Here is a 43,657-nt window from a genome sequence, read left to right on the forward strand (position 1 = left end):
GTTGGTTTCATAGTACTATTTGGGGTTGCAGTTTTAAATGGATTGGTAATGGTTAGTGGTTTGAATGAATTAAAAGAAGAGGGTGTTACCAACCTTAAAGATAGAATTATTGAAGGTACAAAACGAAGAATCAGACCAATTATGCTAACAGCTTTTACAGATGTATTAGGCTTTTTGCCTATGGCGATTTCGGCATCTGCCGGAGCAGAAGTTCAACGCCCACTAGCAACTGTTGTTATTGGTGGTTTATTAACTTCTACATTACTAACCTTATTCGTTTTACCAATTTTATACCATTGGGTAGAAAACAAATCGTTTAAATTTATTCCGAATAAAAAGTTGGTTACAGCAACAGCAGTTTTGCTTTTAATGTTTGGTTTTTCTGAACAAAGTAATGCACAACAGATAAACAATACACTTCCTGAAATAACCTTAATGGATGCGGTAAAACTATCTAAAAGGAATTACCCATTGTTAAAGCAAAAACAGTTAGAAATCACAAAACAGGAACAATTAAAAGCTACTGCTTATGATTTAGGTACAACTGAAGTCTTTACAGGTGGTGAAGAAATTAATGGAGATGAAGGAGTCTACACAACCATTGGTATAGGTCAATCCGATATAAATATTTTTGGTATTGGTTCAAAGAGGAAGTTACAAAAACAACGAGTACAATTAGCACAAAAAGCTTATCAACTTTCTGTATTAGAATTAGAATTAGAAGTTAAAAAGGCCTGGTCAAAATGTTATCAAATGAAGAGAAACTATAACCTTTATATGGAATTGGATTCCATTTATTCCAATTTCGAACAAGCTGTTGCGTTAAATTATGAAGTAGAAGCGATTTCAAGATTAGAATATTCAGCAGCTAAAAACCAAGCTTTTCAAATTCAAAATAAAAAAATGCAAGCATATAGTGATTATCTAATCGCTCTACAGCAATTAAATTTATGGTTGGTTTCAGATGAAATTTTTACTGTTTCTGATGAATTTGATTCTGCAATAGATTTAAACATTGAAAAGTTCAATATTGAAAACCATCCGTTGTACAGTATGTCGCAGAACATTGTAAATGAAGCAGCAGCCAATTATAAAGTTGCAAAAGCTGATAATTTACCAAAATTCAATCTTCAAGGTGGTTTACAAAAAGTAGAAGGAATTTCTGGGTTTTACAGTTATCAAGCAGGTATTTCCATTCCGTTTTTGTCTGGTACTAACAAAGCACAAATTAGAAGTACCAAAATTGATAAAGAGATAGCCGAAGCCAATGTCCAATTCAAAAAGCAAGAAGTACAATCAAAATTTGTTCAGGCTAAAGAAAATTATATCAAATGGAAAAACTCTTGGGAATTTTACAAAAACCAGGTATTGCCATTAACAAAGGAGCAAAAAACAGGTGCTTTACTGGCGTACAAAGAAGGCGAAATAGATTACACTAGCTTCACACAATTAATAAAAGAAGCCATTCAATCCGAGCTAGATGCACAAACAGCTTTAATAAACTATTTAGAAAGCACATTTCAACTACAATATTTTAATCAATAAGAAAATGAAAAATAAATTATATAAAATCCTAACTATTATAGTCTTATCCATTACTGTTTTTGCTTGCGGAAACAAAGAAAGTCATAGTGACAATGATGGTCATTCACATAGTGAAAAACCAAAAAATGAAGAAGAACACGGTGAGAACGAAGAAGTAATGCTTTCGCAGCAGCAGTATAATGCATTAAAAATGAAGATTGACACACTTTCATTACGAAATATGAGTGGAAATGTAGAGGCTAATGGTACATTAGAAGTACCCCCACAAAACGAAGCAGCAATAACTTCAGTTATTGGTGCAAATGTAGTATCTATAAAAGTAATTGAAGGTGATAAAGTTAAAAAAGGCCAAGTTGTGGCCCATCTATCACACCCTAATATTATAAAACTACAGACTGATTATTTGAATGCTTTTAGCAATAGTAATTTTTTAAAGAAAAACTATGAGCGTCAACAAAAATTATATGATGCAGGTGTTGGTTCTGGTGCAAATTTTCAAAAAGCAGAAGCAGAGTATGAAGCATCAAAAGCTATGGTAAATGGATTGGAAGCTCAATTAAGAATATTAAATATCAATACAATATCAGTAAGAAATGGTACAATTGCACAAAGTATATCATTACGTAGTCCTATAGAAGGGTTTGTACAAAAGGTTGAGGTGAAAATTGGGCAATATGTAGAGCCGCAAACAGAATTATTCGAAATTGTTAATACGCTTCACGTTCACGCAGATTTGATGGTATTTGAAAAAGATGCGTATAAAGTGAAAAAAGGTCAAAAAGTAACATTTACTGTGCAGTCTATACCAGATACAGAACTTACAGCTGAAATCTTTTCAATAAGTAAAACATTTGAAGACAACCCAAAAGCGGTACACGTTCACGCTGAAATTGAAAATAAAGGAGATAACTTAATTCCTGGTATGTACATTCAAGGTAAAATTCAGGTAAATAAAACTAAAACAAAAGCATTACCTGAAAGTGCAATTATAAAAGATGGAGATAGGTTTTATGCATTTTCAGTAGAAAAAGAAAATGACCACTGGAGTTTTAAGCCTGTTGAAGTGCTTTTAGGTGCAAAAGATGGCAATTGGATTGCAGTTCAATTTACTGAAGAATTAGATAAAACCACAAAATTTGCTTATAATAATGCTTATTACCTGATTGCTGAAATGAAAAAAGGCGAAGCAGAACACGAACATTAAATAATGAAAACAATAGAGGAATTATTAGAATCTAAAAATATACGTGTTACAGCAATGCGATTACTTATCTATAAGTTTCTTGTAGAAAAGGATGTTGCTGTAACATTAAGTGATATCGAAAATGCTTTTGAAAAGTCAGATAGAACTACATTATACAGAACTATTAAAACATTTGAAGAAAAAGGAATCGTACATCAAATAGATGATGGTACAGGTATTACAAAGTATGCATTATGTGAAAAAGGATGTAATTGTGAAATTGAAAATGATTTACACTTACATTTCCATTGTAACAACTGCAATGAAACAGTATGCCTTACAGCTCATAAAATTCCTCAAATTAAAGTACCTGATGGTTTTGTTGCAGAAAATGTAAACTTGGTGGTAAAAGGGTTTTGTGATAAATGTAGCGGTCATTAATGCACTTCCATTGCATTTGTTTTTTCAGCATATTTGCTTTGAATATGCAATTATAATTTGATGATTTTATTTATTTACTTACTAATATATTTTCTGCTAGTTTTTGTAATAAGGTCAGTTTCACTCTTTATAAAAACTAGAGTAAACCCTTTAACTTTTAACAAAACAGATGATGCACACGGTTATAATGGTAAAGTATTTACTTTGATCTCTTTTTTAGAGCTAATTATTGTAAGTATTTATGCTTTTAAATTTGATTGGTACAAATATTTACTCCCTTTTTGGTATTTAGAAAGTGTTGCTTTATTAAAAATAGGTTGGGGATTCTTAATTCTTTCGCTAATTGTAGTATGGATTGCTCAATCTAATATGGCCAATTCTTGGAGAATTGGAATAGATGAAAAAAACAAGACATCGTTAGTTACCAAAGGATTGTTTTCGATTTCAAGAAACCCTATTTTCCTTGGGATTATGATTGCAAATATTGGATTGTTTTTAGTGATTCCAAACGCTTTTACATTAGTAATAATCGCATTATCAACAACAAGTATAAATACCCAAATTAGATTAGAAGAAGCATTCTTAAAACAAGAATTTGGAAATGATTATTTAGAGTATGCAAAAAAAGTAAGACGTTGGATATAAATATTTAATTTGAAGAATTTAGAATAATAATGAAAAAAAAGAAAGTCAATTTAAGAGATTTAAAGCCAAAATCTACAAAGCAGCGTAGTCACAATGATGGCCATAACCACGTCATTGTAAATAGTGCTACTTTCAAAATTTATTTCCCTGCAATCGTAAGCTTTTTAATGCTTATGATCGGAATAGCTTTAGCTTATTTTAATGTAGCTTTTTTCAAAGATTGGTTACGTATAATTTGGTATGGAATTGCATACTTGCCTGTTGGATTTCCCGTGGTTAAAGAAGGTTGGAAAAGCATTAAAAAAGGAGATGTATTTACAGAGTTCTTTTTAATGTCTATTGCTACAATTGGAGCATTTATTATTGGTGAATATCCTGAAGGAGTAGCAGTAATGCTATTTTATGCAGTTGGAGAATTGTTCCAAGGAGCTGCTGTTAAAAGAGCCAAAGGAAATATCAAAGCATTATTAGATGTCAGACCAAAAGAAGCTAACGTTTTTCGGAATGGTGATTATACAAGTGTTTCACCAGAAGACGTACATATTGGCGAAAAAATTCAAATTCGTGTTGGCGAAAAAATTCCTTTAGATGGTATTTTACTATCAGTAAAGGCCTTATTAAATACCGCAGCTTTAACAGGTGAAAGTAAACCAGATACGCTTACAAAAAACGCAAAAGTATATGCAGGTAGTATCAATTTAGAAAGTGTGATAGAAATTGAGGTAACAAACAAGTTTGAAGATAGTTCAATTGCCAGAATATTAGATTTAGTTCAAAATGCTACAGCACGTAAATCGAAAACAGAATTGTTCATAAGACAATTTGCACGTATCTATACACCAATTGTAGTGTATTTAGCAATTGCTGTTACATTTCTACCTTACTTTTTTGTAGAGGATTATATTTTTACAGATTGGTTATACAGAGCATTAATTTTCTTGGTAATTTCTTGCCCTTGTGCTTTGGTAATTTCTATTCCATTGGGTTATTTCGGAGGTTTAGGTGCAGCTTCAAAAAATGGAATATTATTTAAAGGTGCTTCATTTTTAGATGCTATGACCAAAATAAATACATTGGTAATGGATAAAACAGGAACTGTTACCAAAGGTGTTTTCAAAATTAAGGAAATAAAGACTGTTGGCTGGGAAGAATCTGAATTTATGAAATTCCTAATGGCTATGGAAGAACAATCCACACACCCTATCGCAAAAGCCATAATGGAGTATAAAGAAGTTGGAAAAGATTTTAAAGCAGTAGAAGTATCTGAAGTTGCAGGAAAAGGATTAAAAGGCATTGTGAATGGTAAAATAGTTTTAGTTGGAAATAAAGCCTTAATGCATACAAATATCATAGATGTTCCAACTGAAACAGAAGCTATTGTAGAATCCATTGTTTTGGTAGCTATCGATAATAAATTCGCAGGTTATGTTGTAATTGCAGATGAATTAAAAGAAGATGCTAAAGAAACAATTACAGCATTGCATAAAGTAGGTATTAAAAATATAATGATGCTTTCAGGTGATAAAGATTCTATTACCCAACAAATAGCAATTGAATTAAATATTAAAAAGGCCAGAGGTGGTTTATTGCCAGAAGATAAATTAAATGAAGTTGAAACTTTAAAAAGAAACCCTGAAAATAAAATAGCTTTTATTGGTGATGGTATTAACGATGCACCAGTTTTAGCAGCAAGTGATGTAGGTATTGCTATGGGTGGTTTGGGAAGTGATGTTGCTATTGAAACAGCAGATGTTATTATTCAAACTGACCAACCTTCAAAAGTGGTAAAAGCCATTAAAATAAGTCGTTCTACTCGTAAAATTGTATGGCAGAATATCATATTAGCTTTTGGTGTTAAAGCTATTGTTTTAATTCTAGGAGCAGGTGGTTTAGCAACAATGTGGGAAGCTGTATTTGCAGATGTAGGTGTAGCTTTATTAGCTATTTTAAATGCGGTTAGATTGCAACGAATGAAATGGAGTTAAGCGTTAAACTCCTGTTAAACTAATTTAGAATCATTATAATTTGTTATCTTTGTTACCAATATGAAACAAGTTTTCCATAAAATAATGTCAATATTAATGGCTATTGTAGTGTTATGCTCTACAATGTCATTTACTATTAATATGCATTATTGTGGAGATAAATTGGTTGATTCAGCCATATTTTCAAAAGCAGAAACTTGCGGAATGGAAATGGAATTAGCAACTTCAACTAATGAATGTTCTGTATCAAAGAAAAATTGTTGTAGTGATGAATTTGAAAAAATTGAGGGTCAAAATGAATTACAATCTTCAATAGATACTATTTCTTTTGAGCAACAAGTATTCATTACTTCATTTATTTATACTTACGTAAATCTTTTCGAAAGTATAGATAGCGAGGTATCTTTATATGATGAACATCAATCCCCTCTCGTCAGCAGGAAAATCTACAAGCTAGACGAAACATATTTAATCTGATTTTAAAACAATTGACTGTTTTATCCTATGGCTGTAAAGTTATAAGGATAATTTGTTGTATTCGGTGTTTTTAACACCATTGTCTAATTGTTTAAAATCAAACTTATGCTAAATAAAAGCATTAAATTTTTAATAGAAAATAAACTGGTAGCAGTATTATTACTAGCACTGTTTATAGGTTGGGGTATCGTAAATGCACCCTTTAATTGGAATACAGGATTTCTTCCTAGCGATCCTGTAGCAGTAGATGCAATTCCAGATATTGGTGAAAACCAACAAATAGTATTTACAAAATGGGACGGTCGTTCACCACAAGATATTGAAGACCAAATAACGTACCCATTAACAACATCATTACTTGGTATTCCAGGAGTAAAAACCATTCGTAGTTCATCTATGTTTGGATTTTCAAGTATCTATATCATTTTTGAAGAAGATATAGAGTTTTATTGGAGTCGTAGTCGAATCCTTGAAAAACTAAACTCTTTGCCAAGTAATTTATTGCCAGATGGTGTTAACCCTTCATTAGGTCCAGATGCCACAGGTTTAGGTCAAATCTTTTGGTATACATTAGAAGGTAGAGATGAAAACGGAAATGTAACTGGAGGTTGGGATTTACACGAATTACGTAGTATTCAAGATTACTATGTGAAGTATGCGTTATCTTCTGCAAGTGGTGTTTCAGAGGTTGCTTCTATTGGTGGCTATGTTCAGGAGTATCAAGTGGACGTAAATCCAGAACTAATGCGTCAGTATAATATTGGATTGCATCACGTTGTAAAAGCGGTTAAGGAAAGTAATAAGGATATTGGTGCACAGACTTTGGAAATTAACCAAGCCGAATATTTAGTTCGTGGTTTGGGGTATGTAAAATCTATTGCAGATATTGAAAATGCTGTAGTTGATTCTGAAAATTTCACTTCAATAAAAATTAAAGACATTGGAAAAGTCTCATTAGGTCCAGCAACAAGACGAGGTTTATTAGATAAGGAAGGTGCGGAAGTTGTTGGTGCTGTTGTGGTTGCTCGTTATGGTGCAAACCCAATGGAAGTTATCAATAATGTAAAAGAAAAAATTAATGAATTAAGTGCAGGTTTACCTTCAAAAGTTTTGAGTGATGGTAGAACTTCACAAGTTACCATAGTACCTTTTTACGATAGAACAGAATTGATACAAGAAACTTTAGGTACTCTAAATGAAGCCTTGACTTTAGAAATCTTAATAACCATTTTGGTAATAATCATTATGGTATTTAACCTTCGAGCTTCAGTACTAATATCTGGATTATTACCAGTTGCAGTTTTAATGGTATTTATAGCAATGAAGCTCTTTAATGTTGATGCAAACATAGTAGCCTTGTCTGGTATTGCTATTGCTATTGGTACAATGGTAGATGTTGGTGTCATACTTTCAGAAAACATCATTCGGCATTTAGATGAAGATAATGGAACACAATCCATTAATACTGTAGTTTACAATGCAACAGCCGAAGTTTCTGGCGCAATTGTAACCGCAGTAATGACAACAATTATAAGTTTTATACCTGTTTTTACAATGATTGGCGCTGAAGGAAAATTATTCAGACCATTAGCATTCACAAAAACCTTTGCATTAACAGCTTCAATAATTGTAGCATTGTTTTTAATTCCACCTTTTGCAGCGTTTTTATTCAGAAAGAAAAGCATAAAAACACATTTTAAATATGCTTTAAATGGTGTTTTAATAGTATTAGGGATAATAGCAATAATCTATGGTTATTGGTTAGGATTAATATTGATAGCTTTTGGTATCACAGCATTGTTAAGTACTCAAAATAAAATAACAGAAAAACTATCCAACTTAATTAATATCATAATATGTACAACTGCAATAGTATTTCTGTTAGCGGAATATTGGAGACCTTTAGGAGTTGATAAAAGTATCTTCTGGAACCTCATCTTTGTTGGTGTCATTTGCTTTGGCTTATTGGGTGTTTTCTCATTGTTTATCAGGTATTATACTCGAATTTTAAGATGGTGTTTAGATAATAAATTACTATTTCTTTCAATTCCAACTGCAATTGTCATTGCTGGTTTTTTCATTATGAAAAACACAGGCAAAGAATTTATGCCATCGTTAAATGAAGGTTCTTTTTTATTGATGCCTACTTCTATGCCACATTCTGGTGTAGAAGAAAATAAGCGTGTTTTACAGCAGTTAGATATGGCAGTTGCCAGTATTCCTGAAATCGAAACTGTAGTTGGAAAAGCAGGTCGTACAGAATCTGCATTAGACCCAGCACCACTATCAATGTATGAAAATGTTATTCAGTATAAGTCAGAATATATGCTGAATGAAAACCGAGAACGTCAACGCTATAAAGTGAATAATGATGGCTTGTTTGAATTAAAAGATGGTCGATTTATCGCAAATCCAAATAATACAGAAAATGTCACCTTGAGCACAGTCGAAAGGTCTCAACTCATTCCAGACAATAATGGAGAGTTCTATCGAAATTGGAGACCTGAAATACAATCACCAGATGATATTTGGAACGAAATTGTAAAAGTGACCAAATTACCAGGCGTAACGTCTGCACCAAAGCTACAACCTATTGAAACCCGATTGGTAATGTTGCAAACAGGAATGCGAGCACCAATGGGTATTAAAATAAAAGGGCAAGATTTAAAGCAGATTGAAGCGTTTGGAATGCGATTAGAAGATATTTTAAAACAAGCTGAAGGTGTAAAAGATGAAGCTGTTTTTGCAGACCGTATTGTAGGTAAACCCTATTTGTTAATTGATATTGATAGAGAGAAAATTGCTCGTTATGGCGTAACCATTGAGGAAGTTCAAAATGTTTTGAAAGTGGCTGTTGGTGGTATGGTATTAACACAGACAGTAGAAGGTCGTGAGCGTTATGGTGTTAGAGTTCGTTACCCAAGAGAATTAAGAGCAAATCCAACCGATTTAAAACAAATCTATGTGCCTGTTGAAAAAGGAAGCCCTATTCCTTTAAGTGAATTAGCGACTATAAAATATGAACAAGGTCCACAAGTAATTAAAAGTGAAGACACTTTTTTAGTTGGCTATGTGTTATTTGATAAAATGGATGGTTTTGCAGAAGTCAATGTGGTAGAAAATGCACAAACCTTAATTCAAGAAAAGATAGATAGTGGCGAATTGGTAGTCCCAAAAGGTATCAACTACCAATTTACGGGAACGTATGAAAACCAATTAAGAGCAGAAAAAACCTTGTCGGTTGTTGTGCCTTTAGCGTTGGCAATCATTTTCTTAATTCTGTATTTCCAATTTCGTTCAGTAGGGACATCACTAATGGTATTCACAGGTATTGCAGTTGCTTTTGCTGGTGGTTTTGTAATGATATGGCTCTATGGTCAAGATTGGTTCTTAAACTTCAATGTCTTTGGTGAAAATCTGCGCGATTTATTTCAAATGCACCCCATTAATTTAAGTGTAGCGGTTTGGGTTGGGTTTATTGCACTATTTGGTATCGCAACCGATGATGGAGTTGTAATGGCAACTTATTTAACCCAAACATTCGATAGAAACACACCAGAGAATAAAAAGGAAATTAGAGCATCAGTTGTTGAAGCTGGTGAAAAACGAATCAGACCGTGTTTAATGACTACAGCTACGACCATTTTAGCATTATTACCAGTATTAACCTCTACAGGTCGAGGAAGCGATATAATGATACCTATGGCAATACCAAGTTTTGGTGGAATGCTTATAGCCTTAATCACTTTGTTTGTTGTACCAGTATTGTATAGCTGGAAAGCAGAAGTTCAACTTAAAAGAACATCAAAATGAAATATAAATCAATACAAATAAAAATCGTCTTGGCTCTTGGCTCTTGTTTCTTGAGTCTTTTTGCGAACGCTCAACAATTAGAAATACTTATCGGTGAAGCCTTAACAAACAATCCAGAAATTCAAAAGTTTGAGTTACAATACAAAAGAGCTTCCGAAAAGGTAAACGAGGTCAACACCATTCCTAATACCGAATTTGGTGTAGGTTATTTTGTAAGTGAACCAGAAACACGAACAGGTGCACAACGCTTTAAAGTATCTGCTAAACAAATGTTACCGTGGTTTGGGACTATTACTTCGAGAGAAAATTACGTGAGTTCATTGGCAGATGCTAAATACGAGGACATTGTTATCGCAAAGCGAAAACTAATGGCTTCGGTATCACAATCCTATTATAATTTATACGCTAACAAAGCAAAGCAAGAGGTTTTAACTGAAAACATCAAACTATTAGAAACTTATGAAACGTTGGCATTAACTTCTGTAGAGGTTGGTAAAGCATCCGCAGTAGATGTGTTGCGATTGCAAATGCGTCAGAACGAAATGCAACAATTAAAAGATGTATTGCAACAACAGTTTTTAGCAGAACAAACTAACTTCAATAATCTATTGAATAGAGATAATGATGTTACCGTGAATGTGGTAGATAGTTTAATGATACCTTCAGAAGACTTTGATATTACTTTTGAAAAATTAGTATTACATCCTGAATTACTAAAATTTGATAAACTCTATCAATCCATAGAGCAATCAGAATTATTGAATCAAAAAGAAAGCAGTCCAATGATTGGTTTTGGATTAGATTATATCAATGTTGCTGAAAGACCAAATATGGATTTCAGCGATAACGGAAAGGATATTGTAATGCCAATGGTTTCGGTATCTATCCCAATTTTCAATAAGAAATATAAATCCCAAACCAAACAAAATGATTTGCAACAGCAGGAAATTACTGCTCAAAAACAGGAACGTTTAAATGCATTGGAAACGCTTTTAGACAAAGCGAATAACGAACGCATTTCTGCAAGAATAAGTTATGCTACCCAAACCAAAAACCTACAGCAAGCCAAAGATGCAGAAGACATTTTAATCAAAAGCTATGAAACAGGAACGATTGATTTTAATGATGTTTTGGATATTCAAGAGTTGCAGCTAAAGTTTCAAATGAACCAAATAGAATCTGTGAAGACCTACTATGTGCAAAGTACAATCATTAATTATTTAATTCAGTAAACAATGAAAACGTTTAACACAATATTTCTCTTGTTTCTAACTTCAATGGCATTTGCCCAAGTTGGTACAAATGGTCAAGATAGAAAAGAAGAAGGCCGAAACATACAAGAGTATAACCTTACTATAGAAGAAAATGAAATAACTCTTTCAGGTGTAACCGCCAAAGGAATGACAATTAATGGTGGAATTCCAGGTCCTACATTAGAATTTAATGAAGGTGACCTCGCTATTATTAACGTAACCAATAAAATGGATGAAGAAACCTCTGTACATTGGCACGGTTTAATACTTCCTAATTTTTATGATGGTGTACCTTATTTAACTACGCCACCTATAAAACCAAACACTACATTTCAATATAGAATACCTATAAACCAATCTGGCACATATTGGTATCATTCCCACACGATGTTGCAAGAGCAAAAAGGAGTTTATGGCTCAATAGTCATTCATCCTAAAGAAAAGACCTTGGACTATGATAAGGATTTAGTCGTAGTCCTTTCCGATTGGACAAATGAAAAACCAATAAATGTACTGCGAAACCTTAAACGAGGAAATGAGTGGTATCAGGTTAAAAAAGGAACAGCGGTACCATTAAGCAGAGTTATAAAAGAAGATGCATTAGGCGCACAATTCAAATTTTGGCGCGATAGAATGGAAGGTGCAGATATTGCAGATATCTACTATCCTGCGTTTTTAGCCAATGGTAAAAAAGTTGCAGAATATCCAGAGTTTAAAGCAGGTGAAAAAGTACGACTACGTTTTATTAATGCATCTGCTTCATCTTATTATTGGCTGGATTTTGGTGGTGGTAACCCGATGATTGTAGCGAGTGATGGTGTGGATGTAACACCAAAATATAAAAACCGATTTCTTTTTGCAATTGCCGAAACCTATGATGTGATTGTAACCATTCCAGAAGGCACATTGGAAATTACCGCAACAGCACAAGATGGTTCTGGTAATATGTCCATTCGTTTAGGTAGCGGAAAACTGTATCCAGCAACAGTTATAGACAGACCAGATAAAGTAGCTATGATGAAGCAAATGGCAAAAATGGATATGAAGATGGGTGCACCTGCTTTAGTAGGAAATAAAAACAGTAACACACCAGAAGTCCTAATGCAGAAATATGGGATGAAGATGAATATGGATATGAAAGATGGACAGATGGAGAATGAAATGAATATGGAAATGAAAAAGGATGTGATGCCAATGAATCATAAGATGATGCAAAAGGACACCACTTCATTTAATTATGACACACGTAAAACCTATTTCAATTATGATTTTTTAAAGGCAAAAGAAAACACGACTTATAAGGCAGACATACCTGTAACCGACCTTTTACTTAATCTAACAGGTAATATGCAACGTTATGTTTGGAGTTTGAATGGCATACCACTTTCGGAAACAGACAAAATTAAAATTAAAGGTGGAGAGGTTACTAGAATTACTTTGAATAACCTAACAATGATGCATCATCCAATGCACTTACACGGACATTACTTTAGGGTCATCAATGAAAATGGCGAACGTTCCCCATTAAAACATACCGTCAATGTACCACCTATGCAAAAAGTGGTCATCGAATTTTATAACGAAGAATATGGTGATTGGTTCTTTCATTGTCACGTGTTATATCATATGATGGGTGGTATGGCAAGAGTATTTAGCTATGATACACCACGCGATGAAAAGATGAAACCTTATCCAGTTCAAAAACTAATTGATGAAACTGACCATTATTACTCTTGGGGAGCTGCACGTGTAGGTTCAAACTTTAATGAACTTTTATTGATGTCAAGCAACATTCGTAACGAATTTGGACTACGTGCCGAGTTTGATTATAACCAAAATGCCGAGATAGAAGTAAATTATAACAGATATCTCAATGATTGGGTACGTGTGTATGCAGGTGTAAATACTGAAACTTCTACACCAAATTCTTATGATACATTTAATACTGTAGGATTAGTTGGAGTTAAATATTTCACGCCTTACAGATTTAATGTGGATGTGAGTATGGACCATCAACTGCGCCCAAGAATACGTTTGGACAGAGAACTATTGATTTTTCCTAGAATTTTTCTCGAAGGAGAATACGAGTATAGAGCGGATTTTGGATGGGTCAATGATTTAGAAAACAACAATTCTTATGAAGGTGAAACTCAATGGTTAATTGGAGCATCGTACATCTTATCTCGAAATTTTTCAATTCAAGGGAATTATAACAACCGATATGGTTGGGGTGGTGGACTTTCAATTAGATTTTAAATAAAATTATAACAATGAAACACACATATCACATACACGGAATGACTTGCAACGGTTGTCGCAGTCACGTTGAGGAAACGCTCTCTAAAGTAGGAGGTGTTTCAAAAGCAACAGTCGATTTAGATAAGGCAGAAGCTAACATAGAAATGGAATCACATATTCCCATAGAAACATTTCAAGAAGCCTTAAAAAAAGATGGTGGTACATATAGCATTCATAAACAAGGTGAACACCATCAGCATTCAGAAGCTAAAAAGGAAAAGCAACCTAAAGGTACAGGCACATTTTATTGTCCTATGCATTGCGAAGGCGATAAAACTTATGATAAACCAGGCGATTGTCCTGTTTGCGGAATGGATTTGGTGGAAGAACAAAATCTATCAGCAACTTCAAAGGAACAATGGACGTGTCCGATGCATCCAGAAATTGTCAAAGACGAAGCAGGTTCGTGTCCTATTTGTGGGATGGATTTAGTGCCAATGGAAGCAGATAGTTCAGCAGAAGAAAAAACGTATAAAAAGCTATTAAAGAAATTTTGGATTGCCACAGCATTTACCTTGCCCATTTTCTTAATGGCTATGAGCGAAATGCTCAATAACAATCCGTTGTACGATATAATGGAACAGAAATATTGGAACTGGATTCAGTTTGCATTATCAATTCCAGTAGTGTTTTATGCCACTTGGATGTTTTTTAGACGTGCTTGGACATCAATAAAAACATTGAACCTAAATATGTTTACCCTAATTGGAATAGGTTCTGGAATAGCTTGGATTTTTAGTGTTTTTGCAATGATATTTCCTAATGTTTTCCCTGAAGATTTTAAAACTTCAGAAGGAAACGTATTTGTATACTTTGAAGCAACTACAGTTATTTTAACATTAGTATTACTAGGGCAATTGTTAGAAGCAAAAGCGCATAGCCAAACAAGTGGAGCAATAAAGGAATTATTAAAATTAGTTCCTTCCACTGCAACATTAGTAATTGATGGAATTGATAAAGTAATAGCTATTGATAAAATTGAAAAGGGTAATTTATTACGAGTTAAACCAGGTGAAAAAATCCCTGTTGATGGTAGTATTATTGAAGGCCATAGTAGTATTGATGAATCTATGATAACAGGAGAACCTATTCCTGTAGATAAAAATGTAGATGACAAAGTAAGTTCAGGTACAATCAACGGTACAAAGTCGTTTATAATGAAAGCTGAAAAAGTCGGTTCAGAGACCTTACTTTCTCAAATCATTCATATGGTAAATAACGCAAGTCGTTCTAAAGCACCTATTCAAAAGTTAGCTGATAGAATATCAAAATACTTTGTTCCAATAGTAATGATTGTTTCAGTAATAACATTTATCATTTGGGCTGTATTTGGTCCCGAACCTGCTTATGTTTTTGCATTTGTAAATGCAATAGCTGTATTAATTATTGCGTGTCCTTGTGCATTAGGATTGGCTACGCCAATGTCTGTAATGGTAGGTGTTGGTAGAGGTGCTCAATCTGGTGTATTGATTAAAAATGCGGAAGCATTAGAGAAAATGAATAAAGTAGATACACTTATTGTTGACAAGACAGGCACGATTACAGAAGGAAAACCATCAGTTGAAAAGGTAATAGCAACAGACTCTATAGATGAATCTATTTTAGTACAATACATAACATCTTTAAACCAATATAGCGAGCATCCGTTAGCAGCAGCAATCGTAAACTATGGTAAATCAAAAAACAGTTCAATTACTAAAGTAAGTGATTTTGAAGCTGTGGCAGGAAAAGGAGTTATAGGTAAAGTCGAAAATAAAAATATTGCTTTAGGTAATGATAATTTATTAAAGCAATACACAATTACTATTTCTGAAAGTTTATCGAATAAAGTTATAGTAGAACAAGAGCAAGGTAAAACAGTTTCATACATAGCAATAGATAATAAAGCAGTAGGATATGTCACAATTTTCGATGCTATTAAAACTACAAGTCAAAATGCTATTAAAGAATTACAAAATAATGGCGTTGACGTAATAATGCTAACAGGTGACAATAAGAATACTGCAAAATCTGTAGCTAAACAACTAAACCTAAAACACTTTAAAGCAGAATGTCTTCCACAAGACAAATTAAATGAAATAAAAATGCTTCAAAATAAAGGGAAAATAGTTGCAATGGCAGGAGATGGTATTAATGATGCACCTGCTTTAGCACAATCTGATGTTGGAATTGCAATGGATAAAGGTACTGATGTTGCTATTGAAAGTGCATCAATAACATTAGTAAAAGGCGATTTACAAGGTATTGTAAAAGCTAAAAAATTAAGTCACGCTGTTGTAAAAAATATAAAACAGAACCTGTTTTTTGCATTTATATATAATGTTTTAGGTGTTCCTATTGCAGCAGGTATTTTATATCCATTTTTTGGATTATTACTATCACCAATGATTGCAGCTTTAGCTATGAGTTTTAGCTCGGTCTCGGTAATTGTAAACGCATTAAGATTAAGAAATATTAAAATTTAAAAAAATGAAAAAATATTTAATTTATATTGGCATATTAGCTGTTGGACTTCTTCTGGGAAAGTTCCTGTTCAATGATTCTTCAAAAAATAAAACAGAACATAATCATACTAGCACAACAGAAACAAATCAAATGTGGACGTGTTCAATGCATCCACAAATAATGCAACCAGAAGCAGGTGACTGTCCTATCTGTGGTATGGATTTAATTCCTGCCGAAGCAGGTGCTGATGGTTTGTCTGCAGATCAATTCAAGTTAACAAAAAATGCAATGGCATTAGCCAACATTCAAACAACAAAAGTTGGTAAGCATTTAGCTGAAGATAATGTGCTTAAATTATCTGGTAAAATTGCAGTAAATGAAGAAGTTAATTCAGTTCAAGTCAGTTATTTTTCAGGAAGAATAGAAAAACTAAATGTAAATTTTACTGGTGAAGAAATTCGTAAAGGACAATTATTAGCAACTATCTATTCACCTGAATTATATGCTGCTCAACAAGAATTATTAACTGCAATTTCATTAAAAGAATCTCAACCAGAATTGTACAATGCCGTTCGTAACAAATTAAAATTCTGGAAACTATCAGATAATCAAATAAACCAAATTGAAGCCTCTGGAAAAGCAAAAGAATTTTTCCCTGTGTATGCAACAGTTTCAGGTACCGTATCTGAAAAATTGGTTGAACAAGGTTCAGCAATAAAACAAGGACAACCTTTGCTGAAAATATCAAACTTAAGTACAGTTTGGGCAAATTTCGATGTGTATGAAAACCAGATAGGCTTATTTAAAATAGGTGAAGAAATTACGATAACTTCTAACGCATACCCTAATAAAGAGTTTAAAGGAAAAGTAAGTTTTATTGACCCCGTTTTAAATACTAAAACCCGTACGGTAACTTTAAGAGTTGTATTAAAAAATAAAAACAATGAATTTAAGCCAGGAATGTTTGTTGAAGGTAAAGTAAATAATGCCACATCAAATACAAATGATATACTAATGATACCTGCATCGGCAGTTCTTTGGACTGGTGAAAGGTCTATAGTTTATGTAAAAACCAATCCTAACGAACCTGTTTTTGAAATGAAAGAAATTGTTTTAGGGAACCAAATTGGAACAAATTATCAAGTTTTAAAAGGTCTAAATAATGGTGATGAAATAGTATCAAATGGTACGTTTACCATAGATGCTGCTGCCCAACTACAAGGTAAAAAAAGTATGATGAATAAAACTGGCGGAACTACAATGACAGGTCACGAAGGGCATCTTGGTATGGAAAATAACATTTCAGATGCTACAGAACATTATGAAATTAATAAACGATTAGAAGCTCCAAAAGAATTTCAAAATCAATTAAAAACAGTGTATGAGAACTATATCATTCTTAAAGATGCATTGGTAGAAGACAATTCAAAAGAAGCTACAAACAGTGCCAAAAAGTTAATTTCAAGCATTCATAAAATAAATATGAAATTACTAAAAGGCGAAGCACATAAGCATTGGATGACTGTAGAAAAAGAAATTAAATCTTCAACAATCGCTATTTCAAATACTGATGATATAAAAGTTCAAAGAGACCATTTTAAGCATTTATCTTCTCATTTAACCAAGGCAATTCAACTATTTGGAATAAACGAAATAGTATATGTAGAATTTTGTCCAATGGCAGATAACAATAACGGTGCATATTGGTTAAGCAAAGAAGAAAAAGTTCTTAACCCTTATTTTGGAGATGCAATGCTTAAATGTGGTGAAGTAAAACAAGTAATAGAATAAATTAAAACAATTATTAATATTTTAAATTTTAAAACAATGAAAAAAGTAATTTTAAGTATAACTGTAGTAGCTTTATTCGTAGCTACAAGCTGCAAAACAGAAACAAAAAAAGATAAAGAGCCTGTAAAAACAGAAGCCAAAAAAGAAATGGCAATGGAAGTTTACCAATGTCCTATGGATTGTGAAAAAGGCAAAACATACGATGAGAAAGGAAATTGTCCAGTTTGTAAAATGGATTTAAAAAAGGTAGAGAAACACGCTAAACATAATGATGAAGATCATTCAGGTCATAATCATTAGAAACTATAAAAAGAGTCCTCAAAAGGGGCTCTTTTTCATAAAATAATAAACACCCCATCTACAGCAGTATTTTTTTAATCTTTACGTCATTCTGAACTTGTTTTGAATCTCATCTTTAAAAGTTAGTCAAGTTCACAACAAACCAAAAATACAGCTTCCAATTCCGCACAGTAAGAGCTTGAAAAAAGCACTTACTTTTTGCCTTTGCGCTTTTCAAATCCGTTTCCATAAGTAACAATAGAACAAAATAGAAACATTCGTGCAGGTAATAAGGTGTTCGCAATACGCACCATTTTGTTACATAAAATATATCTGCAAGGTAAATCCAGAAAAGTACGTCATTCTGAACTTGTTTCAGAATCTCATCACTATAAGTATAGATATAGTTTTAAAACCTTGCATATACCATAAATAGCACTAATTCGTCCACAGTCCTCATTTAGCACTAGTTCATTTATTTTACTTCACACATTCCACGCATCACTCACGCATAGCTATCTTTTACCCCTAAAACCCAATAAGGTATAAATGCATTTTTATTAGGGGTAAACCGCTATTACACTATTTTCGCTCGCCTGCTGCTCACTTCGGGCTAATCAGGTTGTCACAGTTTTTGAAGGCATCCATTTTGCATATAAAATAAACCGCCTGTCCTCACGAATGTGGGTATCTTATAAATGTATTCTTCAATTTTATTTGATTCTGCATCGATAGGTATTTAGCGGATTTATTACATATTGCAAACGCGCACAAGAGCAAAGTATTCCATTAAATTTATAGGATTAATAATTATTTAGTATTTAAAATACACTCACAAAAACGACCTATTAAAATAGCTGTAGAAATACAAGTTATCGAAACGTATGAGTAATCCAAAGAGCGAAGCGGCCTGGAGTCGAAAGTGAGGTAGCGTAGTATTCAAAGCTATTTTAAGAAGTCTTGATTTTTTGTTTCGTTTTGCATCAAGGCAAAATGAATATGACTAACAATTAATATCACTACATAAATTGCACTTGTTTTTCCAACCGCTTCAAAAACTCCGCCAACCTTGCGTGTTCCACGTAGTCGTAGCACGTACTTATGCCGATGGCAACGTACTCTTGCTCCAACACCCTCGTTCAACTCGCTGCGGCTCGCTTTAATGCTTCGCGATTACCTGCTAAAAGAAACTTAAAAACATTATATAAAACGATACTACAAATAACATAATTACAAATTATCTAAATTCTTCAACATTTATTCAATGTAGTTAAAAACATATTTTTGATTCCAATCAATAGCAGTTAGTTTTTTAAAAAACAACTTCAAAATATCTCTTACATAAAACAAGTATTTAGGTTCAAAGTAAAAATAAAAAAGACAGCAAATATCGGTTGTTCCCTATGCCAGCCGCACTTATGCAATCAAGGTCAAGCCCTACGGGTTTTGAAAAAAAATCTCCACCTCATATACATTCGTCTTCGATTTTTAATAAAAACACAGGTTGTATTTTTCTCAAAAACCTTGACAGCCTTTTCCCCACAACCAAAACTCGTGCTTTCTTTTTTCTTTTTGTTTAAAAATTTATGTGCGAAGCGTAGCGGAGCATAAATTTTAAATGCCTAACTATGTCAACTTATGAAATCAAGACGCACCAAGAAGGAAGAACCTACAACAAACCGCACTTTTTTATTTTAAACAAAGGTTTAAACAGTGGTAGGCCAATGGAGCAACCTTGCCCAAACTGTTTTGTAATCACAACCGTTTCAGAAGAATCTCGGGAATCTTTGTATTACCTATGTTTATCACTTAAAACAGGTAAATTCTTTGGTTACTATTTAAAAGGGAGTGTTATTCCTTTTATCTGTATTTCAGATGCAAAAACGGTAATAAATACAGCCTTACAAAATTACGAGCTGCAGCAATGGGAATTAAAAGTTGAGAAGCTTAAAAAAATCACAGCCTTTGAGCAAAATCTAAAATTACAATTGCAAGCAATTTCAAAATTGAAAGTTGCTTTGTTGAGGTCTTGAATTTCCTCTTGTTATTCCTGCGTAGGCAGGAATACAAACCAACAACAAAACACCAACAACCAATAACTAGAATGATGAAACTAATAATTGCCGGAAGTCGAACCTTCAACGACTACAAAAAGCTATGTGCAGAATGTGACAACCTCCTCCAGGATCAAAAAAAACATTGAAATTGTATCTGGAGCCTATTATAGAGGAGCCGATAAACTTGGAGAACAATACGCAAAGGAAAGAGGTTATAAAATAACTAGATTTCCTGCAGATAGGAAAAGATTTGGAAGAGCTGCAGGGCCAAAACGCAACGAGCAAATGGCAAATTATGCTGACGCATTAATTGCATTTTGGGATGAAAAAAGTAGAGGTACTAAAAATATGATTGATTTAGCGAAAATTAAAAACTTAATAATTTTAATTAAAAATTAACTTGCTAAAAAATCTCAAATACTCTAAATTTGAGTAATACTTCTAAAAATTGCAATTTATAGTCATTAAATACTCAAAATATTTTTTGTTAATACAGGAAATATAATAAATTAAAAATCAAAATTATGGGAATTAAACCAGGTCCAAAAAGAACAGCTAAATCAACAGGGAAACCTGATAGACGTCAACGAGATAACAAGAGTACTCCTGGAAATACGCCTTCACTTAAACCACACAAGCATAAGAAAGGTGATTAGTTAGTATTGACATTGTGAAAATTATATATAATTTATTGTAAGGTTAAACTTTGCAAATTGTATAATAAAAGGAGATTTTTAAATTGTAAAAATCATCTTAATCAAAAGTTGTGGTGCATTTAAAAATCGAAATTCAAACAAACCGAAAGGTATAATTTAATACCTTTGCCAACAATATGAAATACCCATTAGAAAAATTAACGGATACTGAATTTGAAAAACTAGTTGCATTAATTTGTAGCGAGATATTAGGAACAGGAACTGTGGTTTTTACTGATGGAAAAGATGGCGGAAGGGATGCTAAATTTTATGGAAAAGCAAATAATTATCCAAGCAAATCAGAACCTTGGAATGGTAAAATTGTAATTCAAGCAAAACATACCGATAAAATTAATGCAAGTTGCTCTGATAGTCCTTTTCAAACAATTTTAAAAAAGAGTGTAATACCAGCAATAAAGAAACTGAAAACTGCTAAAAAGGTTGAATTCTACTTACTTTTTACAAATAGAAAGCTTTCAGGTATTCAAGATGAAAAAATCGAAGATGTTTTTGATGAAAAAACTGAAATTGAAAATAGATTAATAGGATTAGAAACTATCGAGCTTTGGTTAGAGCAATATCCAAATATTGCCAGAACTCTAAATCTTAATAAACTTTTACTTCCTTTAAGTTTTAACGAAAATGATTTAAAAGAAATAATAAATTCCTTTAGTAGAGTAGATAAGAAAAAAGGTGATTTACCTAAAATACCCAAAAGAGATATTGAAAAGAAAAATGAGCTAAATAATTTAAGTAAAGATTATTTTTATAATGTAATTAAAAGAAACCTTTTATATTTAGAACAAATAAGAGAATTTTTAACAAACCCAATTAACGCAGAGTATTTAAGTAAATATGAAAATACAATTGATGATATAAATGAAGAAATTGTTGTGCATAGAGATGAATTTGAAAAGTTTGATTTAATCTTCAATTATTTATACAAGTTCATTGTAGAAAATAATCCAGAATTAAAATCTAACAGAAGTTTAGTCCGTCTTTTCTTGCATTATATGTATTATAACTGTGACATTGGAATTAATGAATAAATTGTGCTAACACCAACAAAACATACAAACATTAAATATTCTGTAATTTACATTGCAGGTAAAGTTTTGGGCTTCCTAAAAAAGGAAACCTTAATAAAATATGAAGATTTAAAAGAAATGTTAATAAGTGAAATTGGTATAAATGTAAAAAACAATATCGATTATTCTTTAACATTTTTGTTCTCTATTGGCAAAATAGAATACTTGAAAAACATTGACGCAATTACGTTAATCAACGACAATAATGAAGATTAGTAAAATATATTCTAATAAAAATTTCAAGAATATTGAATTTAATGAAAAATTCAATGCTGTTGTTGCGTTCATAGAAAGTGATAAGAAAGATGATACACATAATTTAGGTAAAACTTCCTTAATTCGAGTTATTGATTTTTTACTCTTATCAAGTTATAATAAGAACACAGATAAATTATTAGGTAATAATCTATTTATTGGTCAAGATTTTTACGGAGAATTCAAACTAAATAGCGGTAAGTATTTAATCATTAAACGTTCTATAAATACTGCTACTAAAATATCTTTTAAATTAAACAACACTAAATTAGATATTTTCAAATTTGATATCGATTGGGATGAAGAATTAACATTAAAAAAAGCAAAAGCAAAATTTAATCAATGCCTAGATTTTAATGTTTTACCAAATTGGGACTACAGAAAATCAATAACCTATTTTTTAAGAAGTCAACAAGACTATTTAGACGTTTTTAAATTAAACAAATTTAAAGGCAAACATAAAGATTGGAAACCATTTGTTTTTGATTTACTTGGATTTAATGGAACTCTAATTTTAGAAAAATTAGAGATTGAAGAGGAAATAGATGACTTAAAGAAAAAAATACAAACTTTAAGATTAGAAGCTCAAATAGATACTTCTGAAAAAGACAGATTAGAAGGACTTTTAGAAATAAAGAAAATTGAACTTTTAGAGATTAAAAACCAAATAGATAAATTCAATTTTTTTAAAGAAGATATTCATACAAACAAACAACTTGTTGAAGAAATAGATATAAAACTTCAGGCATTTAATACTGATAGGTATCGAATATCATATGAAATAAATAAGATAGAATCTTCATTATCTGAAATAAATGATGATATTGATGATAAAGAAATTAATAGTCTATTTGAAGATGTAAACTTGTATTATCCTCAACAATTAAAAAAGGAATATGAGGATTTAATTAACTTTCAAAAATCTTTAACAACAGAACGCAAAGAGTATCTTACTGAAACTTTGAGTTTGTTAAAACTTGATTATACCAAATTAAACAAAAATATTAAAGAAATTGAATCTCAAAAAAGCGATTTATTGTCTTTATTAACAGAAAAAGATAGTTATTTTAAATTTAAAGAGTACCAGAAAAAAACAATTGGTATTGAGGTTGAAATAGAGCGTATTAAAGACAAATTAAAAGCCATAGATAGCACTTTAATTTTAGAAAACGACATAAAAGACAAGCGAGAAATAATAAATGATAAAATTGCAGAATTAAAGAAATCTTTAACTAAAAGAAAACACTCAAACATTAATAAAGTTTTTAACTCAATAATTAAAGAAATATTAGATACAAATGCACTAATTTCTTTGAAGTTAAATAATCAAGGGAATGTTGAATTTAATGCTGATTACCAAAACAAAACCGATTTATTAAAAACTTCTGAATCACAAGGAACAACATATAAAAAATTACTTTGTGTTGCATTTGACTTATCGCTATTAGTTAATTATTCTGAAAAATCATTCTACAAATTCGTTTATCACGATGGAGTTTTAGAAGGTCTAGACGATAGAATTAAAATTAGATATATAAATCTAATAAAAGAGTTCTGTGAAGAATATGACTTACAATATATTGTAACTTTAATTGATTCTGACTTACCGAAAGATACGCCTAATTTGATTGAAGATAATGATATTTGTTTGAGACTAAACGACAAAGACAATTCTGGTAAGCTATTTTTGAACAGTTTCTGAAGAAAGTTGCAAGCCTAACATTAAGCAATAAAAAAGCCTGGCTAAAAATATAGCTAGGCTTTTTTATTTATTAGAAAATAATCGCTTCAAAAAATAAGAAACAAAAAAACTAACCACTGCACCAATAACAGCCATAACAACGGTAAAAATTACATCATTTAAGCTAATATTTAAAACAGTGGATAGCAAAGTCCCACCAATAACCCCAGACTTTATTTGAATATTATTTTCCACTTTAATTTTAAAATTAGAATTACTTAATTTCGGAATCTAAATCTTCAGTTTTTTCATTGTCAGAAACAACAGCTTGGCTCACAGCAGTAGCTACTGTTCCCGCTACTGTTAAATAAGTTGCAACCGTAATTACTGCAGCAGGTAATGAAATTGGAGCAGCAATAATAACACCACCAGCTGTGGCCAATGCAATTCCAATGTTTCTTAATTTTCTAAAAAATGGAGGAGTCGGTTTTTTATATCGTTCTTTTATGTTCATAAGTTATGATTTAATGGTTAAGATTACTTGTTCTTTACGCTCAAATGCTTGGTAGCATAGCGATACAATTTTTTGAAATAATAGTTTTGAAGTAGTTCCTTTTCCAATACCTGACAAATAGGTAACCGGAGCAATACAACCACGTAATTCTTTTAAAGCATCATTTGCAGGATGAATTAATATTAAGCTTCTATTCTCTACATTTTCAAGTAGTAAATGATGTTTAAACTTATCAGAAAATCGAGGTTTTAATACGTAAGTTCCTTCAGGAATACACGAAACAGATCTTTGGTTTTTTCTCCAGGGCAATTCAATAGTAAACCCTAGAAATTTAGAATTCAAGAAAAGGACACTATTCGTGCCCTTTTCAAAATAGGTTCTATGTAAAACCAATTCCATTATACAGTATCAATTTTTACAACTGATAAAGCATTGTAGGTTCCGTTTTTCAACGAATACATTTGTCCGTTTACCTCTTGATAAAATTCAATTCCCAATACAATAAATACAGGGTGTGTTGAATTTGCTGGAGCAGTAACAGTTAAAGCAATAGCAGCTGTGTTAGCACTGTCATAAGGTAAAATAGCAGTTTCATCATTTTCAAAAGAAGAAACTTCATTTTCAAAATCAAGTTCAGCAGCTCCTGTAACTACTTTAAAATGTGTTGTTCCAGAAGGTGCAGCAATTCTTATTGCAGGAGCAAAAGCAGCCAAGTCAACAGAGATATCCCCACTTACTCTGTCGTAAGTTGTTGAAAATGGAGCAAACAACGTAGAACCAAGTTTACCATTCAAATTAAATTCGAATCCTTCCAAAGAACTCAAAACACCATCTTGAATAGTTCTCAATCCACGAGCGTTAGTCGTATCTGTTTTAACTACTTTTAATAAGTCAGTAGTTAATCTACTAACCACTCTTTTGTCTTTTGCATTTTGCAAAAGAATACGAATTGCATTACGTAGAACTTTACCACCTTTACCTGCTCTTCCAAATTCAGAACCATTTTCACGAGTTCTTTGAAACGCAGGATCATTTGCAATTCTAGATTTGTCAACACCACCTTTTTCGCGAGCAAGGTGTCCATCACTCGTTTTGTAAAAGGAAATTCCACCAATGGTTCCTTTTAATTTAATAATACCGGTTTGTTTAGCCATAATGTTATAAATTTTAAATTCTCAACAAATGAAGCTATCTTTATAAAGGAATTAAAAAACCGAAATCCATCCATTCCGAAAACATCCTTTTTATAACAAATAAGGGTGTATAGGTAAAGTATAAATACTAGTAGGATAAAGTATAGATAGAGTATTAAAATGAAGATAGTAAGAGCTTGTATTTACCCAAAAGACATTCAATGCATCACTGGACGTAGTGAACGCTATGGAAGAAAATTATTGAATACAATCAAATTACATTTCGGAAAACAAAAACATCAATTCATTACTTCAGAAGAATTTGCAGAATATAGTGGTATTAAGCTTGAAATTGTAAACGATTATTTGAGAAAAGTATCATAGTATTTGACATTGTTTGGTGCTATTTGTAGTATTAAAATCGTATATTTGTTAGTGAGATTGAGAGTTAAAACCAATCAATGGATATCAATGGTTAGGTCAACAAATCGGTCAACAAAAATTTAATGGAGTAGGGAAGTCCTTATAAATAAAGAGAAATCTCCAAAGGTTCGAATCCCTTCCTCTCTGCGAAAAGCCTTGCATTTTATGTGAGGCTTCTTTTTTCACACTACATTTCATTGACCAAAACAGTCGTCAAATACATATAAACAAAGGGATTAGCTACTATTCATTAGGGTTAGGAGTGTTTTTTTGATTTAATTCTAAATCATCAAAATCTACTTAATTTCTGATTAGACAGTTACCCAATGCGTTACCTTACATTTTTTGGGTTGATTTAGGGTAACTGAAAGGTCACAATGTTCACAATGTATTCGCCCTTTGTGAACTATTAGAAGGAGCTTTGCTTAAATATTATTAATTAAAATTTAAGTAAAATGAGTAAATTAAATGTAAGCTTTTATCTGAAAAAAGATAAGCAAAGAAACGGAGAATCAGCAATTTATGCTAAAATCAAATTAGGTATAACAACCTCCACAATGTCAACTGGAAAATATATTTGTCCAATTAGATGGAAAAAAACAAATATGCTGCTAAATGCAAATCGTAAGGGTAACGAAGTGTCTCTTAAAAACTTTATTTATGAAATTCCGAGGGAAGTATCAGATATATATCTAAAGCTTTCTAAAGAAACAAAAAACATTAGTGCAAGAGATTTGAAAAACACGTACTCTGGTAGAACAAATACTGGTGCTCGAATTACAATTATTAAATTATTGGATAGTTATATAGCTAATTTCATAAAGCGAGTTGAAAAAGAAGAGGTTTCAGTAAGTACACTAGAGAAGTATGAAGGAGTTTTAAAAATATTTAAGGAATTCCTTAATAAAAAGTATAAGCTCAAAGATATTCCTCTTGAAGATATAGATAATGAATTTGTATATTCTTTTGATGATTACCTTCGTTATGAAAAGCCAAATGGAGCAAAATTTGGCATAGGAAATAATACTACTGTAAAGTATATTTCAAACATTAAGTCAATGCTAAATTATAGTGTTAAGCGTAGTATTATTAAATACAACCCATTTAGTGTATACGATGCAAAATTAGATGATGTTGAAACTGTGTTTCTCACACAATTAGAACTTGAAAGGATTGAAGCTTTAAAATTTGAGTCTTATAGATTGGATACAGTTCGAGATATCTTTTTGTTTAGCTGTTATACATCTTATGCTCCTGTAGATGCAATGAATTTAACAATGAATAACCTTGAAGAAGATGCTGATGGAGATAGTTGGATTAGAGCTACTAGACAAAAATCAGGTGTGAAATCTGATATTGTTGCTTTACCACCGATTCTGAAAATTATTGAAAAATACAAATATGACCCTCGATGTGTTGATGAAAAAAGATTGCTACCTAATTATAGTAACCAAAAAATGAATGAATATTTGAAGGAGATAGCAGAATTGGCTGGAATTAAAAAGAGGTTGACTTGGTATGTGAGTCGGCACACTTTTGCTACTACTGTATGTTTGAGTAACAAAATACCATTGGAGGTTGTTTCAAAAATGATGGGACATAAGAAAATTACGCAAACTCAGCATTATGGAAAGTTAGTAGATGATAGAATTAAAGAGGAAGCAAACAAATTAAAAGGGATTTATTCAAAATAAATCTCTTAAATTAGTCTTTTAAACATATATAAATTGATATGGAAACGAATATTTCAAGGGTAAAGGAATTAATATTAAAAATTGGCAAATGTAATTTAAAATATGAGCATGATTCGAAAATATATAGCCTAAATGATTTTAACACTACTGGGTTAGATGAAGATTATTACTCTTCGTTAAATAATGAATTTCAACAAAAATTAACGCTGCAATTAGTAAATAAAAAGCTAGATAAAAAGTTGTTAAAAGAATTGATTACAAATACCAATTCTAATCTGGAAGATGTAAAATCAAAAAAAGACCAACTTAGAGTAAATTACCTATTTGATAAGGGTAAAAACTGTCTCGACCAAGATATGTTATCTAATCAAGAATATATCTTTTCAATTCTTGAAGCCCAGTTTAGCACTTTAAATAATATGCATAAATTCCTATTAAATCTCTATGAGGAATATGATTACATTTTAGATGAGGAATTAGCAAAACTGAAAAGTAATACTGTTTCATATGAAAGTTCTTCTGAAAATGTAAAACTACCTAGAATTGGTAAGGCAACTATTAATTTGCGAAAGAAGGACTCCATTTCCTTGTTGTTATTATTAGAACATCTTGAGATTCTAGATTTTTCAGATACCGATAAAATAAAGTTTATAGAAAATAATTTTAATTATAAAAATAACAATGGATTTATTAAGCCAATAATTAATATGAATTCTGATTTATCAAACCTAAAGGACCAACGCACCTATGGTTCAAGAAATTCAGAATCTTTTAAGAGGCTTATAGAGAAAATTAAATTAGGTTTAGATTCATTCGAATTTAAATCATTGGCTGCCCGGATAAAGTAATTCGAAACTTCACAACCTTCACAATCTATTCGCCCTTTGTGAACTATTAGTCAGAGATTTGTACTATAAAGTTAATGTACAATGAGAAATACAATAGAATTAGTAACAGTTGAGGATATTAATAATGCAGTGACCCCAATTTTAAATGAATTGGGCGAATTGAAATCTTATATCAGCAATTTACCTCCAAAACAATATTATCGTAACAAAGACCTTAAAGAAATTTATGGCTTGTCCGATAATACTATTAAAGATTATAGAGATAGAAATATCATTCCATATACTTGGATTGGTACTATACCATTTTATCCAGTAAATGACTTCAATCTCATGCTTAAACGTAACTCAAATTTTGATTTGATTAATAAGTCAGCATAGTTTTATTATTTCTCATTGTACTTCAACTTTATCATCGGGGACAATTTATCCTAAATAACATAAATAATTAAAAATAAGAACACTAATGATTAAAATTACACAATATGAAAATATAACAAATCCAAAAATTCAAATGACTCTAACCATTGATGAAGTTTTGAATATAATTAAAAACGGAAATGAGTTCCTTCCAATTATAAATGCTGCAAGGGAATATGGGAAAGGTCATCCATTATATAATTCCTTGAAATCTACTTCTATTCCTACTTTTAGATATAACTTTTTATTCAATGAAAGAGCCTCAAATAAAACTATCATATCGTCTACTGGATTAATCTATTTAGATATTGATGACAATATGTTTATTCCAGAAAGTGAATTAATTTATGCTTCTTGGAGGTCTCTTTCAAATACTGGGTATGGCTTGTTGGTAAAAGTTGATAATCTAACATTGGACAATTTCAAATATGTTTACAATGAAATATCTGATAGAATTGGTGTAACACCTGATGATAATGCTAGAAAAGCTACTCAACAAACAGTATTAAGTTATGATTCGGATTTATATTTCAATTCAGATTCAACTACATACCATTATTTAAATAAGGAAAAAGTATCATCTCCTAATAACATTAAAAAAAAGAAAGAGTGGTTAAGTACAAATGGTACTTTTATAGAAAACACTAGTAACTCTAAAGTTAGATACAATAATATTGATGACTATTTTATTGATAGTGATAATGTATATGTAGTATTTACAGAAGATAAAGAATTGATATGTAATCCATATTTACCTTTAAAAGTAAATGTTGGTAGAAGAAACTCAATATTATTTATCTACTTCTGTCAAATTGTTGCGTTGAACCCTACAATATCAAAAAATTATATGAGAAGTTTAGGAGAAAGTATAAACACCAATATTATGAAACCTAAATTATCTGAAAAAGAAATGAATGCTGTAATTGATAGTGTATTCAAAAAATTGAAGAATGACGACCTTAGCATAATATATAATCAAGAGCGTAGAATCTTATTCAATCCATCTATTAAATTAAGTCATAAGGAGAAAATGGTGATAGTAAATAAAGAACTTGGTCTAATGAAAAGTGAGATGACTAAAGCTGTAATCTATGAAATCATTGAAGGCTGGGATTTCAATTCCAGCGGTAAAATAACTCAAGTTAAGGTCTGTGAACTATCTGATTTTAGCTTGCCAACTATAAAGAGGTATTGGCACCATTTTAAAGCTTATATAGGTGATTTAAACAATGATTACAAAAAACATAGTACTTAGGGTATTTATGTTTTTGACCTCCTGAAATCGTCTTATAATCACTTGATTTTATGCTAAGCATTATAAATATTTTGGCAATTTTTTTTGTAAAAAATTTTCGTAGATTCGACCTCTTGTATAGACGTTTAAAATGGCTTAGTAAAGGAGACGGAGTATCCTGGGTGACCAATTTGGTTTTGGAATTTCAATTATACTTTGAACGCACCTCCCTTTTGACTTCTTAAAAACAGCTAAATAAAGCTAAAAACGGCATATTATTCAGAGTATATACTTTAAATACCTTGTCGAATAGATGTATTATGGAACACCAAAACAGTCCTGAGTACATATGTTTTGTAGTTGAAGAGGTTTATTAAGAGTTGGATATATTTATATATAAAAAGACATGGCAAAACTACCTTATACAGATAGAACAGAGGTTTTCACACTTCGAATTTCAAAGAAGGAAAAGGAACAATTGGCTGAACTAGCTAAGAAAGGAAGATATGGGTTAACAGCATCTGAAGTTGTTAGAGCTCTAATTAAAAGAGCTCAAATGGGTAGATAATTGGATTCAGTGATGGACTGTGGATATTGACTAACGCCAACCAATGCAACATCCGAAGTAGTAATAGATGAGGGGGTTATTTAATTAGAAGCCATGTGTCTTGCCCAAGATTTGAAGCTTGAACCATAAATTCCTTTAACAATTGAAAATGCTTGTTGTGGAGAAGTCGCTAGGCATGTCACCTCCACTGGATGACCACCAGAGGTTAGCCAAATTCTACCTGAGAATGTTCTTGTATTCATAATAGTATATTTTAGGCAACCTTATTTAATATTTTCTTAATTTTCTGAACTGTTCCTGAAGATTTTCCAGTCAAAGTCATAACATTTCTTACAGATTGTTTTTGACGAATGAACTTTACAATATCAGAATGTTCTTCCAAAAGTTGTTTGCTGGATTTTAATGACCCTTTTGTTCTACCAAGTTTTCCGCCTTCTTTTACATACTTGGCTCTACCGCTGTCTAATCTTGATTTTATCAATCGAAGTTCTGCCGATGCAAAGGTTGATGCGATGCTCAACATAGTTTGTACCATTCCGTTTATTTCACCATTCTCTAATAATGTATGTAACTTAAAATTATCAATAATAATATTAATTCTATGTTCATTGCATTTTTCTAAAAATAGAGCAAATGAGCTAATTTTTCTACTTATGCGAGAAGTCTCAAGGGCAATGATATGCCTTACGTTATTTTCAATTGCAAATTCCAATATTTCAGAGTTTACCTCGTCATTCTTGGTGCCACTCAGGTAGTAACTAAATTCTTTAACAATCTCATATGAACCTGAATAATTTGATTTAAGTTCTTCGCTTTGTCGGGTAACATCCTGACGGCTTTCATTCGTTGAACAGCGTGATATAATAATTGCTTTTTCCATACCATAAAGATACAAAAACTATAATATAAAAACAACTTAATAAGCTGAAAACCAGGTTAATGTATTGATTTAAATCAAAGAATTATAGTAATACAATAAACTGTATCGAATTATGCTGTTTATAGATTAAAAATGATACAGTTGTGGTATTGATACATGTTACAATGATTTGGGAGAAGAAATATAGTTGTCTATTTTGAAAGAATATTCATTAGAAATTAACTATTCATTATGTTCTTATCAGAAAACTACAAATAACCTAAACACTTCTAGGTACTCTAATACAACAAATGTTTCTTTGAATTATCTCTCCAACCCGCTTGAGATTTATAATCGACAAAGTAAATTTTTAAATTACTTTGAGACTCATGTTTTACAAAAAATATTTTCTTATCTGATTGAGATGAATGTTCAACGAAATACCACAACCCTTCATTTCCCTTAGCTTGAGATTCATACTCAACCTTGAATACTTTTAAATCACATTGTGATTCGTATTCGACAACAAATACTTTTAAATCACATTGCGATTCGTATTCGACCGAATAAATCTTTTGAGAGAAAACTAATGACGGAGAGATTAGTAATAAAATTAAGATGTATTTAATGAATTGTGATTTCATAATTCATTTTTTCAACTATTCTTGAACATATAATACATTGAAATCTCTATCAGTAAGTCTTACTTTGTCACTCTCAAAACTTAAAACCAATTTAAAATAAGGGGAATTACTTTTATATAATTTTATAAATGCACTTATTACTTCTTTGTTAACGTTATCCCCACCAATCACGCTAGAATTTCTCTTTGGTTTTGATATTACCCTTCCTGAAATTATAAGTTTGTCGTAATCATTCTTATTTTTATTTAATGATAGTTTTATATTTTCAATTTGGGTAAATTCATTATAATTTATATTTTTTATTCCCAATTCATCTATTAAATAATTTAAGTTACTCTGAAATTCTTTTTGATGAGAGTAAAATTTCTTATTAAAATAAATAAATGGTTTTTGTAGTGACCAATAAACATCGGAATTGAAACCTTCATCAATAAATAGAAATCCAATTCCTACCTTTTCCCAATTTTGTTTATTTGAATTATAAAACTGTGCTAAGCCACCTTGTTCAATAATTTCCCTAATAACATATTCTGGAAATTTTTCTACTTCAAAAGTATTAATTTGATTCCCCAAATGTTTAATTTCATGCCCTTTTCCACCAACTCTGAAATATTGTTTGATATTATTTACGAAATAATTTATTTCTTTTTCAACCATTTTTTTAATTTGAATTCTTTCTAATTCAACTTGATGTTTCTTATCTCCTAATTTATTAGAAGTAATAAGGTGCTTAAAGGATTTGTATTTACCTAATTCATAATAATAAAAATCTTCAAATATTTTATCTTTTAAAATATTGACTAAAAAATTTTCTACTTCAAAAAAGTTCAATATACTATACTCACCCGAATTTGGATGGTCTTTACTTTCAAACTGATTTGTAATCTCCCCATACTTACTTAGGTAGTAAAATTCAATATATCTTATACCATTGTGGTAATAAGGCTCCTTCATTGATTCCAAATATAATCTTATTAGGGCTATTAAATTTTCTTCTGAATAGTGTTTTTTCTTCCAAAAAGATTTATCACTATTTTTATATACAATCCCTATTTCCCTTCGATAACTGACACCTCCTAAAGTCGTATTTTCCCCACCAAAAAATTCACCATACTCTTTTGGGATGTCATAAGTAAAACTCCATGGATTACGAAATTCATCCCAATTTAAGTCAATCCACCCAGTATTTTTCTTAAAAACATTATTTGATAACCAAATTTTGTTATCTCTAAAAATACTATCTTTTTTTATTGATTGGTTCTCAAAGTTGTTAATTGTAAATCCTATCATTTTCCCATTATCAAAATATAATTTCGTTTGACTGTTAATTTGATATATACCATCAAGATTTCCATTTGAATTATACTCTAACTCTAATCTCTTTTCATAAATATATTCCCCAGTTCCAATCATTTCATCATATTGAATTCTTCTTCCATATTCAAGAGATAATAAATATGACGTATAATTGTTAGTTTGTCTATTTTGAATTTCAGACACTTTATATATTTCTATTTTACCATAAGGTCTACCATCTTTAAAATCACCTCTTAGTTGAGTCCCGTTATGAAATGATATTTTACAATTAGTACAATTTAACTCTCCATTATTATAAAAACCAATATTATTAAAATCCTTAAAATCTCCGTCTAATATTCCCGTTTTAGGGTTGTAGTTAAATTCTGAAATTAAGTTTTTTTCAAAATCAAATTCCTGAGTTTTAACAATTTTTAAATTTTCATTTTTAAAGTTAATTTCTTTAGGGTTTCCATTTTCATGAAAGCTAATTACTTCTTTTAACATTTGAGAATTAATTGATTGAAGGATAAACAAAGATAGAACTAAAAGTGTGGGTTTTTTCATAATTGATTATTTATTAGAGGGAGTTTTCCCGAGTGATAGTAAACCTGAATTAATAGATGTTCGAGCACGGTAGGAACAGTAAATGGAATTTCTCCAGTTTTGATGTAATAAATTTTTATATCATTTAAAAGGAATGATTTGTAATAGTTACTCTTCTTTTTTTTACTATCTGAATTTATGATTTTGTCATAACACAAGTTCTCATTGACAAAACTATATGGAGTTGAAGAACGAATCAATCTACTGCCTAAACCATTTAAACAAATTTCAGAATTCTTATTTTTCTTTCTATTTACCTTCCCTGATGAACCTATATAAATTACTCCATTGTCACTATGTTCAAAAACATAAACTCCTTTGGTTTTATTTAAAAAATTGATATTTTTTATTAATTCCTTTCTACTGTTTATTCCGATAAGTTCCTCGAATTGGGGTAAATCATTTTTCAAAAAACTATTTGTTTTTAATATGAGTTCTGATAACTTCATAGTTTATAATCGTTAAATTTAATACTTGCTTAAAATATCACTTAAAGAAAAATTTATTAGAAGTTAGATTTATTAAGTTTCATTTTCTCAATTATTTTGGTGTTTACTTGTAAATTACTATAATAGCTAACAATAACTTTGGTGAAAAGCATCATTCATAGAATGATGCTTTTAGATTCAAATTATTCTTAACCCTCAAAGAATAATAATCACCGCTGAACTTCTCTTTTTCATGTATTTTGAATTATAGAAACATAGTTATTCCATATAATTACTTATTATATAAATCATACTCAAAATTAACATAACTTCTATAAAGATTACATTATCTCAACATAATGAGACGATTATTATTATAATATTATTGATTGATTTTTGTGTACCTTTATTAGATGAAAAAGAATTTATTATTTTTACTTATTATTTTAATTTCAATTTCAGATTTGCATTCTCAAAAAATCTATATTGGAAAAACAATTGAATTCAATCATTCTCTTATTGACCGTTTAAACAATATTGTATATGTTTATGGAGACAGCATTTACAAAAAAATTTATTTAGACAGTTTTAAGGCCCAAAGTTTTCCTCTTAAAACAGATATAGAATTTGATTTAAAATCTTTTACTCCTTTAATGGTTGATTCAACTCCTTTTTTTATTCATTCAAAAGGAGGTATTGTTTACAAACATAGAGCAGATTCTATTGTTAGAATTGACAATTCATTCAATCATTTAATGCAAACCTATTCCAATATTTTTAGCTACAATTCAACAATTCACAGATTTGGAGGTTATGGTTTTTGGAGTGCCAGAAACTTCATAACTTATTTTGATAATACTTCGACTTATGAATGGGATATTGTCAACCCTGAGAACTCACAAGAATTACCCGAAGAATCAATGAGTGGAATTCATATTTTGATTGATGATGAACTGTATGTGTTTAATTCAACGTATAATAATCCTTTAAATAGATTGGAATATTCTTTTAATGAAAAATTATGGAAATATAATTTTATAGAAAAAAAATGGACTTATCTGGGAGATACTGAATTTATAAATACAATTCCAACTACCCATAATATTGTTTTTGATGATAAATTAATAATATTTCAATATTCAAAATACATTGTAGTAGACCTTATAAACAATACTGTTAAAGAATTTGAAAAGACTATGAAAGGTCAACAAGTTTATCATGTTCTTGAACCTTTTTTTCATAATAATAGATTCTATTTCTTTGATATAGATAATTCTGGACAATTGTATTTTTCTTTTGCTTCAGAAAATGAAATTCTTGGTAAAGAAATTAATTCAAAGCACTTCTACACGAATAGCTTAAAAGTAAAAACCTGGGTTTTAACTATTTTCATATTGATATTATCATATTTTATATATAAAACAACAATATCTATTTATAGAAAGCGTAATAAAATTCTTCTGATTGAAAATGGACTAAAGTATAAAAGGAAATTTATTCATTTAGATTCAGAGGCTTTAATAATCTTAAAATTACTTCTAACGACTAACACTGTTAACTCTGCTGATATTTTAAAAGTAGTTGAAAAGGGACAATTTAGTAGAGCCCATAATGAAAGGTTAAAATTCCAAAAAATTGAAGAAATCAATTTTCAATTGAAAACATTATTGGGAAGTGATGAAGAATTAATAACTTCAAAAAAATCAGATTTTGACAGAAGAATAAGAGTTTATTCTATCAATAAGAAGTACTTTATTTAGTTTAATTTTTTAAGTAAAAAAATTGAATTCAAGATTTTTCTTATCTATATCATTTCTCAAAAATAATTAAATAGCTACACCATGTTACTTCATCACTAAATTGTTTTGCCTTGAAAACTTGTAAGTAATAGATTATTAAATAGTTTGAGGGAAGGAGTGAAATCCTTTCTTGATTGCTACACAATCCCTCGATTAATATGAAAATCGAAAGGTGTTTATATCAAATAATAACTATATTTGTCAAGCAAAGTTCATTAAAATCATAACTGAATAGTTCAGTTGCCCTATACGTTACCCTAGTAATTGTGTATGCTGTAACGTCAATGATATCAAGGCTTTTAGAAGGAGGTGTTAGAGCCTTCCTCTCTGCTGAAAAAATAAGTTTGCTCAACACTAATGTGTTGAGCTTTTTTGTTTATAATTTTGATTTAAAAAGTATTAAAAAAGTTAATCTAACTACCAATTTAGACATAAATTTCCTCCTTTTTTAAGACTATATTTTCTTTTTTTGTGTAAAGTAGACTTAACAATTTTTAAGTTATTAAGGAAAAGATAAATTTAAGATGGTTACATACGATGCTATTGTAATTGGTACAGGAATCTCAGGTGGATGGGCCGCAAAAGAACTTTGTGAACAAGGACTTAAAACTTTGGTGCTAGAGAGAGGAAGAATGGTAAATCATATCACGGATTATACGACAACCAATATGGATCCTTGGGATTTTAAGTATCAAGGTTTAAGCAATGCAAGTGAGCTTGAGAAGCAGCAAAAACAAAGGAGAACAGGTTTTGTTACTCATCCAAGTATTAAACACTGGTTTGTAAATGACCTAAAACATCCTTATAATGAAGATAAGAGATTTGATTGGATTAGAGGTTATCATGTTGGGGGACGTTCTATAACATGGGGAAGACAGTGTTTAAGATTAAGTGATTTAGATTTTGAAGCTAACAAAAAAGATGGTATTGCTATTGATTGGCCTATTAGGTATAAAGATATTGCACCTTGGTATGATAAAGTTGAAGAATTTATTGGAGTTTGTGGAGAAAATTTAGGCTTACCTCATTTCCCTGACGGAATTCTCTCACCACCAATGGATTTAAATTGTGTTGAAAATGAATTTAAACATAAGATAATTGAAAATTATAAGGATAGACAACTTACCATAGGTCGTTTTGCAAACCTTACAGGTGATAAAGTACATTTAGGCAGAAGTAATTGCTTGTATAGAAATAGGTGTATGAGAGGCTGTCCTTTTGGAGCTTACTTTAGCAGTAATTCGTCAACACTTCCAGCAGCTCAAAAAACTGGAAATATGACACTGAGGCCAAATTCAATTGTTTCAAAAATTATTTATAACGATAAAAATGGTGTGGCTGATGGAGTTGAAGTGATTGACGCTGAAACCCTAGAAAAAGTAGTTTTTAAGGCTAAAGTAATTTTTTGCTGTGCTTCTACGGTTGCCACTACCTCAATTTTATTGAATTCTAAATCTGAAAGATATCCAAATGGTTTGGGTAATGATAGTGGGGAATTAGGTCATAATTTAATGGATCATCATTTTAAAGTTGGTGCTACTGCTATTGTTGAAGGTTTTGATGATAAATATTATAAAGGAAGAAGACCAGCGAGTTTTCATATTCCTAGATTTAGAAATTTATCTGGAAATAAATCTGATCATAAATTTATAAGAGGATATGGATTTCAAGGTAGTGCAAGCAGAAAAAATTGGACTCGAGCTATAAATGAACTTAGTTTTGGAGAAGAATTAAAGGAAGAGTTATTTAAGCCAGGGCCATGGAAGATTGGAATGAGTGGCTTTGGTGAATGTTTGCCTTATCATGAAAATAAAATGTACTTAAATTATGATAAGCTTGATCAATGGGGGTTACCAACGGTAATTTTTGATTGTGAATTTAAAGAAAATGAAAGGGAAATGAGAAAAGATATGCAACAAGAGGCTATAAAAATGTTTCAATTGGCGGGGTTTAAAAATGTAGAAGGTTTTGATGAACCTTGTTATCCTGGACATGCAATTCATGAAATGGGAACAGCAAGAATGGGAAATGATTCAAAAACTTCAGTGTTGAATAAAAACAATCAAATTCATGGGGTGCCTAATGTTTATGTTACAGATGGTTCTTGTATGACTTCCTCAGCTTATCAAAATCCATCACTTACCTATATGGCTTTAACTGCTAGAGCAGCTAACCATGCGGTAAAGCAATTAAAAATTAACAAATAAATGAACAGGAGAGATTTACTTAAAACAACCCCTTTTTGGTTAGGCTCTGTTATTGCAACTCCTGCTATAATGCAACTATTAACTTCATGTAGTCAAAAAGAGAACTTATCTTGGAAGCCACTTCTTTTAGATAATAAACAGGCTTTTGTTCTTGAAAATATTGTAGATATTATTGTGCCAGCTTCTAAAACTATAGGTGCTTTAGATGTAAATATTCCTCAATTTATTGATTTAATTTTAAAAGATGTTTTTTTTGAAAACGAACAACAAATTTTTTTAAAGGGTGCGCAATATTTTAAAACTAAGTTTGAAGCGATGTTTAAAAAAGAAGTTGAAAATGGAAGTCGAGAAGATTTTTTACATTTAATTTCTATATTTTTTAAAATTTCTGCAGATCAACAACGTCAAATATTTGAATTATTAAACAAAGCAGAAGACAAGGTTAAAAATAAAGAGTTATACTGCATTTATAAATATTTAACTTTTATTAGGCACTATACACTTTTTGGCTATTATACTTCTGAAAGTGTTGGAAAAGAAATACTACACTATGATCCTATTCCAGGTTCTTATCTAGCTTGTGTGTCACTTTCAGATATTGGAAACGTATCGTCTATTTAAAAATAAAAAACCTGTTTTTAGGCATAGGTATCTAATTTATATTTTTTAAGATAATTTTCTGAACCTGTTTGGAGTGCTTCCTTTTTAAAAGTATTTGGCGTTTTTCCAAAGTGTTTTTTAAAACATTTTGAAAAGTATTTTGGATCGTTAAATCCTGAGATATAAGCAGCTTCAGAGATACTATAACCATATTTTGCAATAACTATAGCAGCTTTTTTTAAACGTAGTAAGCGTACGAGGTCTACCAATCCTTCGCCAGTTAATGCTTGACATTTTCTGTAAAGAACTGAGTAGCTTACATTTAATGCTTCAGCTAATTCTTCCATTTTAAAATTGGGATTTTCAATTTTAGAATTAATAGCCGCAATTAAATTTTCTAAAAAAATATCATCGTTTGATTTATCTATATTAATCTCTGGATTACTAATTACTTCTTTTTTAAAGTTAGAAATAATGTGTTCGGTAGATTTTATGATGTTGTTAATTTTTAATAATAGCTCATTTGTATTAAAAGGTTTATTAATAAATTCAATAGCTCCAGATTTTAAACCTAATATTTTTGATTTGGTAGAATTTTTGGCAGTTAATAAAACTATAGGAATGTGTTTTGTGAGTTTATCTTTTTGAAGCAACGTGCACATTTCAATTCCGTCCAATTCAGGCATCATAATATCACTTAAAATAATGTCTGGATGATTACTTTTTGCATAATAATAGCCTTCTTTTCCATTTTCAGCTAAAATAACGTTATAAATAGGAGAAAATAAATCTTTTAAAAGATGTTGTAATTCAAAATTATCTTCTACAATTAAAATTGTTTTATGGTGTTTTAAGTTGTTTGGTTTTTCTGTGTTTTGAACCTCTTCTTCAATAGCTTTTATATTGTAAGTGTTAGTTTCTTCAGTAACAATACGTTCTTCTTCTAAATAAGCATCTTTAGTAATAGGTAAAGTAACGGTAAAAGTGGTGCCTTCAATTGTAGATGAATTTACTTCAATTTTCCCTCTATGTAAGTCAATTAGCTCTTTTGTTAAAGCCAGTCCAATACCAGTACCTTTGTTTTTTTTACCTGCTTTTGATTGATAAAAAAGCGTAAAAATATTTTTCATTTCTTCCTTTGAAATGCCTGGTCCAGAATCGGACACAGCAATTTTTATGGAGTTTTTATTATTTATTGGTAAGGCAATAAGTTGTATGTTGCCTTCTTTAGGTGTAAACTTAAATGCGTTGGCTAATAAGTTATAAATAATATGTTCAAACTTATCTTTATCGTACCAAACTTCTGATATATTTTTTGGGCAATTAATAGTAAAGTCTATATGTTTTAGCCTTGCTTGTTCTTTAAAAGAAAGAGCAATGTCATTTATTTCCTTGCATAAATTGTTTTTGGTTACAAATAATCTAATTTTATCTAACTCTTTATTTCTAACAGTGGTAAGTTCAAAAACTATTCTTGATAAACGTTTTACGTTATTAGAAATAATTTGAAGACGTTGTTTTAGTAAAAGGTTTCCATTTTCTTCAGCTCGCATTAACATATTATCTATAGGGCTTGATATAAGAGTAAGAGGAGTTTGAATTTCGTGCGACATTTTAGCAAAAAAGTTCATTTTTAATGCATGTAATTCTTTTTCTTTATTATAACTAATTGTTTCAGAAATTAATTTTTTCTTTAAATCGTACCATTTTTTTATTAGTAAACCTATGAATGCTAAAATTAAAAAATAGAAGAAATATGCAATAGGTTTATTCCATAAAGGTTGAGTAATTCTGATATCAATTTTTTTTGGAGGAATGTTCCATACACCATTTTTAGAGCTTGCTTTTACTTCAAAAGTATAATTTCCAGAGGGAATATTGGTATAGGTAGCTAGCTGTTCTTTTTTGGCAGTTATCCATTCATCATTAAACCCTAACAATCTATAAGCATAGTTGTAATTTGGATTTAAAACATTATCAATAGCAGAAAACCTAAAAGAGAATGAAGATTGGTTAGGTTGCAGTTTTATTTTTTTTAAGTAAGCTATGTTTGAGGTAATTTGTTTTGGAATTAAAGAATCTGCAGGTTGATTTAAAATTTCTAAAGAATGAATATACAGTTTTGCTTTAGATTCTTTTTTTGAAATTTCATTGGGTTTAAAACTATTTAAGCCATTTATTCCACCAAAATAAAGAATTCCTTCATCATCTTTAAAAGCACTTCTTGGTAAAAAGAAATTATCTTGAAGACCATCAATTCCTAAATATTTATTCACTATAGAATCTTTAATGTTAAAGTGTAAAATACCATTTGAAGAACTTAACCAAAGATTATTTTCATTTTCGGCAAGTACAGATCTTAAATCAATATTTTTAAAAGAAGGGCAATTTTGAAAAGATTCGTACTTGTTTTTTGTTGGGTCATATTTAAATAGTTTACCATGTGAATTTATCAACCAAATAAATCCTAAACTATCTAATTCCATAAATTTTATTCCTGGAATATCATTGCTATATTCTTTTTCATTATAATAACTTACATAAGCAAAACTTGAGTTTTTAATATCTGATACATTTTCATCAAATCTAAAAAGACCACCTTTAAAGTATCCAATCCATATGGTTCCTTTTTTATCTTCAATAAAACTTTCAGCGATACTTCCTTTTAATCCTTTAGTATTATTATCAAAAGAAGCCAGTAATTTTAAATTACTTGAATATATAGTTAATGAAAGGTTAGATGCAACCCATATTCTTCCTTTAGAGTCTTTAAAAACGCTTCTTACATCTGAAGCTTTTTGTAATAGTGAGTTTTTTATAGGAATGTTATTAAATGTTTTATTTTTTGAGTTGTAGTGCCATAACCCATTTTTATAGGTGCCAATCCACATATTTGATATATCATCCTCAATAATTGACTGAATATAAAATCCTTTTTTTTGTTGATTACTTGTAAAGTATTGTTTTTTAGAACTTACACCGTTTACTGGTTTAATCTCTGTTAAACCAGTGCCATCAGTACCTGCCCATAAAGTACCATTTTTACTTTTGTATATTGATAAAACTCTTGATGGTGTATTATTAGCAGAACCCTCATAATAATTAATTTTATTATTAACTTCTGGTAAAATATTTAAACCCCCATAATTTGTGGCTACCCAAATATTCTCGTGAGCATCTTCATAAATATCAATTACAGTGTTACTACTTAAGGAAAATTTATTATTATTTTGGTGTGTATATAATTGAATGGTTCCTTTTTGAGAATGAATTCGATACAATCCTCCACCATCAGTACCTGCCCAAATATAGCCCTTACTATCACAGTAAAGTGTAATAAACATTTCATTTTTTATTTTATAAATAGGCTTTTTAAAAAGAGCGTCCTGAACAAATTTTTTCTCATTTATATCATAAACAAATAGTCCAAATGTTTCTGTTCCTATCCATAATTTATTGGATAAATCTACAGTAATATATAAGTTTCCTGGATAGTCTGAAAATGGCCCATTAAGGATACTTAATTTATTCTCTTTATTAGAATAATGAAAAATTTTCCCTTTTTCAGTACTTATAAATAAGTCATTTGATTCAGTTTCAACAATTTGTAATATTTCTAAAACATTATAAGCAATATTAGGTATTGAAGTTATTTTATGAAGTTTATTATCAGTGTAATTATACTTGTAGATGTCTCCTTTTTTTGTTCCTAGAACAACCGACTTTTTAGTTGTATGTATTACCTGAACTGGTTTTCCTTTTATAGCATCTATTTGTTCGTAATTTCCTAAAGTATCACAAATAGCTGCCAATCCATTTTTAGTGGTAATCCAAATATTGTTTTTAAAATCTTTAGTAATATCATTTATATAATCATCAGATTCTTTTTGTTCAAATATTTCATTAATACTTGTGTAAAAATAATTATTACCGTCATATTTTGCATATCCTGAAGAATAGTTCAACCAAATATAGCCATTTTGGTCTTGGATAATTTCACTAATATAAAGAGCTCTTTTATTTTGAGTTGGTGATAAGTGAATAAAATTATAGTGCTCCTGACCTATAAAATTTAAACTATTTAGTAATAGATAAATAGTAGTAAATAATAATTTGAAGGAGCGTTTTTCGTTCTTAAAACTCTTTAAAATAGGTTTTGTCATTTAATCCAAATTTAATTTAGCAACCTGCTAAAGCACTTAATTTTAATTTATTACGGGATAAATATATGAACATTTGTTTTTATAAGCATGTAAAATTGATGATTTATCCTCTTTAAAAGTGTAAAAATTAATCATAAAAGAGGATAAATTTTACATAAAAGACTTTTTATTAAAAATCACTACTTGTTAGCTAAAAATATCTACTTGTTTTAAAAATCTAATCATCACTTTTGAGAAACTAAAATTGAGTTTTCTAACCAAAGAGATGTCGATAATAAACTTAATAAACTGAT

36 protein-coding genes (1 of these 36 running past the window's edge) are annotated in these 43,657 nt (G+C 30.4%); 27 read left to right on the plus strand and 9 right to left on the minus strand.

Going from position 1 to position 43,657, the window contains the following annotated elements:
* The 18 genes from Q0714_RS12650 to Q0714_RS12735 form a co-directional block, all read left to right on the plus strand.
* On the plus strand, positions 1 to 1,545 hold the final stretch of the coding sequence (locus tag Q0714_RS12650) for a CusA/CzcA family heavy metal efflux RND transporter (protein ID WP_298265614.1). The gene continues 2,790 nt to the left of window position 1, outside the view; the window shows 1,545 of its 4,335 coding nt (coding positions 2,791-4,335); its start codon lies beyond the left edge, outside the window; the stop codon is at positions 1,543 to 1,545.
* Positions 1,546 to 1,549: 4 nt separating this feature from the next.
* Positions 1,550 to 2,749 (plus strand): efflux RND transporter periplasmic adaptor subunit, encoded by a 1,200-nt coding sequence (locus tag Q0714_RS12655; protein ID WP_298265616.1) that lies wholly within the window; start codon positions 1,550 to 1,552, stop codon positions 2,747 to 2,749.
* 3 nt (positions 2,750 to 2,752) lie between these two features.
* Complete coding sequence (locus tag Q0714_RS12660; RefSeq protein WP_298265618.1) at positions 2,753 to 3,169, plus strand: Fur family transcriptional regulator; 417 nt, start codon at positions 2,753 to 2,755, stop codon at positions 3,167 to 3,169.
* 60 nt (positions 3,170 to 3,229) lie between these two features.
* A complete protein-coding gene (locus tag Q0714_RS12665) occupies positions 3,230 to 3,814 on the plus strand; it encodes an isoprenylcysteine carboxylmethyltransferase family protein (RefSeq protein ID WP_298265620.1) in 585 nt (194 codons plus the stop codon).
* A 29-nt stretch (positions 3,815 to 3,843) separates the two neighbouring features.
* Positions 3,844 to 5,799: a heavy metal translocating P-type ATPase gene (locus Q0714_RS12670; protein WP_298265622.1), complete on the plus strand. Its 1,956-nt coding sequence runs from the start codon at positions 3,844 to 3,846 to the stop codon at positions 5,797 to 5,799.
* A gap of 84 nt (positions 5,800 to 5,883) precedes the next feature.
* A complete protein-coding gene (locus Q0714_RS12675; RefSeq protein WP_298265624.1) occupies positions 5,884 to 6,276 on the plus strand; it encodes a hypothetical protein in 393 nt (130 codons plus the stop codon).
* Between the two features lie 105 nt (positions 6,277 to 6,381).
* Positions 6,382 to 10,089 carry an efflux RND transporter permease subunit gene (locus Q0714_RS12680; RefSeq protein ID WP_298265626.1) on the plus strand — a complete coding sequence of 1,236 codons (3,708 nt, stop codon included), beginning with the start codon at positions 6,382 to 6,384 and terminating at the stop codon, positions 10,087 to 10,089.
* Positions 10,086 to 11,321 (plus strand): TolC family protein, encoded by a 1,236-nt coding sequence (locus tag Q0714_RS12685; protein ID WP_298265628.1) that lies wholly within the window; start codon positions 10,086 to 10,088, stop codon positions 11,319 to 11,321. The genes Q0714_RS12680 and Q0714_RS12685 overlap by 4 nt, the downstream gene beginning before the upstream one ends.
* 3 nt (positions 11,322 to 11,324) lie before the next feature.
* Positions 11,325 to 13,598 carry a multicopper oxidase domain-containing protein gene (locus tag Q0714_RS12690; protein ID WP_298265630.1) on the plus strand — a complete coding sequence of 758 codons (2,274 nt, stop codon included), beginning with the start codon at positions 11,325 to 11,327 and terminating at the stop codon, positions 13,596 to 13,598.
* Between the two features lie 14 nt (positions 13,599 to 13,612).
* Positions 13,613 to 16,105: a heavy metal translocating P-type ATPase gene (locus Q0714_RS12695; protein WP_298265632.1), complete on the plus strand. Its 2,493-nt coding sequence runs from the start codon at positions 13,613 to 13,615 to the stop codon at positions 16,103 to 16,105.
* Between the two features lie 4 nt (positions 16,106 to 16,109).
* The gene (locus Q0714_RS12700; protein ID WP_298265634.1) at positions 16,110 to 17,876 is read left to right on the plus strand and encodes an efflux RND transporter periplasmic adaptor subunit; all 1,767 of its coding nucleotides are present in this window, start codon (positions 16,110 to 16,112) and stop codon (positions 17,874 to 17,876) included.
* Positions 17,877 to 17,912: 36 nt separating this feature from the next.
* Positions 17,913 to 18,176, plus strand: a complete 264-nt coding sequence (locus Q0714_RS12705) for a heavy metal-binding domain-containing protein (protein ID WP_090120026.1) — start codon at positions 17,913 to 17,915, stop codon at positions 18,174 to 18,176.
* Between the two features lie 1,607 nt (positions 18,177 to 19,783).
* Entirely contained in the window at positions 19,784 to 20,188 is a 405-nt protein-coding gene (locus tag Q0714_RS12710) for a hypothetical protein (protein ID WP_298265637.1), read from the plus strand.
* A gap of 87 nt (positions 20,189 to 20,275) precedes the next feature.
* On the plus strand, positions 20,276 to 20,611 hold the full coding sequence (locus Q0714_RS12715; RefSeq protein ID WP_298265639.1) for an SLOG family protein: 336 nt from the start codon (positions 20,276 to 20,278) through the stop codon (positions 20,609 to 20,611).
* A gap of 125 nt (positions 20,612 to 20,736) precedes the next feature.
* Positions 20,737 to 20,868 carry a hypothetical protein gene (locus tag Q0714_RS12720; protein ID WP_010134019.1) on the plus strand — a complete coding sequence of 44 codons (132 nt, stop codon included), beginning with the start codon at positions 20,737 to 20,739 and terminating at the stop codon, positions 20,866 to 20,868.
* A gap of 176 nt (positions 20,869 to 21,044) precedes the next feature.
* Positions 21,045 to 21,956 (plus strand): ABC-three component system protein, encoded by a 912-nt coding sequence (locus tag Q0714_RS12725; RefSeq protein ID WP_298265644.1) that lies wholly within the window; start codon positions 21,045 to 21,047, stop codon positions 21,954 to 21,956.
* Positions 21,957 to 21,959: 3 nt separating this feature from the next.
* On the plus strand, positions 21,960 to 22,211 hold the full coding sequence (locus Q0714_RS12730) for an ABC-three component system middle component 8 (RefSeq protein ID WP_298265646.1): 252 nt from the start codon (positions 21,960 to 21,962) through the stop codon (positions 22,209 to 22,211).
* Positions 22,201 to 23,952 (plus strand): DUF2326 domain-containing protein, encoded by a 1,752-nt coding sequence (locus Q0714_RS12735; protein WP_298265648.1) that lies wholly within the window; start codon positions 22,201 to 22,203, stop codon positions 23,950 to 23,952. The genes Q0714_RS12730 and Q0714_RS12735 overlap by 11 nt, the downstream gene beginning before the upstream one ends.
* A 63-nt stretch (positions 23,953 to 24,015) precedes the next feature.
* Here the strand turns inward: Q0714_RS12735 and Q0714_RS12740 are convergent, their stop codons facing one another.
* The 4 genes from Q0714_RS12740 to Q0714_RS12755 are packed head-to-tail and all read right to left on the minus strand — an operon-like array spanning position 24,016 to position 25,599.
* On the minus strand, positions 24,016 to 24,186 hold the full coding sequence (locus tag Q0714_RS12740) for a hypothetical protein (RefSeq protein ID WP_298265650.1): 171 nt from the start codon (positions 24,184 to 24,186) through the stop codon (positions 24,016 to 24,018).
* A 19-nt stretch (positions 24,187 to 24,205) separates the two neighbouring features.
* Positions 24,206 to 24,445, minus strand: coding sequence for a hypothetical protein (locus Q0714_RS12745; protein ID WP_298265652.1), 240 nt, complete (start codon positions 24,443 to 24,445; stop codon positions 24,206 to 24,208).
* A gap of 3 nt (positions 24,446 to 24,448) precedes the next feature.
* Complete coding sequence (locus tag Q0714_RS12750) at positions 24,449 to 24,844, minus strand: DUF5675 family protein (RefSeq protein ID WP_298265654.1); 396 nt, start codon at positions 24,842 to 24,844, stop codon at positions 24,449 to 24,451.
* Positions 24,844 to 25,599: a hypothetical protein gene (locus Q0714_RS12755; protein ID WP_090120031.1), complete on the minus strand. Its 756-nt coding sequence runs from the start codon at positions 25,597 to 25,599 to the stop codon at positions 24,844 to 24,846. The genes Q0714_RS12750 and Q0714_RS12755 overlap by 1 nt, the downstream gene beginning before the upstream one ends.
* A 159-nt stretch (positions 25,600 to 25,758) precedes the next feature.
* Between Q0714_RS12755 and Q0714_RS12760 the strand changes: the two genes are divergently transcribed.
* The 6 genes from Q0714_RS12760 (at position 25,759) to Q0714_RS12785 (ending at position 30,762) form a co-directional block, all read left to right on the plus strand.
* Positions 25,759 to 25,962 (plus strand): hypothetical protein, encoded by a 204-nt coding sequence (locus tag Q0714_RS12760; RefSeq protein WP_090120032.1) that lies wholly within the window; start codon positions 25,759 to 25,761, stop codon positions 25,960 to 25,962.
* A gap of 494 nt (positions 25,963 to 26,456) precedes the next feature.
* Positions 26,457 to 27,695 carry a site-specific integrase gene (locus Q0714_RS12765; RefSeq protein ID WP_298265658.1) on the plus strand — a complete coding sequence of 413 codons (1,239 nt, stop codon included), beginning with the start codon at positions 26,457 to 26,459 and terminating at the stop codon, positions 27,693 to 27,695.
* A gap of 38 nt (positions 27,696 to 27,733) precedes the next feature.
* Positions 27,734 to 28,543 carry a hypothetical protein gene (locus tag Q0714_RS12770; protein WP_298265660.1) on the plus strand — a complete coding sequence of 270 codons (810 nt, stop codon included), beginning with the start codon at positions 27,734 to 27,736 and terminating at the stop codon, positions 28,541 to 28,543.
* Between the two features lie 81 nt (positions 28,544 to 28,624).
* Complete coding sequence (locus Q0714_RS12775; protein WP_298265662.1) at positions 28,625 to 28,921, plus strand: DNA-binding protein; 297 nt, start codon at positions 28,625 to 28,627, stop codon at positions 28,919 to 28,921.
* 85 nt (positions 28,922 to 29,006) lie between these two features.
* A complete protein-coding gene (locus Q0714_RS12780; protein WP_298265664.1) occupies positions 29,007 to 30,215 on the plus strand; it encodes a hypothetical protein in 1,209 nt (402 codons plus the stop codon).
* A 385-nt stretch (positions 30,216 to 30,600) separates the two neighbouring features.
* The gene (locus Q0714_RS12785; RefSeq protein WP_298265666.1) at positions 30,601 to 30,762 is read left to right on the plus strand and encodes a hypothetical protein; all 162 of its coding nucleotides are present in this window, start codon (positions 30,601 to 30,603) and stop codon (positions 30,760 to 30,762) included.
* Between the two features lie 253 nt (positions 30,763 to 31,015).
* Here Q0714_RS12785 and Q0714_RS12790 read toward each other — a convergent pair whose 3' ends face one another.
* From Q0714_RS12790 to Q0714_RS12805, 4 genes are all read right to left on the minus strand, one after another.
* Positions 31,016 to 31,642, minus strand: coding sequence for a recombinase family protein (locus Q0714_RS12790; protein ID WP_298265668.1), 627 nt, complete (start codon positions 31,640 to 31,642; stop codon positions 31,016 to 31,018).
* A gap of 278 nt (positions 31,643 to 31,920) precedes the next feature.
* On the minus strand, positions 31,921 to 32,265 hold the full coding sequence (locus Q0714_RS12795) for a DUF6150 family protein (RefSeq protein ID WP_298265670.1): 345 nt from the start codon (positions 32,263 to 32,265) through the stop codon (positions 31,921 to 31,923).
* A gap of 15 nt (positions 32,266 to 32,280) precedes the next feature.
* The gene (locus tag Q0714_RS12800; RefSeq protein WP_298265672.1) at positions 32,281 to 34,128 is read right to left on the minus strand and encodes a hypothetical protein; all 1,848 of its coding nucleotides are present in this window, start codon (positions 34,126 to 34,128) and stop codon (positions 32,281 to 32,283) included.
* Positions 34,125 to 34,616, minus strand: a complete 492-nt coding sequence (locus Q0714_RS12805) for a hypothetical protein (RefSeq protein WP_298265674.1) — start codon at positions 34,614 to 34,616, stop codon at positions 34,125 to 34,127. Before Q0714_RS12805 ends, Q0714_RS12800 begins: the two co-directional genes overlap by 4 nt.
* Positions 34,617 to 35,008: 392 nt before the next feature.
* On the opposite strand from Q0714_RS12805, the gene Q0714_RS12810 reads away from it, so the two are divergent.
* From Q0714_RS12810 to Q0714_RS12820, 3 genes are all read left to right on the plus strand, one after another.
* Positions 35,009 to 36,355 carry a hypothetical protein gene (locus Q0714_RS12810; protein ID WP_298265676.1) on the plus strand — a complete coding sequence of 449 codons (1,347 nt, stop codon included), beginning with the start codon at positions 35,009 to 35,011 and terminating at the stop codon, positions 36,353 to 36,355.
* 563 nt (positions 36,356 to 36,918) lie between these two features.
* Positions 36,919 to 38,601: a GMC family oxidoreductase gene (locus Q0714_RS12815; protein WP_298265678.1), complete on the plus strand. Its 1,683-nt coding sequence runs from the start codon at positions 36,919 to 36,921 to the stop codon at positions 38,599 to 38,601.
* The gene (locus Q0714_RS12820; RefSeq protein ID WP_298265680.1) at positions 38,602 to 39,222 is read left to right on the plus strand and encodes a gluconate 2-dehydrogenase subunit 3 family protein; all 621 of its coding nucleotides are present in this window, start codon (positions 38,602 to 38,604) and stop codon (positions 39,220 to 39,222) included.
* Positions 39,223 to 39,239: 17 nt separating this feature from the next.
* Here Q0714_RS12820 and Q0714_RS12825 read toward each other — a convergent pair whose 3' ends face one another.
* A complete protein-coding gene (locus Q0714_RS12825) occupies positions 39,240 to 43,364 on the minus strand; it encodes a two-component regulator propeller domain-containing protein (RefSeq protein WP_298265682.1) in 4,125 nt (1,374 codons plus the stop codon).
* Positions 43,365 to 43,657 lie beyond the last annotated feature (293 nt).

Origin of the sequence: uncultured Lutibacter sp. (assembly GCF_947493565.1) — a bacterium.
Classification (GTDB): Bacteria; Bacteroidota; Bacteroidia; order Flavobacteriales; family Flavobacteriaceae; genus Lutibacter; species Lutibacter aestuarii.

Bases quoted from the DNA above. Each gene is read 5' to 3' on its own strand.
- Q0714_RS12655 (WP_298265616.1), top strand. From the start codon at position 1,550: ATGAAAAATAAATTATATAAAATCCTAACTATTATAGTCTTATCCATT.
- Q0714_RS12660 (WP_298265618.1), top strand. From the start codon at position 2,753: ATGAAAACAATAGAGGAATTATTAGAATCTAAAAATATACGTGTTACA.
- Q0714_RS12665 (WP_298265620.1), top strand. From the start codon at position 3,230: ATGATTTTATTTATTTACTTACTAATATATTTTCTGCTAGTTTTTGTA.
- Q0714_RS12670 (WP_298265622.1), top strand. From the start codon at position 3,844: ATGAAAAAAAAGAAAGTCAATTTAAGAGATTTAAAGCCAAAATCTACA.
- Q0714_RS12675 (WP_298265624.1), top strand. From the start codon at position 5,884: ATGTCAATATTAATGGCTATTGTAGTGTTATGCTCTACAATGTCATTT.
- Q0714_RS12680 (WP_298265626.1), top strand. From the start codon at position 6,382: ATGCTAAATAAAAGCATTAAATTTTTAATAGAAAATAAACTGGTAGCA.
- Q0714_RS12685 (WP_298265628.1), top strand. From the start codon at position 10,086: ATGAAATATAAATCAATACAAATAAAAATCGTCTTGGCTCTTGGCTCT.
- Q0714_RS12690 (WP_298265630.1), top strand. From the start codon at position 11,325: ATGAAAACGTTTAACACAATATTTCTCTTGTTTCTAACTTCAATGGCA.
- Q0714_RS12695 (WP_298265632.1), top strand. From the start codon at position 13,613: ATGAAACACACATATCACATACACGGAATGACTTGCAACGGTTGTCGC.
- Q0714_RS12700 (WP_298265634.1), top strand. From the start codon at position 16,110: ATGAAAAAATATTTAATTTATATTGGCATATTAGCTGTTGGACTTCTT.
- Q0714_RS12705 (WP_090120026.1), top strand. From the start codon at position 17,913: ATGAAAAAAGTAATTTTAAGTATAACTGTAGTAGCTTTATTCGTAGCT.
- Q0714_RS12710 (WP_298265637.1), top strand. From the start codon at position 19,784: ATGTCAACTTATGAAATCAAGACGCACCAAGAAGGAAGAACCTACAAC.
- Q0714_RS12720 (WP_010134019.1), top strand. From the start codon at position 20,737: ATGGGAATTAAACCAGGTCCAAAAAGAACAGCTAAATCAACAGGGAAA.
- Q0714_RS12725 (WP_298265644.1), top strand. From the start codon at position 21,045: ATGAAATACCCATTAGAAAAATTAACGGATACTGAATTTGAAAAACTA.
- Q0714_RS12735 (WP_298265648.1), top strand. From the start codon at position 22,201: ATGAAGATTAGTAAAATATATTCTAATAAAAATTTCAAGAATATTGAA.
- Q0714_RS12745 (WP_298265652.1), bottom strand. From the start codon at position 24,445: ATGAACATAAAAGAACGATATAAAAAACCGACTCCTCCATTTTTTAGA.
- Q0714_RS12750 (WP_298265654.1), bottom strand. From the start codon at position 24,844: ATGGAATTGGTTTTACATAGAACCTATTTTGAAAAGGGCACGAATAGT.
- Q0714_RS12755 (WP_090120031.1), bottom strand. From the start codon at position 25,599: ATGGCTAAACAAACCGGTATTATTAAATTAAAAGGAACCATTGGTGGA.
- Q0714_RS12760 (WP_090120032.1), top strand. From the start codon at position 25,759: ATGAAGATAGTAAGAGCTTGTATTTACCCAAAAGACATTCAATGCATC.
- Q0714_RS12765 (WP_298265658.1), top strand. From the start codon at position 26,457: ATGAGTAAATTAAATGTAAGCTTTTATCTGAAAAAAGATAAGCAAAGA.
- Q0714_RS12770 (WP_298265660.1), top strand. From the start codon at position 27,734: ATGGAAACGAATATTTCAAGGGTAAAGGAATTAATATTAAAAATTGGC.
- Q0714_RS12775 (WP_298265662.1), top strand. From the start codon at position 28,625: ATGAGAAATACAATAGAATTAGTAACAGTTGAGGATATTAATAATGCA.
- Q0714_RS12780 (WP_298265664.1), top strand. From the start codon at position 29,007: ATGATTAAAATTACACAATATGAAAATATAACAAATCCAAAAATTCAA.
- Q0714_RS12785 (WP_298265666.1), top strand. From the start codon at position 30,601: ATGGCAAAACTACCTTATACAGATAGAACAGAGGTTTTCACACTTCGA.
- Q0714_RS12790 (WP_298265668.1), bottom strand. From the start codon at position 31,642: ATGGAAAAAGCAATTATTATATCACGCTGTTCAACGAATGAAAGCCGT.
- Q0714_RS12795 (WP_298265670.1), bottom strand. From the start codon at position 32,265: ATGAAATCACAATTCATTAAATACATCTTAATTTTATTACTAATCTCT.
- Q0714_RS12800 (WP_298265672.1), bottom strand. From the start codon at position 34,128: ATGAAAAAACCCACACTTTTAGTTCTATCTTTGTTTATCCTTCAATCA.
- Q0714_RS12805 (WP_298265674.1), bottom strand. From the start codon at position 34,616: ATGAAGTTATCAGAACTCATATTAAAAACAAATAGTTTTTTGAAAAAT.
- Q0714_RS12810 (WP_298265676.1), top strand. From the start codon at position 35,009: ATGAAAAAGAATTTATTATTTTTACTTATTATTTTAATTTCAATTTCA.
- Q0714_RS12815 (WP_298265678.1), top strand. From the start codon at position 36,919: ATGGTTACATACGATGCTATTGTAATTGGTACAGGAATCTCAGGTGGA.
- Q0714_RS12820 (WP_298265680.1), top strand. From the start codon at position 38,602: ATGAACAGGAGAGATTTACTTAAAACAACCCCTTTTTGGTTAGGCTCT.
- Q0714_RS12825 (WP_298265682.1), bottom strand. From the start codon at position 43,364: ATGACAAAACCTATTTTAAAGAGTTTTAAGAACGAAAAACGCTCCTTC.